Origin of the sequence: Pseudomonas sp. BJa5 (assembly GCF_030272875.2) — a bacterium.
GTDB lineage: Bacteria > Pseudomonadota > Gammaproteobacteria > Pseudomonadales > Pseudomonadaceae > Aquipseudomonas.
Map to the genome: position 1 here is coordinate 1 of NZ_JALRNG020000038.1, position 54,114 is coordinate 54,114.

55 protein-coding genes and 2 pseudogenes (1 of these 57 only partly in view) are annotated in these 54,114 nt (G+C 63.5%); 22 read left to right on the forward strand and 35 right to left on the reverse strand.

What is annotated here, in order from left to right:
* Positions 1-252 precede the first annotated feature (252 nt).
* The 7 genes from M2D63_RS20130 to M2D63_RS20160 form a co-directional block, all read right to left on the reverse strand.
* Positions 253-2,235 carry an alkyl/aryl-sulfatase gene (locus M2D63_RS20130; RefSeq protein WP_285864759.1) on the reverse strand — a complete coding sequence of 661 codons (1,983 nt, stop codon included), beginning with the start codon at positions 2,233-2,235 and terminating at the stop codon, positions 253-255.
* Between the two features lie 102 nt (positions 2,236-2,337).
* The gene (locus M2D63_RS20135) at positions 2,338-4,050 is read right to left on the reverse strand and encodes a diguanylate cyclase (protein WP_285864760.1); all 1,713 of its coding nucleotides are present in this window, start codon (positions 4,048-4,050) and stop codon (positions 2,338-2,340) included.
* 72 nt (positions 4,051-4,122) lie between these two features.
* Positions 4,123-4,494 (reverse strand): cytochrome c family protein, encoded by a 372-nt coding sequence (locus M2D63_RS20140; protein ID WP_285864761.1) that lies wholly within the window; start codon positions 4,492-4,494, stop codon positions 4,123-4,125.
* Between the two features lie 58 nt (positions 4,495-4,552).
* The gene (locus M2D63_RS20145; RefSeq protein ID WP_285864762.1) at positions 4,553-6,121 is read right to left on the reverse strand and encodes an FAD-binding oxidoreductase; all 1,569 of its coding nucleotides are present in this window, start codon (positions 6,119-6,121) and stop codon (positions 4,553-4,555) included.
* A gap of 11 nt (positions 6,122-6,132) precedes the next feature.
* Entirely contained in the window at positions 6,133-6,825 is a 693-nt protein-coding gene (locus M2D63_RS20150) for a hypothetical protein (RefSeq protein ID WP_353050873.1), read from the reverse strand.
* A 10-nt stretch (positions 6,826-6,835) separates the two neighbouring features.
* A complete protein-coding gene (locus tag M2D63_RS20155) occupies positions 6,836-7,171 on the reverse strand; it encodes a cytochrome c (RefSeq protein WP_285864763.1) in 336 nt (111 codons plus the stop codon).
* A gap of 38 nt (positions 7,172-7,209) precedes the next feature.
* Positions 7,210-8,685 (reverse strand): aldehyde dehydrogenase family protein, encoded by a 1,476-nt coding sequence (locus M2D63_RS20160; protein WP_285864764.1) that lies wholly within the window; start codon positions 8,683-8,685, stop codon positions 7,210-7,212.
* A gap of 314 nt (positions 8,686-8,999) precedes the next feature.
* Between M2D63_RS20160 and M2D63_RS20165 the strand changes: the two genes are divergently transcribed.
* Positions 9,000-10,838 carry a sigma-54-dependent Fis family transcriptional regulator gene (locus M2D63_RS20165; protein ID WP_285864765.1) on the forward strand — a complete coding sequence of 613 codons (1,839 nt, stop codon included), beginning with the start codon at positions 9,000-9,002 and terminating at the stop codon, positions 10,836-10,838.
* Between the two features lie 14 nt (positions 10,839-10,852).
* Here M2D63_RS20165 and M2D63_RS20170 read toward each other — a convergent pair whose 3' ends face one another.
* Both M2D63_RS20170 and M2D63_RS20175 read right to left on the reverse strand, forming a co-directional pair.
* Positions 10,853-11,776 carry a transporter gene (locus M2D63_RS20170; RefSeq protein WP_285864766.1) on the reverse strand — a complete coding sequence of 308 codons (924 nt, stop codon included), beginning with the start codon at positions 11,774-11,776 and terminating at the stop codon, positions 10,853-10,855.
* An 880-nt stretch (positions 11,777-12,656) separates the two neighbouring features.
* Complete coding sequence (locus tag M2D63_RS20175; protein ID WP_285864768.1) at positions 12,657-13,553, reverse strand: helix-turn-helix domain-containing protein; 897 nt, start codon at positions 13,551-13,553, stop codon at positions 12,657-12,659.
* 174 nt (positions 13,554-13,727) lie between these two features.
* On the opposite strand from M2D63_RS20175, the gene pobA reads away from it, so the two are divergent.
* Both pobA and tatA read left to right on the forward strand, forming a co-directional pair.
* Positions 13,728-14,915, forward strand: a complete 1,188-nt coding sequence (gene pobA / locus M2D63_RS20180; RefSeq protein WP_285864769.1) for a 4-hydroxybenzoate 3-monooxygenase — start codon at positions 13,728-13,730, stop codon at positions 14,913-14,915.
* 17 nt (positions 14,916-14,932) lie between these two features.
* The gene (gene tatA, locus M2D63_RS20185; protein ID WP_405310675.1) at positions 14,933-15,121 is read left to right on the forward strand and encodes a twin-arginine translocase TatA/TatE family subunit; all 189 of its coding nucleotides are present in this window, start codon (positions 14,933-14,935) and stop codon (positions 15,119-15,121) included.
* Between the two features lie 28 nt (positions 15,122-15,149).
* Here the strand turns inward: tatA and M2D63_RS20190 are convergent, their stop codons facing one another.
* On the reverse strand, positions 15,150-15,782 hold the full coding sequence (locus M2D63_RS20190; RefSeq protein ID WP_285864827.1) for an ankyrin repeat domain-containing protein: 633 nt from the start codon (positions 15,780-15,782) through the stop codon (positions 15,150-15,152).
* A gap of 123 nt (positions 15,783-15,905) precedes the next feature.
* Between M2D63_RS20190 and M2D63_RS20195 the strand changes: the two genes are divergently transcribed.
* The 3 genes from M2D63_RS20195 to M2D63_RS20205 all read left to right on the forward strand — a co-directional run bounded on the left by M2D63_RS20195 (position 15,906) and on the right by M2D63_RS20205 (position 17,396).
* The gene (locus M2D63_RS20195; protein WP_285864770.1) at positions 15,906-16,787 is read left to right on the forward strand and encodes a LysR substrate-binding domain-containing protein; all 882 of its coding nucleotides are present in this window, start codon (positions 15,906-15,908) and stop codon (positions 16,785-16,787) included.
* Positions 16,788-16,879: 92 nt separating this feature from the next.
* Positions 16,880-17,125: a type II toxin-antitoxin system Phd/YefM family antitoxin gene (locus M2D63_RS20200; protein WP_285864771.1), complete on the forward strand. Its 246-nt coding sequence runs from the start codon at positions 16,880-16,882 to the stop codon at positions 17,123-17,125.
* On the forward strand, positions 17,115-17,396 hold the full coding sequence (locus M2D63_RS20205) for a type II toxin-antitoxin system RelE/ParE family toxin (protein ID WP_285864772.1): 282 nt from the start codon (positions 17,115-17,117) through the stop codon (positions 17,394-17,396). The genes M2D63_RS20200 and M2D63_RS20205 overlap by 11 nt, the downstream gene beginning before the upstream one ends.
* Before the next feature lie 15 nt (positions 17,397-17,411).
* Here the strand turns inward: M2D63_RS20205 and M2D63_RS20210 are convergent, their stop codons facing one another.
* From M2D63_RS20210 to M2D63_RS20220, 3 genes are all read right to left on the reverse strand, one after another.
* Entirely contained in the window at positions 17,412-18,047 is a 636-nt protein-coding gene (locus tag M2D63_RS20210; RefSeq protein ID WP_285864773.1) for an START domain-containing protein, read from the reverse strand.
* 112 nt (positions 18,048-18,159) lie between these two features.
* Positions 18,160-18,996 (reverse strand): bifunctional allantoicase/(S)-ureidoglycine aminohydrolase, encoded by an 837-nt coding sequence (locus M2D63_RS20215; RefSeq protein ID WP_028944847.1) that lies wholly within the window; start codon positions 18,994-18,996, stop codon positions 18,160-18,162.
* Between the two features lie 232 nt (positions 18,997-19,228).
* Positions 19,229-19,906 (reverse strand): TetR family transcriptional regulator C-terminal domain-containing protein, encoded by a 678-nt coding sequence (locus tag M2D63_RS20220; protein ID WP_285864774.1) that lies wholly within the window; start codon positions 19,904-19,906, stop codon positions 19,229-19,231.
* Positions 19,907-20,194: 288 nt separating this feature from the next.
* Here M2D63_RS20220 and M2D63_RS20225 point away from each other — a divergent pair, with 288 nt between their 5' ends.
* From M2D63_RS20225 to M2D63_RS20245, 5 genes are all read left to right on the forward strand, one after another.
* Positions 20,195-20,806, forward strand: coding sequence for an SCO family protein (locus M2D63_RS20225; protein ID WP_285864775.1), 612 nt, complete (start codon positions 20,195-20,197; stop codon positions 20,804-20,806).
* Positions 20,806-21,288 (forward strand): copper chaperone PCu(A)C, encoded by a 483-nt coding sequence (locus M2D63_RS20230; RefSeq protein ID WP_405310679.1) that lies wholly within the window; start codon positions 20,806-20,808, stop codon positions 21,286-21,288. The genes M2D63_RS20225 and M2D63_RS20230 overlap by 1 nt, the downstream gene beginning before the upstream one ends.
* A 312-nt stretch (positions 21,289-21,600) precedes the next feature.
* Positions 21,601-23,025, forward strand: coding sequence for a PAAR domain-containing protein (locus M2D63_RS20235; protein ID WP_285864777.1), 1,425 nt, complete (start codon positions 21,601-21,603; stop codon positions 23,023-23,025).
* Positions 23,022-23,417: a hypothetical protein gene (locus M2D63_RS20240; RefSeq protein WP_285864778.1), complete on the forward strand. Its 396-nt coding sequence runs from the start codon at positions 23,022-23,024 to the stop codon at positions 23,415-23,417. The genes M2D63_RS20235 and M2D63_RS20240 overlap by 4 nt, the downstream gene beginning before the upstream one ends.
* 152 nt (positions 23,418-23,569) lie before the next feature.
* Positions 23,570-25,681, forward strand: a complete 2,112-nt coding sequence (locus M2D63_RS20245; RefSeq protein ID WP_285864779.1) for a TonB-dependent siderophore receptor — start codon at positions 23,570-23,572, stop codon at positions 25,679-25,681.
* Between the two features lie 111 nt (positions 25,682-25,792).
* On the opposite strand, the gene M2D63_RS20250 is transcribed toward M2D63_RS20245, so the two are convergent.
* The 6 genes from M2D63_RS20250 to M2D63_RS20275 form a co-directional block, all read right to left on the reverse strand.
* The gene (locus tag M2D63_RS20250) at positions 25,793-26,320 is read right to left on the reverse strand and encodes a cytochrome b/b6 domain-containing protein (RefSeq protein ID WP_285864780.1); all 528 of its coding nucleotides are present in this window, start codon (positions 26,318-26,320) and stop codon (positions 25,793-25,795) included.
* 1 nt (position 26,321) lies between these two features.
* A complete protein-coding gene (locus M2D63_RS20255; protein WP_285864781.1) occupies positions 26,322-26,603 on the reverse strand; it encodes a PepSY domain-containing protein in 282 nt (93 codons plus the stop codon).
* 56 nt (positions 26,604-26,659) lie between these two features.
* On the reverse strand, positions 26,660-27,895 hold the full coding sequence (glcF, locus tag M2D63_RS20260; protein WP_285864782.1) for a glycolate oxidase subunit GlcF: 1,236 nt from the start codon (positions 27,893-27,895) through the stop codon (positions 26,660-26,662).
* A gap of 3 nt (positions 27,896-27,898) precedes the next feature.
* Entirely contained in the window at positions 27,899-28,960 is a 1,062-nt protein-coding gene (gene glcE / locus M2D63_RS20265) for a glycolate oxidase subunit GlcE (RefSeq protein ID WP_285864783.1), read from the reverse strand.
* Positions 28,960-30,459: a glycolate oxidase subunit GlcD gene (gene glcD / locus M2D63_RS20270; protein WP_285864784.1), complete on the reverse strand. Its 1,500-nt coding sequence runs from the start codon at positions 30,457-30,459 to the stop codon at positions 28,960-28,962. The genes glcE and glcD overlap by 1 nt, the downstream gene beginning before the upstream one ends.
* Before the next feature lie 99 nt (positions 30,460-30,558).
* Positions 30,559-30,783, reverse strand: coding sequence for a hypothetical protein (locus tag M2D63_RS20275; protein WP_285864785.1), 225 nt, complete (start codon positions 30,781-30,783; stop codon positions 30,559-30,561).
* Positions 30,784-31,023: 240 nt separating this feature from the next.
* On the opposite strand from M2D63_RS20275, the gene M2D63_RS20280 reads away from it, so the two are divergent.
* Positions 31,024-32,214 (forward strand): sugar transporter, encoded by a 1,191-nt coding sequence (locus M2D63_RS20280; RefSeq protein ID WP_285864786.1) that lies wholly within the window; start codon positions 31,024-31,026, stop codon positions 32,212-32,214.
* Positions 32,215-32,271: 57 nt separating this feature from the next.
* Here the strand turns inward: M2D63_RS20280 and M2D63_RS20285 are convergent, their stop codons facing one another.
* Together M2D63_RS20285 and M2D63_RS20290 are read right to left on the reverse strand one after the other, a co-directional pair.
* The gene (locus M2D63_RS20285; RefSeq protein WP_285864787.1) at positions 32,272-33,792 is read right to left on the reverse strand and encodes an FAD-dependent monooxygenase; all 1,521 of its coding nucleotides are present in this window, start codon (positions 33,790-33,792) and stop codon (positions 32,272-32,274) included.
* 12 nt (positions 33,793-33,804) lie between these two features.
* A pseudogene (locus M2D63_RS20290) lies at positions 33,805-33,963 on the reverse strand (LysE family translocator); the annotation flags it as partial.
* 552 nt (positions 33,964-34,515) lie between these two features.
* Between M2D63_RS20290 and M2D63_RS20295 the strand changes: the two are divergent.
* Both M2D63_RS20295 and M2D63_RS20300 read left to right on the forward strand, forming a co-directional pair.
* Positions 34,516-35,121, forward strand: a complete 606-nt coding sequence (locus M2D63_RS20295) for an RNA polymerase sigma factor (RefSeq protein WP_285864788.1) — start codon at positions 34,516-34,518, stop codon at positions 35,119-35,121.
* Entirely contained in the window at positions 35,115-35,348 is a 234-nt protein-coding gene (locus M2D63_RS20300) for a zf-HC2 domain-containing protein (RefSeq protein WP_353050874.1), read from the forward strand. The genes M2D63_RS20295 and M2D63_RS20300 overlap by 7 nt, the downstream gene beginning before the upstream one ends.
* A gap of 33 nt (positions 35,349-35,381) precedes the next feature.
* Here the strand turns inward: M2D63_RS20300 and M2D63_RS20305 are convergent, their stop codons facing one another.
* Positions 35,382-35,744: a hypothetical protein gene (locus M2D63_RS20305; protein ID WP_285864789.1), complete on the reverse strand. Its 363-nt coding sequence runs from the start codon at positions 35,742-35,744 to the stop codon at positions 35,382-35,384.
* A gap of 205 nt (positions 35,745-35,949) precedes the next feature.
* Here M2D63_RS20305 and M2D63_RS20310 point away from each other — a divergent pair, with 205 nt between their 5' ends.
* Complete coding sequence (locus M2D63_RS20310) at positions 35,950-36,696, forward strand: transglutaminase-like cysteine peptidase (RefSeq protein WP_285864790.1); 747 nt, start codon at positions 35,950-35,952, stop codon at positions 36,694-36,696.
* Between the two features lie 101 nt (positions 36,697-36,797).
* On the opposite strand, the gene fdhE is transcribed toward M2D63_RS20310, so the two are convergent.
* From fdhE to fdnG, 4 genes are read right to left on the reverse strand one after another with little or no spacing between them, the layout of a single operon-like run.
* The gene (fdhE, locus tag M2D63_RS20315; RefSeq protein WP_285864791.1) at positions 36,798-37,706 is read right to left on the reverse strand and encodes a formate dehydrogenase accessory protein FdhE; all 909 of its coding nucleotides are present in this window, start codon (positions 37,704-37,706) and stop codon (positions 36,798-36,800) included.
* On the reverse strand, positions 37,703-38,347 hold the full coding sequence (locus M2D63_RS20320) for a formate dehydrogenase subunit gamma (RefSeq protein ID WP_285864792.1): 645 nt from the start codon (positions 38,345-38,347) through the stop codon (positions 37,703-37,705). Before M2D63_RS20320 ends, fdhE begins: the two co-directional genes overlap by 4 nt.
* Complete coding sequence (gene fdxH, locus M2D63_RS20325) at positions 38,344-39,234, reverse strand: formate dehydrogenase subunit beta (RefSeq protein ID WP_285864828.1); 891 nt, start codon at positions 39,232-39,234, stop codon at positions 38,344-38,346. The genes M2D63_RS20320 and fdxH overlap by 4 nt, the downstream gene beginning before the upstream one ends.
* 17 nt (positions 39,235-39,251) lie before the next feature.
* A complete protein-coding gene (fdnG, locus tag M2D63_RS20330) occupies positions 39,252-42,302 on the reverse strand; it encodes a formate dehydrogenase-N subunit alpha (RefSeq protein ID WP_285864793.1) in 3,051 nt (1,016 codons plus the stop codon).
* 407 nt (positions 42,303-42,709) lie between these two features.
* Here fdnG and M2D63_RS20335 point away from each other — a divergent pair, with 407 nt between their 5' ends.
* The gene (locus tag M2D63_RS20335; protein WP_130265202.1) at positions 42,710-42,925 is read left to right on the forward strand and encodes a molybdopterin-binding protein; all 216 of its coding nucleotides are present in this window, start codon (positions 42,710-42,712) and stop codon (positions 42,923-42,925) included.
* On the opposite strand, the gene M2D63_RS20340 is transcribed toward M2D63_RS20335, so the two are convergent.
* Positions 42,920-43,537 (reverse strand): metalloregulator ArsR/SmtB family transcription factor, encoded by a 618-nt coding sequence (locus M2D63_RS20340; protein ID WP_285864794.1) that lies wholly within the window; start codon positions 43,535-43,537, stop codon positions 42,920-42,922. The two genes, M2D63_RS20335 and M2D63_RS20340, sit on opposite strands and share 6 nt — an antisense overlap.
* 13 nt (positions 43,538-43,550) lie before the next feature.
* Positions 43,551-44,183: a hypothetical protein gene (locus M2D63_RS20345; RefSeq protein WP_285864796.1), complete on the reverse strand. Its 633-nt coding sequence runs from the start codon at positions 44,181-44,183 to the stop codon at positions 43,551-43,553.
* 186 nt (positions 44,184-44,369) lie between these two features.
* On the opposite strand from M2D63_RS20345, the gene M2D63_RS20350 reads away from it, so the two are divergent.
* Positions 44,370-45,260 carry an EamA family transporter gene (locus tag M2D63_RS20350; RefSeq protein WP_285864797.1) on the forward strand — a complete coding sequence of 297 codons (891 nt, stop codon included), beginning with the start codon at positions 44,370-44,372 and terminating at the stop codon, positions 45,258-45,260.
* Here the strand turns inward: M2D63_RS20350 and M2D63_RS20355 are convergent.
* Entirely contained in the window at positions 45,202-46,650 is a 1,449-nt protein-coding gene (locus tag M2D63_RS20355; protein WP_285864798.1) for an MFS transporter, read from the reverse strand. The two genes, M2D63_RS20350 and M2D63_RS20355, sit on opposite strands and share 59 nt — an antisense overlap.
* Positions 46,651-46,793: 143 nt before the next feature.
* Here M2D63_RS20355 and M2D63_RS20360 point away from each other — a divergent pair, with 143 nt between their 5' ends.
* The 3 genes from M2D63_RS20360 to M2D63_RS20370 all read left to right on the forward strand — a co-directional run bounded on the left by M2D63_RS20360 (position 46,794) and on the right by M2D63_RS20370 (position 47,905).
* Positions 46,794-47,114, forward strand: a complete 321-nt coding sequence (locus M2D63_RS20360; RefSeq protein ID WP_285864799.1) for a YbjQ family protein — start codon at positions 46,794-46,796, stop codon at positions 47,112-47,114.
* Positions 47,115-47,276: 162 nt separating this feature from the next.
* The gene (locus M2D63_RS20365; RefSeq protein WP_285864800.1) at positions 47,277-47,465 is read left to right on the forward strand and encodes a hypothetical protein; all 189 of its coding nucleotides are present in this window, start codon (positions 47,277-47,279) and stop codon (positions 47,463-47,465) included.
* A 137-nt stretch (positions 47,466-47,602) separates the two neighbouring features.
* Positions 47,603-47,905: a hypothetical protein gene (locus M2D63_RS20370; RefSeq protein ID WP_285864801.1), complete on the forward strand. Its 303-nt coding sequence runs from the start codon at positions 47,603-47,605 to the stop codon at positions 47,903-47,905.
* On the opposite strand, the gene M2D63_RS20375 is transcribed toward M2D63_RS20370, so the two are convergent.
* From M2D63_RS20375 to M2D63_RS20385, 3 genes are all read right to left on the reverse strand, one after another.
* Positions 47,896-48,318 carry a group II truncated hemoglobin gene (locus tag M2D63_RS20375; RefSeq protein ID WP_285864802.1) on the reverse strand — a complete coding sequence of 141 codons (423 nt, stop codon included), beginning with the start codon at positions 48,316-48,318 and terminating at the stop codon, positions 47,896-47,898. The genes M2D63_RS20370 and M2D63_RS20375 overlap by 10 nt on opposite strands.
* Positions 48,319-48,411: 93 nt before the next feature.
* A complete protein-coding gene (locus tag M2D63_RS20380) occupies positions 48,412-48,813 on the reverse strand; it encodes a hypothetical protein (protein WP_285864803.1) in 402 nt (133 codons plus the stop codon).
* Positions 48,813-50,240, reverse strand: a complete 1,428-nt coding sequence (locus M2D63_RS20385) for a PAAR domain-containing protein (protein WP_285864804.1) — start codon at positions 50,238-50,240, stop codon at positions 48,813-48,815. Before M2D63_RS20385 ends, M2D63_RS20380 begins: the two co-directional genes overlap by 1 nt.
* Before the next feature lie 340 nt (positions 50,241-50,580).
* Between M2D63_RS20385 and M2D63_RS20390 the strand changes: the two are divergent.
* Positions 50,581-50,760 (forward strand): annotated as a pseudogene (locus tag M2D63_RS20390) (exodeoxyribonuclease III); the annotation flags it as partial.
* Between the two features lie 54 nt (positions 50,761-50,814).
* Here M2D63_RS20390 and M2D63_RS20395 read toward each other — a convergent pair.
* The 3 genes from M2D63_RS20395 to M2D63_RS20405 all read right to left on the reverse strand — a co-directional run bounded on the left by M2D63_RS20395 (position 50,815) and on the right by M2D63_RS20405 (position 53,322).
* Positions 50,815-51,216 carry a hypothetical protein gene (locus M2D63_RS20395; protein ID WP_285864805.1) on the reverse strand — a complete coding sequence of 134 codons (402 nt, stop codon included), beginning with the start codon at positions 51,214-51,216 and terminating at the stop codon, positions 50,815-50,817.
* Positions 51,209-52,633, reverse strand: coding sequence for a PAAR domain-containing protein (locus M2D63_RS20400; RefSeq protein ID WP_285864806.1), 1,425 nt, complete (start codon positions 52,631-52,633; stop codon positions 51,209-51,211). The genes M2D63_RS20395 and M2D63_RS20400 overlap by 8 nt, the downstream gene beginning before the upstream one ends.
* 356 nt (positions 52,634-52,989) lie before the next feature.
* Positions 52,990-53,322, reverse strand: a complete 333-nt coding sequence (locus M2D63_RS20405; RefSeq protein WP_285864807.1) for a hypothetical protein — start codon at positions 53,320-53,322, stop codon at positions 52,990-52,992.
* A 364-nt stretch (positions 53,323-53,686) separates the two neighbouring features.
* Between M2D63_RS20405 and M2D63_RS20410 the strand changes: the two genes are divergently transcribed.
* A protein-coding gene (locus M2D63_RS20410) for a DASS family sodium-coupled anion symporter (protein ID WP_285864808.1) crosses the window boundary here: on the forward strand, positions 53,687-54,114 show its beginning. 1,063 nt of this gene lie beyond the right edge of the window; only the first 428 of its 1,491 coding nucleotides appear in the window; it begins with the start codon at positions 53,687-53,689; its stop codon lies off the right edge, out of view.

Below are 54,114 nucleotides of genomic sequence, written 5' to 3' on the forward strand. Positions count from 1 at the left end.
TCGCAAACCTGGCGACCTCGTTCTTCCAGGTTCAATGAGGTGCCCGGATTGCGACTGCTGTGCAGTCGATCGCTGGCACTGCCAGCTCCCACAGCGGAAGGCTGAGGCCCCTGAACTGACCCCAAAGGTTGGATGGGTGTCCAACTTTTGGGGTGCAGTTCACCCTGTGGGAGCGGGCTTGCCCCGCGATGCGATGTAACTGACCGATCGCAATCGCGGGGCAAGCCCGCTCCTACCGATGAATGATGAACCTTACGGGGTGACGATGTTGAACTGAGGGCTGAAGGTGTCGAGGGTCGCCAGCAGTTCGGCGAACTTCTTGCCGTTGCCTTCGACTTTGATCAGGCCTTTTTGCATCGCCGTGGGGAAGTCCAGTTGCTTGAGGCTGATCTGTTCAAGCGTCGCCTTGCTCATGGTCAGGCCAGCATCGGCCTTGGGGTTGAGGCCTTCGCGGTGGGTCAGTACGCCATTGCGCAGGGTCAGGTTGAAGGCTTTGTCCGGCTCGCTGAAACGCCAGTTCAGGTTCATGTCATGACCTACTGCCTTGTCGACATCGACACGCACCGCCAGGTAGTCGAAGAACATCTGCGGCGTCAGGGCGCGGACCATGTCCACCGACACCGAGCTGCCCGGGCTGTCTGGCACGCCGTTGCGCAACTCCATGGCGCCGGTCAGGTAGATGTTGCGCCAGTTGGCGTTCTCGCTCTGGTAGCCCAGCTGTTCCAGGGCCTGGGCCTGGAGGGCACGAGCCCTGGTGTTGTCCGGCTCGGCGAACACCAGTTGGTTACCCAACTGGGCGGCCCAGCGATACTCGCCCTTGTCCATGGCCGCCTTGACCTTGCCCAGCACCGCTTCGCCGCCGCCCATGGCCTCGATGTACAGGCGCGCGCTTTCCACTGGCGGCAGCGGGTTGAGATTGGCCGGGTTGCCGTCGTAGAAGCCCATGTAGCGCTGGTACACGGCACGGGAGTTGTGGCTGAGCGAGCCGTAGTAACCCTGGTTGTACCACTTGTTCTTCAGTTCGCCCGGCAGCGTCTGCATGTTCTGGGCGATCTCCATCGGCGTCAGGCCCTGGTTGAGCAGGTGCAGGGTACGGTCGTTGAGGAAGGCGTACATGTCGCGCTGGTCGGCGAGCAGGGTGCGCACCGGTTCCGCTCCCCAGGTTGGCCAGTTGTGCTGGCCGAACAGCACTTCGGTCTTGTCGCCGTAGCGGTTCAGGCTGGCATCCAGGTACTGCGACCAGGCCTTGGCGTCGCGTACCTGGGCGCCGCGCGGGGTGAGGATGTTGTGCATGGTCTGCGAGGCGTTCTCGGCAATGCCCAGGGCCTTGAAGCCGGGCAGGTAGAAGTTCATCTCCGAGGGGGCTTCGGTACCGGGGGTGAGCTGGAACTCGATGTCGACGCCGGCGATGCGCCGGGTCTCGAACGGCTGGCTGATCAGGTCGGTCGGCTCGATCAGGGTGATGGTGCCGCCAATGGCCACGGCCTTGCCGATGGCGGCATCCACCTGGCCCTGTTCGCCCTGGGGCAGGTACAGGCCGAACTGGTACTGGGCGCGGCGGCTCATGGCATTGCCGGCGTAGACGTTCTCGCTCATCACGTGTTCCATGAAGCCCGACGGCGCCAGCACCTTGACCTTGCCGGCCTTGACGTCGGCCTCGTCGATCACCCCGCGCACGCCGCCGAAGTGGTCGGTGTGGGTGTGGCTGTAGATCACCGCCACCACCGGTTTGCGCGGACGGTTCTGGTAGTACAGGTCGAGGGCGGCGCGGGCGGTTTCGGCGCTGGTCAGCGGATCGATAATGATCAGCCCGTCGGTTCCTTCGATGATGGTCATGTTGGCCAGGTCCAGGCCGCGGACCTGGTAGAGCCCGGGCACCACTTCGAACAGGCCGGCATGGGTGTTGAGCTGGGCCAGGCGCCAGAGGCTCGGGTTGACGCTGGCGGGGCTGTCCTTCTGGTTCAGGAAGTCATACTTGGCCAGGCTCCAGATCGGCCTGCCGCTGGCGTCCAGCACCTGGCCCTTGAACGGCGCGATGAGCCCGCGGCTGACGGCGGCATAGTCGGCGTCATTGGCAAACGGCCGTTGGCCGAGCACGGCGGCGTTGCTGCTGCGGGTCTGCTCGCTGGCGCCCGCGGCGCCGGCCGGGGCTGCGGCGTGAACGGCCTGGCTCAGGCAGGCGAGGGCAACCAGGCTCGCCAGGCGAGCCGGTGGGAACAGCAAGGAAAGGGGCATGGTGTCTCCGTTTTTGTCGTTATGGCACACCCGGCCGAGCTTAAGGCTCGGGTTTGCCAGGCCAGCAAGCCGCCGGCGACAAAAAACATGCAGGCCCGACCTTCAATCCTGGTTGATCACCCGGTTCCTGCCGCTCTTCTTGGCGCTGTACAGGCGCCGGTCGGCAGTGGCGATCAAGGCATCGAGGGTCTCGCAGCCGTCGCCACGCAGTTCCGCCACGCCGATGGACACGGTCAGGTGGATTTCCAGCGACGGCGCATTGGCCAGCAGGGTATGGGCATCGGGCACGCAAATCGACTGGGCGGTGGCGATGCGCAGCTGTTCGGCGATGCGGGTGGCTTGTTCCAGCGAGATCTCCGGCATCAGTACACAGAACTCTTCGCCGCCATAGCGCACCACCAGGTCCTGGGGCCGCACCAGGGCCCGCAACAAGGTGGCCATGTGCTTGATCACCTCATCGCCGGCGCTGTGGCCCCAGCTGTCGTTGATGTGCTTGAAGCGGTCGATGTCGAGCATCCACAGGGCCACCGGCTGATCGTCCGCGAGGCGTTGGAGCAGACCGCCGAAGTCGGCCTGCAGGCGGCGGCGATTGGCCAGTTGGGTCAGGCCGTCGACCAGGCCCATTTCCCGCAGTTGCAGGTTTTGGTGCAGTTGGCCCTTGAACAGGTGGTCGACAACGTACAGGGTCAGCGCCATCAACAGCCCGAGTGCGGCCCAGACGCCGAGGAAAAAGATGTCGATCTGGCTGTTGACCGCGGCGCGCAGGTCGGCGGCGCTGATGTAGTTGACCAGCATCAGGTCGGCGCCTTCCAGCTCGCGGTACTGCAGGTAGCCCTGTTCGAGCCTGACCATGCCGTGGTCGCGCTGGAACAGGGTCGGCACCGCCAGCGGCCTGGGCGGCGCGGGGAGGGTGTCCAGCCAGTTGCCTGCATGGGGCGTGAAGGTCTGGGCGCTGGAGGCGATCAGGGTGCCCTGGTCATCGATCAGGGCATGTTGCTCGTCGCTTTCGGTGGTCTGGTAGAGGTACGCCTGCAGGCGGGTCTGCGGCAGGTCGTAGATCAGCGCGCCACGCATCACCGCATTGAGGTAGACCGGCGAGCTGAGCAACAGGTGCGGCAGGGGGCCGAAGTCGGTGCCGGGCAGGGGGGAGAAATCGATGTCGAGGTCTTCGCTGTAGGCGCGGTTGAGGTGCGTCAGTGGCGAGCTGGTGAACTTGCGCAGGATCGGTTCCAGTTGCGTGTCCGCCACCGGCGGGTAGGCAATGACGATGCCGGAGGTGGTCAGGAACAGGATGCGCGCCAGGTCCATCCCGGCCTGGAACTGCGCCGGCAGCAGTTGGCTCATGGCCCGCGACAGGTGCAGGTCTTCGACCAGTTGCTGCGGGTCACGGCCAAGGCCTTCGATGTTCGTCAGCTGATTATCGCCGATGGCCCGTACCGGCGCGTCGGACTTGGGGACCGGCAGCCCCCACACCGGGTGACTGCGGTTGAGCATGGCCAGCTCGATGGCATCGTTGCGGCGCATAGAGGGCTGGTTCTGGCCCTCGATCAGCACCCGCTCGGCGATATTGCGCAGGAACTGCAACTGGCTCTTGCCGTTGGCGATCGCGGTTTCGATCGCCAGCGCCTGCAGGTGCAGGTTGTGCTGGCGGTCTTCCAGTTCACGCTGGTGCAGTTGCCAGTACTGACGCCCGGCGAGCACCAGGGTGATGGCGAAGGCGGCAAGAAAACACAGCACAACGGTACGCCTGGGGCGCCTGCAGGCCATGGGCAGCAGCAGGCGCGATTGCGTCGCGGGCGTCGGCGGTTGTGCCATCGGGTAGGTCCAGGGCTAAGGAAGTTGTGATTATAGATCGTCGCTTCCTGCCCATGGCTTGAATCGGCCGCGCTACTTCAGTTGCTTGAGGTAGGCGATCAGGTGCTCGCGCGCCTGGGCATCGGCCTGTCCTGGAAACATCATCATGTTGCCCGGTACCAGGGCCGCGGGACTGGTCAGCCAGGCGTCGAGGTTGGCGTCATTCCAGCTCAGCTGCGCCCCTTTGAACGCGGGCGAATAATTGAATCCCGGGGCCTGGGCATTGGCGCGGCCCGCCACGCCCTGCAGGCTGGGGCCCATCAGGTGCTTGCCGGCCTCGGTGCTGTGGCAGTAGCCGCACTGGGCCTTGAACAGGGCCTGGCCCTGGGTGGCATCGCCCTGGGCAAGGCACAGGGGCGCTGCCAGCAGCAGGGCGCTGGCGGTGACGAATTGCTTGCGGATCATGTGGGTTCCTGTTGGCAAAAGCAGTCCGCCAGGCCGGGCCTGGCGGGGCAGTAAAACGTTAGAAAGGGTTGGCCAGGTCGATGCCGGACTTGCCCGGGGCGAGGATGTTGTTCGGGTCCAGGGCGCGTTTGATCGCATGCTCGACCTTGCGCTTGACCGGACCGTAGCTCTGCGCCACCCGCTCCTGGAAGGCGGTGTTGACCCGGTACACGGCGTAGCCGTGCTGCTCGAACACATCCAGCAGCTCGGCGAAGCAGGCGTTGGCGCGCTTGGTTTCCTCGGGGTTGCTGCGGTCGTACAGCACATCGATGACATGGTGCATGTCGCGCCAGCCGACGATGAACTCACCGACGTAGTCCAGGTCGTGCTTGTTGAGGATCTTCTTGGCCAGCGCCTGCTGCTTTTCGCACTCGCTGCCACGGGCCTGGCTGACCGGGGCGAACCACATCGAACCACCGCCGCCGCGCCAGTTGTACAGGCCGAACTCCTGCAGGTTGGGCACCCCGGACATCAACTGCGCGCGGTACTTGAACGGCTGGGTGTCGCCGGCTTCTTCCTGGGTAACGATACGGCCCTTGCCCAGTTGCTTGAGGGCGCCGGTGACAATCTTCCAGTTGACGTCGACCTGCTCCTGGGTGCCGTAGAGCGCGGCATAGACGTTCCAGGCGCCGAGGTTCTTGTCTTTCTGGATCTGCTTGAGAATGGCGTCGGGGGTGGCCCCCGGCTCGCTGGTGTAGTCGCTGCGGCGGGTGTTGCAGGTGGAGGCCTCCCAGAGCACGCCGGCGATCACCACCGAGTTGGGGATGACCTGGGCGATGCGCAGCGGGCGGATGAATTCGACGATCTCGGCGATGTCCGACTCGTTGTCGAACTTGATTTCGAAGGGCTTGAACACCGGTGGCTTGGGCATCAGCCAGAAGCCCATCTTGGTGCAGATGCCGTAGTTGGCCTGGGTGAACATGCCGTCCAGGGTCGGGCCATAGCCCCACTTGAACACCTGCCAGGCGTTGTCGCCTTTGACCCCGCCCATGCCGGTGCGGTAGACGTCACCGTTGGCCAGCACCACTTCCATGCCGCACTGCATGAGGAAGTGTTCACCGTAGGGGGTGTAGCCGACGCCACGGTCCATGGTGTTGCCCAGTGGCCCGGCAATGGCCGAAGGCGCCGAGAACGACAGCATCAGCGGCAGCTTGTGTTCCTGCAGGTAATCGTAGAGCTGCTGGTAGGTCACTCCCGGCTCGACCAGAGCGGTGCACAGCTCGGGGTCGACGTGGAGGATCTTGTTCATTTTCTTCAGGTCCAGGATCACCTGGCCACGCTGGCCGGGTGCGGCCGAACCGTAGCCGAAGTTGCGGCCGGTGGAGATGGTCCACACCGGGATCTTGAACTGGTTGCAGATCTTCACCACCCCTTGCACCTGTTCCACGGTGGTGGCGGTGACGGCGGCCGAGGGCGCGTGTTCGGCATTGTCCACGGCCATCATGATCTTGTTGTAGGGGATCAGTTGCTCGTCCTTGACCAGGACATTGTCGTCGCCCAGCAGGGCGCGGAACTGGGCGATGGCTTGCTCGAAGCGGGCGGCATCGACGCCGCGCGGCAGCAGGGTGTTGGGGGTTGCTTGGCTCATGGAAGAATCCTTCAGACTTCGATCGAGAACGACACGTAGGTGCCGGTCGGTGCCGTGGCGCGGCTGGCGATGCGCGGTGCCTGGCCGGTGTCGGTGCTGCCGAGCACGGCCAGTGCGTAGCCGAGGCTGGCTGCCCATTGGTCGTCGCCGTTGGTGCGGCTGGCGGTGCTCGTCTGCAAGGTCGGCAACGGGCTGTGCAGGCGCTGCTCGTGCAGGCTGAAGCCCTGGCCGCAGTGGTGCAGTTGCTGGCCCAGTTGCAGGGCACAGCCGTGCGCCGACTGGGCGCTGAGCAGGCGATGCTCGGAGCGCTGGGCGTTGGCACTGTGCTGGCCCAGCCACTGCACGCGGGCACCGGCGCTGCGCGCCAGGTCCACCAGCAGGGTGGCGCTGGCGTCATCGAGCAGGCCGATCAAGCGCTGGGGCCGACCGCTGGCCAAGCGCTGTTGCAGTTGCAGCAAGGCCTGCAGCTCCAGGCCCGCCGACAGCCTTTGCACCTGCGCGGCAGCCGGGCTTGCCTGAAGGCCCTGGACAAAGGCTGCGCCGGCAGCACCGGCGCCGACCAACGCCAGCACCGGCAGCTGCCCGGGCGCGCTGCGGCCCAGCACGCTGTTGGCCAGGGTGAGGCCCGAGCTGCCCATGGCCACACCGGCCAGGCCACCCAGGGCCATGCCCTTGAGCAGCGAACGACGTTCGACTTGGATCATGGCCGGGCCCTCAGGGTTTGGTCGCAGGCGCAGGGCTTGCCGACAAGTACTCGGCCACCTGCTGCAAGGCGTTGTCGTCGATGAACGACGCGGGGAAGGCCGGCATGGCGCGAAAGCCGTTGCGCACGATGGCGGTAATGTAGGGCGGCGGCAGTTGCCGGCCCTTGAGCTGCGGGCCGACCTGGGCCTCGTGGCAGTGGCCGCAGACCTTGGCATAGACGTTGTCGCCGCCTTTCCACACACCGTCGCCATCGGCGGCGGCGGTGCCGGCAAGCAGGAGCAGGGGCAGGGCAAGGCAGGCGTTGACGGTCCGTCGCATAGCCTGGCGGTTGGGCAGTAGGGACATTACAGACTCCTTATTGTTATGGGGTGTGGGCACAGCAGTCAGAACGGATAAGCGCGCGGCTGGTGCTGTACGGTGATCCAGTGGTCGGTGGTGAATTCCTCGATGGCCCAGTCGCCGTTGAAGCGGCCCAGGCCCGAGTTCTTCTCGCCACCGAAGGGCGCGTTGGGCTCATCGTTGACCGGGATGTCGTTGATATGGGTCATGCCGGCGTGCAGCCGTTGGGCGAACTGCACGCCGCGCTCCAGGCTGGCGCTGAACACCGCACTGGACAGGCCGTACTCGCTGCGGTTGGCCAGTTCCAGGGCGTGCTCGGCATCGCGCGCGGCCTGGATGCCCACCAGCGGGCCGAAGATTTCTTCGGCGGCGATATCCATCTCGGCGCTGACATTGCCGAACACATGGGGCGGCAGCACATTGCCCTGGGCCTGGCCGCCCAGCAGCAGTTGCGCACCTTCGGCCAGGGCGGTGGCGATCTTGTCTTCAAGACCCGCCAGTTGCCGGGCATTGATGACCGGACCGATCACCGTGCCGGGCAGGTTTGGATCACCACAGGGCAGGGCCTTGACCCGCTCGACGAAACGTTCGGTAAAGGCCTGCAGCAGCGGTTGCTCGACGATGATGCGGTTGACCGCCATGCAGATCTGGCCCTGGTGCAGGAACTTGCCGACCACGGCGGCGTTGACCGCCTGCTCAAGGTCAGCATCGGCCAGGACCACGAACGGGCTGTTGCCACCCAGCTCCAGGGCCAGGTGCTTGAGGTGGTCGCCGCCGCTGGCGATACGACCGATGTTGCGACCCACCTGGGTGGAGCCGGTGAAGGAGATGAACGCCGGCAGCGGATGCTCGACGAAGGCGTCGCCGATCTCGGCGCCGGCACCGACCACTACGCTCAGTGCTCCAGCCGGCAATCCGGCTTCTTCGAAGATGCGCGCCAGCAACAGGCCGCCGCTGACCGGGGTGTCGCTGGCCGGCTTGACCACCACGGTGTTGCCCAGGGCCAGGGCCGGGGCCAGGGAGCGTGCGGTCAGGTGCAGGGGGAAGTTCCACGGGCTGATCACCCCGATCACCCCCAGTGGCTTGCGGTACACGCGGCTTTCCTTGCCGGGAATGTTCGAGGCGACGATGCGCCCGTGCACCCGCGAGGGCAGGCTGGCCGACTCGAGGATGATGGCGCGGGCGGCGCCCCATTCGATCTGTGCCTTGATCCGGGTGCTGCCCGATTCGCGGATGATCCAGTCGATGATCTCGTCGCGGCGCTCATCGAAGATGCGCACCGCCTCGAGCATCACCCTGGCGCGTGCGGCCGGTGGCTGTTCTGCCCAGCCGGCCTGGACCTGTGCGGCGGCGCGGTAGGCCGCATCGAGGTCGTCGCGGTTGGCCAGGGGGATATGCAGCAGGGCCTGCTGGGTGAAAGGGTCAACGACAGTCAGTGAGCGCTCGGCGCTGCCGGCGCGCCACTGGCCGGCCAGGGGTTGCAGGTGGAGATTCTGGTAGGCAGGGCGGGAGGGTGTCATCGGCTTCTCTCTTGTTGTGACATTGCGATGAACAGCCCATAACAACTATCGTGCCATGCTGGTTTTCTTTGTTTAAATCGTTATAAAACAATGAGTTATATATTTCCCGATGCGTTTCAGGCCGGTTTGCATGTCGGCGACCGCGAAAATTTATGCAGAGAAGTCAGCGATTGCAGAAAGCTCTGCATCGACAAAATCCGGGCGGTTATCGGACGTTTTCTGCTGTTGACCGCGACCTGCGACTGACGGCCGATTGACCCCGCCGGGGTCGGCGGCATACTGGGGCCTTTACCTCTGCCTCGCGTTCATTGCCTATGACTCCAACAACAGCTGGCAAACCTGGCCGTCCTGTGGACGAAGACTTCTTCAAGCAGGTACTGGGCCGTCACAAGCGGCTGATCGTCGACCGCGCCCATCAATTCGGCAGCACTGGCCTGCCGTCGGCCGAGCAACTGGCGCAGTCGGTGGCCTTCGCCCCGCAGGACGGCAGTATCTGGCTGTGCGGCCAGCGCATGATGCTGCTGCAAGGCTCGGCCTTCGGCGCCATCCGCCGCGAACTGATCGAGGCCCTGGGCCTGGACAAGGCGCGCGGCCTGCTGACCCGCATCGGCTGGCAGGCCGGTGCCCGCGATGCGGCGCAGGTCAGCGAACAGTGGCCCGAGGGCGATCACGCCAGCCTCTACAGCGCCGGCCCGCGCCTGCACATGCTCGAAGGCATGGTCAATGTCGAAGTGGTGCGCTTCGAGATCGATTCGAACATCGGGCATTTCTATTCCGAGTTCCTCTGGCACAACTCCCTGGAAGTCGATGAGCACATTGCCGCCTACGGCCTGGGCGGGGAGCCGGCGTGCTGGATGGAAATCGGCTATGCCAGTGGCTATGCCTCGTCGCTGCTCGGGCGCCTGGTGGTGTTCCGCGAGCACCAGTGCCGGGCCATGGGCCATGGCGCCTGCCGGATCGTCGGCAAGCCGGCCGAGCAGTGGGACGACATCGATGTCGACCTGGCCTACCTGGACCCCGGCGATTTCCTCAGCCGCAGTACCTATCACACGGGGGGCGATCCACGGGTGGCCGAGCTCGAGGTGCCGACCGATGGCAAACAGATGGTCGGCATCTCGGCCAGTTTCGTCGCCGCCAGCCAGTTGCTGCAGCGGGTGGCGCCGACCCAGGCCACGGTGTTGCTGACGGGCGAGTCGGGGGTGGGCAAGGAGCTGTTCGCCCGTACCCTGCACCAGGCCAGCAAGCGCCAGCACACCCCGCTGGTGGCGCTGAACTGCGCGACCCTGCCGGAGAACCTGGTGGAGGCCGAGTTGTTCGGGGTCGAGCGCGGCGCCTACACCGGTGCCGAGCGTTCGCGCCCCGGGCGTTTCGAACGGGCCCACGGCGGCACGCTGTTCCTCGATGAGATCGCCACCCTCAGCCTGCATGCCCAGAGCAAGATCCTCCGTGCCCTGCAGGAGGGCGAGATCGAGCGGGTCGGCGGCAGCGCGCCGATCCAGGTCGATGTACGGGTGATCGCCGCCACCAACCTGGACCTGCGTCGGGAAGTGGAGGCCGGGCGTTTTCGCGAAGACCTGTTCTATCGCCTCAATGTCTTCCCCATCCACTTGCCGCCCTTGCGCGAGCGTCGGGAAGACATCCCCTTGCTGATGAGCTACTTCCTGCGCACCTTCAGCCAGCGTCACGGTCGGCAGCTGGCGGGCTTCAGCACGCGGCTGGTCAATGCGCTGCTGACCTACCGCTTTCCCGGCAATATCCGCGAGCTGCAGAACCTGGTGGAGCGCGGTGTGATCGCCGCCAGCGATGGCGAGGCGATTGATGTGGTGCACCTGGCCGAGGCCGGAGCGCCGCTGATGGATGGGGCCATCGGCCTGACCGCCGAAGGGCGGCTGGCCAGGGGCAAGGTGGCGGCCCAGGCGCCGTCGCCATCGACCGACGGCGAGCCGCCGGCGGCGCAGGGCGGGGCGCCGGAGCTGGTCAGCCTGGAGGCATTCTTCGCCGGGCAGGAGCGGGTGCTGGGGACCTCACTGGAGGCGCTGGAGCGGCGCCTGGTGCAACTGGCCCTGGAGCGCTCCGCTGGCAACGTCACCGCCGCGGCGCAGATGCTCGGCATGAGCCGCGCCCAGGTCAGCTACCGGCTCAAGGGTAGCTGACCCGGGGGCGAGGGTCACAGCGCGGTGGTGAACTTGAACCAGTAGGTCTGGCCCTCGGCACGGTTGCGCACCCCGGACTCATCCTGCCATTTGGCGCTGAACATCCAGCCCTGGCGGCTGCTGTATTGCACCGCCGGGCCGATGGAGAACGAGCGGCCGCGGTTGCCGTCGCTGGCCTCGACCAGGGCGGCGGCTGCGCAGTCGTCGGCACTGCATTTGTCGTCGCTGATCTGCTGGTAGGCATGCCCGCCGACACCCAGCACCCAGCCATTGCCCAGGCCCCAGCCCAGGGTGTAGTCGGCGTGCAGTTCGCGGCCGGACTGGTAATGGGTGGCCCGGTTCTCGAAGTTGTAGTCATGCATCAGGCGGATGTCGGCGTTCAGGCCGGCGGGGTCCAGGTAGGTCATCGCCAGTACCGCCTGCACGGTGTAGTAGTGGTTGCCGAGGTTGATCAGGTCGTTTTTGTCGTACTCGCTGGCGGTGGGCAGGACGAAGTCGACGCCGGTGGCGATGTGCAGCTTGTCGCTTGGGTGAAAGCCGATCACCGGCCCCAGGTGGGCATCGCCGATGCCGCGCTTGTGGTCATGGGGGCCGTTGTCGACGTTCAGGCGCATGTCGTTCAGAGGCAACAGGGCATGCACGCCCAGGTCGCCGCCGAGGATCTTGTGCTCGGTGACCCAGACGAAGCGCGGGACCAGGGTGGTGACGCGCAAGTCGATGCCGGCGGCCTTGGCGCCGCTGTTGTCGCGCAGGCTGTCGGCCAGGTAGTTGCCGACGAACAACTGGCCGTAGGTGCCCGGTGGCGGCAGGATGCCCATGCCGTAGAGTTCGATGCCCATGGGCCAGGAAGATACCCCGCCTTCAGTGGCGTGAAGCGGCAAGGCAGAGGCGGCCAGCAGCAGGCCGGCGGTGAGGTGCTGGGAGGTGCGTTTGAGCATGAGAGGGTCAACCTTGTTTTTATAAGTGATGCGTCGGCTGTGACGCTCACGGGGTTGCTCTCAATGATCGTGCCAGGTCTTATATTCCTTATTAATCAATGGCTTGTGATTGCAATGATGATTTTTATCGCCGCTTGCTGCGGTTAATTGTTAAGAAATTTCCGCGGCCTGCACAAAAGTCGCGAGATCCCGGGTTGCGACTGCTGCGCAGTCGATCGCAGGCTTCGCCAGCTCCCACAGAGCAAGCCAGTTCCCACAGAGCAAGCCAGCTCCTACAGAGCAAGCCAGCTCCCACAGAGCAAGCCAGCTCCCACAGAGCAAGCCAGCTCCCACAGAGCAAGCCAGCTCCCACAGAGCAAGCCAGTTCCCACAGATCAAGCCAGCTCCCACAGATCCAGCCAGCTCCCACAGAGCAAGCCAGCTCCCACAGAGCAAGCCAGTTCCCACAGAGCAAGCCAGTTCCCACAGAGCAAGCCAGCTCCCACAGAGCAAGCCAGCTCCCACAGAGCAAGCCAGCTCCCACAGAGCAAGCCAGTTCCCACAGAGCAAGCCAGTTCCCACAGAGCAAGCCAGCTCCCACAGAGCAAGCCGGCTCCCACAGAGCAAGCCAGTTCCCACAGAGCAAGCCAGTTCCCACAGAGCAAGCCAGTTCCCACAGAGCAAGCCAGCTCCCACAGAGCAAGCCAGTTCCCACAGAGCAAGCCAGCTCCCACAGAGGAAGGCAGCTCCCACAGAGGAAGCCAGCTCCCACAGAGGAAGGCAGCTCCCACAGAGCAAGCCAGTTCCCACAGAGGAAGGCAGCGGCCCTTGTGGGAGCTGCCGTCAGGCTGCGATCGGCCGCGAAGCGGTCGTAAAACCTGACGACCTGGTTCCTCCTGACTCAACACGGCGGCCGATCGCCGGCGGCGCCGGCCTGGCGGAAGGCGTTGGGGGTTTGGCCGCTGAGGCGGCGGAAGAAGCGCGAGAAATAGGTCGGGTCACTGAAGCCCAGCCGGTCGGACAGCTGGCTGATGCTCATGTTGGTGTAGATCAGGTTGCGCCGGGCTTCGAGCAGCAGGCGCTGGTGGATGGCCTGCAGCGCGGTCTGCCCGGTCAGTTCGCGACAGAGGCTGTTCAGGTGCACGCTGGAGACCCCCAGGCGGTGGGCGAACTGCTCCACGGGCAGGTGCTCGCGGTAGTGCTGCTCCACCAGTTTGATGAAGCGTGCGAGCAATTGCTGGTTGCGCTCGTCGCGGTTGCCCGGCGGGCCGATCTGCTGGCGGCGACGGCTGATCCAGACCATCAGGCTGGTGACCAGCGAATGCAGCAACAGCTCACGGGCCGGGGCGCTGCCTTCGTATTCCTGGTGCAGCACCTGGATCAGGGTCTGCAAGGTGCGCCGGTCACGGCCCAGCGGGTAACAGCCGGCCGACGCCAGGACGGTGAGCGGCGCGCCCAGTTGCGCCTCCAGTTGCGTTACCAGCGGCGCGCCGAGGGTCAGCACGTAGCCGTCGATGTCGGCGGAAAACTGAAAGCCGTGCACGGTCATCGGCGGGATCACCTGGATCGCCGCCTCGCGCACCTCGCTGCGCTTGCCTTCGATCTCGATGCGCGCCTGGCCGCGGCGCACATACAGCAGCTGGAACAGGTCGGCATGGCGGTGCGGCTTGATCTCCCAATGGTGCAGGCTGCTGCGCGCGGGGATGGATTCGCAGTGCAGCAGGTCGGGGGTCGGCCAGGCCTGGTTTTCGCCGTACAGCTTGAATACCGGAACGCCAGGAAGGCTGGATCGGGTCATGTTCAAGGTTCCACTGCAGTAATCGATAATCGAACGAAATTTTCAAAAGTGCAATTTCCAGAAGGAATATCACCTTTTTAAACGGTTTTTGTCAGCAAAAATGCAAGGGCACACAACAACAAGATTTCCGGATGCCGCCAGGGCGGCGCCGGAACCTCATGCGAGACAAAAACAATGAAGACACAGGTAGCCATCATCGGTGCGGGTCCTTCGGGCTTGTTGCTCGGCCAGTTGCTGCACAACGCCGGCATCGACACCGTGATTCTCGAACGCCAGACCCCGGACTATGTGCTGGGCCGCATCCGTGCTGGGGTGCTGGAACAGGGCACGGTCGATCTGCTGCGCGAAGCCGGTGTGGCCGAGCGCATGGACGCCGAAGGCCTGGTGCACGAGGGCGTCGAGTTGCTGGTGGGTGGCCGGCGTATCCATGTCGACCTCAAGGCCCTGACCGGTGGCAAGACCGTGATGGTCTATGGCCAGACGGAAGTGACCCGCGACCTGATGCAGGCCCGCGAAGCCTGCGGCGCGCCGATCATCTACTCGGCCGACAAGGTGCAGCCGCACGAGATGAAAGGCGAGCAGCCATACGTCACCTACGAGAAAGATGGCCAACTGCATCGCATCGACTGCGACTATATCGCCGGCTGCGACGGCTTCCACGGCGTGGCGCGCAAGAGCATTCCCGAGTCGGTGCTGACCCACTACGAGCGTGTCTATCCGTTCGGCTGGCTCGGCCTGCTGTCCGACACGCCGCCGGTCAACCATGAACTGATCTACGCCCACCATGAGCGTGGCTTCGTGCTCTGCAGCCAGCGCTCGCTGACCCGCAGCCGCTATTACCTGCAGGTGCCGCTGACCGACCACGTCGACGACTGGTCCGACGAGCGCTTCTGGGACGAGCTCAGGGCGCGTCTGCCCGAGGATGTCACCCAGCATCTAGTGACCGGGCCGTCGCTGGAAAAGAGCATTGCCCCGCTGCGCAGCTACGTGGTCGAACCGATGCAGTACGGCAAGCTGTTCCTGCTCGGCGACGCCGCCCACATCGTCCCGCCCACCGGTGCCAAGGGCCTGAACCTGGCGGCTTCGGACGTGTGCTACCTGTACCGGATCCTGGTCAAGGTCTACCGCGAAGGGCGCACCGACCTGCTCGAGCGCTACTCGCAACTGGCGCTGCGTCGGGTGTGGAAGGGCGAGCGTTTCAGCTGGTTCATGACCAACCTGCTGCACGACTTCGGCGCGCACAAGGACGCCTGGGACCACAAGATGCAGGAGGCTGACCGCGAGTACTTCTTCAACTCCCATGCCGGCCTGGTCAACATCGCCGAGAACTACGTGGGCCTGCCGTTCGAAGCCATCGAATAAGCGAAGGAGGGCAAGGCATGGGTGTGTTCGACTGGAAACACTGGGCCGTCCTGCTGCTGGTGGTGCTGCTGGTATTCGGCAGCAAGCGCCTGAAGACCCTGGGCGCCGACCTTGGGGAATCGATCAAGGGCTTTCGCCGTTCGGTGAACAGCGACGAGCCGGCATCACCACCGGTGGCAGTGGAGCGCCAGTCCACCCAGGACTAGCGATCCCGATGAAGGTGCCCGAACCCCCTCAGGGGCGGGCACCCGCTGCCAGCAACAGCTTCTCCATGGCCGTGTAGCCGCGCTGGCGCGCATGGGCCAGCGGCGTCACGCCGTCCTTGTCGGCGATGTTCACGTCCGCTCCGGCCTTGATCAGCAACTCGACGATCTGCACATGCCGTGGCCCGCCATCGCTGAGCACAATGGCCTCCATCAGCGCGGTCCAGTGCAGGCGGTTGAGGTGGTTCACCTCGACACCGGCCTCGATCAGGGTCCGCACGTTCTCCACATGCCCGCGCTCGGCGGCCGGGATCAGCGCGGTGCCGCCGTAGCGGTTGGTGCTCTTGAGGTCGGCACCGGCGGCCAGGGTCAGGCGCAGGATCTGGTTGAAGCCGCGGGCGCCGGCGTACAGGTACGGGCTGTCGTCGATGTTGTCCTTGGCGTTGACGTCGGCACCGGCTTCGATCAGCACCCGCGCCGCCTCGACCTGGTTGCGATGGGTGGCCAGCAGCAGCGGGGTACGCCCGGATTTGTCCCGCGATTCGCGGTTCGCGCCCTGGTCGAGCAGGCTGCGCACCCGGGCCGCATCGCCGCTTGCGGCGGCCTCGCGCAACTGCTGCTCCAGCACGCCGCCTTCGGCATTGGCGGTGATCGAGGTCAGCATGGCCAGCAGCCAGGCGAAAAAGACAGTGAGGTGCTCCTGGCGCATGGGACGGTCTCCGTGTGTTGTCCTGTGAATGGGCGCATGATAGAAACCGGGTGATTCATTTAGAAGTTAAATATCCGCATGAACATCAGTGTAAAACCGAATAGATCCTTGTTCGACCTCGACCTGCTGCGGGCCATCGTGGTGGTGGCCGACTGCGGCAGTTTCACCACCGCCGCCGCACGCCTGCATTCGACCCAGTCGACGGTCAGCCAGAAGGTACGGCGCCTGGAGGACATGGTCGGGCATCGCCTGCTGATGCGCGGCAACCGCGACGTGCTGCCCACCGATGCCGGCCAGACCCTGCTCGGTTACGCCCGGCACATGCTGGCCCTCAATGACCAGATGCTCGAAGCCCTGGCCGGCGCCACGGTCGGCATCACCGTGCGCCTGGGGGTGCCGGAGGACTTCGTCGGCGGGCGCACCACCAATGCCTTGTCGGCCTTCAACCGCAAGTACCAGCAGGTCAAGCTGGAAGTCACCAGCGGCCTGTGCCGTGACCTGAGCCAGAGCTACGACAACGGCGAACTCGACCTGGTGCTGCTCAAGCAACGGCGCAACAGTCGCGAAGGGGTGGCCTGCTGGCCGGAAGAACTGCAATGGATCGACAGCGCCCAGAGCCCGTCCATCGAACTGGACCCGATTCCGCTGGTGACCTTTCCGCCGCGGGGCCTGTACCGCGACGACATGATCAACGCCATCGAAGGCATGGGCCGGCGCTGGCGCATCAGTTTCACCAGCTCAAGCCTCAGCGGCATCCAGGCGGCTGTGGCCGACGGCATGGGCATCAGCCTGCTGCCGCCACGGGCGGCGACCCGCGAGCATCGGGTGCTGGGCGAACAGAACGGCCTGCCGGTGATCGACAGCTACGAGATCGTCATCGTCCATCGGCCGACGGCCGACCCGATGGTCAAGGAACTGGCCGGGGTGCTGGCGGGGTTGCTGGAGGCCCATGAGGTGTAGCCCTGGGGATTAGCATTCATCGGCTTCAGGTTGCAGGGGGGAGGGTAAGTCGCTATAAAGACCTCAATAAAGGTCTGAATATTGGTTTTTCCATGCAAAACATCCTTGCTGATGTTGCCGTCAGTGTTTCCGAACTCAAGAAAAACCCCTCGGCTGTGCTGACGGACGCCGGGGGAATGTCGGTTGCGGTGCTGAACCATAACCGGGTCATGGGGTACATGGTTCCGGCAGCATTGTACGAAGCCATGATGGAACGCCTGGATGACCTGGACCTCGCGGAGCTCATCAAGGCACGCAAGGATGAAGTGCCCGTCCCGGTAAACCTGGATGACTTATAAGCTCGAGTTTTTACCCTCGGCCCTCAAAGAGTGGGAAAAGCTTGGACACACCCTGTGTGAGCAGTTCAAGAAAAAGCTTCGGGAACGCCTGCAAACGCCTCATGTAAAAGCCGACGCGCTGCGAGAACTGCCCAGCCACTACAAGATCAAGCTGAAAGCTTCCGGCTATCGATTGGTTTATCGTGTCGAGGATGATCGGGTGGTGATCGTTGTGGTTGCAGTGGGCAAGCGCGAACGTGGGGGTGTCTACCAGTCCGCGCAAAAACGCTAGCACCGGATTGTCGATTCAAGGTTCCTGCGTTTCATCGTCCGAACGCACCCCTTGCCGCTCCGCCACTGCCCGCAAGGTACGCAGCGACACCATCGGCGCATCGATGACGAACTGGTTGGCCAGCCACGAAGGAATGTCCCCGGCAGGTTCGGCCTGCAACTGATAGGTCACTTCGGTGAGCTGCTCGCCTTTGGGCACCAGGGTCCACAACCCTTTTAGCTGCCTGACGCGGATCAGCCCGGGCATGCGCTCGACCTTGCCGGCCACCGCGCTGAGGCGCCGGACCAGGCCGCCGTCGTCGGTGCGTTCGGTCTGCACCCGGATCACCATATCGCGGGGGCTGGCCGGCCAGGGCAGGTCGGTGGTCAGGTAGACCCAGGTGCTGTCGCCCTCGACATCCAGCAGGCGCATCGTGGCGCAGCCATACAGCCACTTGCAGGCCACCCGCAGGTTCTCCTGCAGGTCGACCAAGGTGCTGACGCTGGCCTTTATCCGGGTCACGCCGCGAAAGCGCTGGTACTTCGAGCCGGGCACCTGGTCCAGGTACACCTGGATGCCGTCTTCGTCCCTGGCCAGTTGCCAGTCATCGGCCTGTACGCCACTGCATAGCAGCAAGGCCAGCAAGGTGGCGCAGCGGATTGCGGGTTTCATTGCGGCAGGCTCCAGCATGGGCGGGCGAGCGGTCGAATCAAGCATAGGCCAGGGCCGGCCAAACGAAAAAGCCCGCCAGTGACGGCGGGCTTTCGGTGCAACGAGCCTGGGCTTAACGCTGAGGGTTGAGGACCAGGTTCATGTGACGGTTCACATCCTTGTACAGCAGGTAGCGGAACGGACCCGGGCCACCGGAGTAGCAGGCCTGCGGGCAGAAGGCGCGCAGCCACATGAAGTCACCGGCCTCGACCTCGACCCAGTCCTGGTTCAGGCGGTACACCGCTTTACCTTCCAGGACGTACAGGCCGTGTTCCATGACGTGGGTTTCCGCGAACGGAATCACGCCGCCCGGCTGGAAGGTCACGATGTTGACGTGCATGTCGTGGCGCATGTCGGCCATGTCGACGAAGCGGGTGGTGACCCAGGCGCCGTCGGTGCCGGGCATCGGGATCGGCTCGATGTCCTTCTCGTTGGTGACGAAGGCCTCCGGCAGGGCCAGGCCTTCGACGACCTGGTAGTGCTTGCGGATCCAGTGGAAGGTGACGTTCTTGCCGCTGGTGTTGCGCAGGCTCCAGTCGGCAGCCGGCGGAATGAAGGCGTAGCCGCCTTCTTTCAGGGTGTAGGGCTTGCCTTGCAGGGTGATGTCGACTTCGCCTTCGACGACGAACAGCACCGCTTCGGCGTTCTTGTCCAGCTCAGGGCGCTCGCTGCCGCCTTCCGGCGCCAGTTCGACGATGTATTGCGAGAAGGTTTCCGAGAAGCCGGTCAGCGGGCGGGCGATGACCCACATGCGCATCTTGTCCCAGAACGGCAGGTGGCTGGTGACGATGTCACGCATCACGCCTTTGGGGATGACGGCGTAGGCTTCGGTGAACATGGCACGGTCAGTCAGCAGCTCGGTTTGAGCCGGGTGCCCACCGTGAGGGGCGTAGTAGGAGGATTTCGACATGGAAAATCTCGACTTGTTGTTGTGTCCCCGTGCCTGGCAGCGCCGGCCGGCGCCGCTTGGGGAGGCACTGACACCATATCGACAAGGTCCTGGTATGCACAAATTAAATGTTGAAATACCCTGTAGTTGGTTTGTGAATGCCCTGTGGGAGCGGGCTTGCCCCGCGATTACGGTGGTACAGGCAATCGCGGGGCAAGTCGAGTCGTCGCACCGCCGCTCCTACAGATCGGAGTCAGCGGGGCAGCAGCCCCCGCAACACCAGGCGGCTGACACTGGCCAGCGCTTCATCCAGCTCGGCGCCACTGGCCTTGTCCTTGTACGCATCGGCGGTCAACCGCGCACCGAAGTTGGCATAGGCCTGGGTGGTCGACCATAGCGTGACCAGCAGGTAGCGGGCATCAATCGCCGCCAACTGGCCGTTGTCGATCCATGCCTGCAGGCAGGCAAGCGCGCGCTGGATCTCCCCCTGCAAACGCCCGGCATGTTCAGCGGGCAAATACCGCGCGCCATGGAGCATCTCGGCAACGAAGACCTTCGCTGCCCAGGGCTGGCTGCGGATGATCTTGAGCTTGGCGCGGATCAGCCGCTCCAGCGCCTCCAGTGGATCCTGCTCGACACGCAGCAGGGCGAAGGCATCCAGGTAGCGCTGGGTGACACTGTCGAGCACCTGCTGGTAGAGGTTGTGCTTGGAGTGGAAGTAGTAATTGACGTTGGCCTTGGGCAAGCCGCTGAGCTCGGCCACTTCGCTTAAGGTGGTGGCGGCGAAGCCCTTGCGGGCAAAGGTCCGGGCGGCCACGCGCAGGATCAGGGCGCGGTTGCGCCGCCCGGGTTCGTTGGGCTTTTTCTCCGTGACCCTGTGCACTGCAAAGGGTGCGTCGTTCACTACGTCTACCGCGTCCTGATACAGCATGTCTGCCAACCGCGCCTGGCCATCGATATCGCAATATACAAAAATATATAGCGGTAGGCGAAACCTCTCTGCACCGCGGTTGCCGACGAACAGGAAAATTCGTTGCAGGCGGTCTGAATCAGCTTCTTGTCACATCCTGCGACAAGGGGCCGCACCCCGGAAACCAAGGGCTACAGACGTACGGGAGCGATCGGTGCTGGCACCCTGGCAAACGCCCATGACAAAATGTCGCGCTTTCACGACAGGCCTCGCGTGCGAGGTGCAACACCCTCCCAAAAGGATGGTTACATGACTGATTTACTGACCCGGCGCCAGGTCATGGCCGGGATCAGCCTGCTGAGCCTCGGGGTTCTGGCAGGTTGCGACCCCCGCTCCGGTGGTGCGCTCGACTTCAAGTACGGCAAGGACATGAGCAACCAGATCCTCGGTCGCTCGTTCAAACTCAAGGATACCCAGGGCAACCCCCGGACCTTGTCGAGCTTCTGGGGCTCGATGCCGATGGTGTTCTTCGGTTTCACCCAGTGCCCGGCCGTGTGCCCGACCACCCTGGCGCGCGCGGCGCAGATCAAGAAGCTGATGGGCCGCGATGGCGGTTTCCTGCAAGTGGTGTTCATCAGCCTGGATCCGGAACGCGACACCCCGGAAGTGCTCGATGCCTACGTCAAGGCCTTCGATCCGTCGTTCGTGGCGCTTTCCGGCACCCTTGAAGAGACTGCCGCCGCCGCCAAGGAATTCGGCGTGTTCTTCGAAAAGGTCCCCAGTGGCGATACCTATACGATCTCGCACACCTCGACCAGTTACGTCTTCGACTCCCGTGGCCAGTTGCGCCTGGGACTGTCCCATTCACTGACCGCCAAAGAGTGTACGGAAGATCTGCTCACGGTCATGGAGGTATGTTGATGCGTCACCCAGCCCATTCGTTCAAACGCGGCCTGGCCGCCCTGGCCCTGGTCGGCCTGAGCTTCTCGGCCATGGCCGAAACCACCGTCAAGGATGCCTGGGTGCGTGCCACCGTGCCGCACCAGCAATCCACCGGCGCCTTCATGACCCTCACCGCCAGCAGCGACAGCAAGCTGGTGGACGTGCAATCGCCGGTGGCGAAGATCGTCCAGGTGCACCAGATGACCATGGACAACGACGTCATGGGCATGAAGCAGGTGCACAGCGTCGACCTGCCGGCCGGCAAGCCGGTCAGCCTCGACCCCAACGGTTATCACGTGATGCTCATGCAGCTGAACGGGCAGATCAAGGAAGGCGAGCAGGTGCCGCTGACCCTGGTGGTCGAGGATGCCAAGGGCCAGAAGCAGAGCATCGAGGTCAAGGCGCCGGTACGTGCCCTGAACGCCGAAGCCATGCAGGGTGGGCACGAACACATGCATTGATGGCCTGCGTGCAGCGTACGAAAAGGCGAGCCCATGGGCTCGCCTTTTTGCTGTCTGGCTGCCTGTAGGAGCGGGCTTGCCCCGCGATTGCGATTTGGCTGTTACACCGTATCGCGGGGCAAGCCCGCTCCTACGGACTGCGCAGTCTTCTGAGAGCTATGTAGGACGCTTCTGATTCGATTTTCCCTGCGTAAAAAGCCGTTTTTCCCATGCTAGGTTCCGGGTTCCATTTGCCCGAGGAACCTGCTCATGACAAGGAACGACAACCCAGCGACCTGCCATCCCACTTCACTGACGGTCGCGAGGTGAGGCATGGGTAAGCGTTCGAACATGTTCGGCCGGGGCGAAGGGCTCCACGGCGACAAGACCACCACCGGTGCAACCTGTATCAGCAGCCTGCCGCAAGCTGCCCATGGTGGTCGCGGCGTCCTGCGCAAGGGCGACGTCACTACCGAATGCCCGAAGTGCGGACAGCCCGGAAAAATTGCCGAAGGGGATTCACGCTTCACCTTCCACGGGATGCCGGTGGCGGTGGACGGCATGCTGGTAGCGTGCGGCTGCCCGCCTGGCAGCAATCGACTGATTGCGCCGCTGGGCGACTGGATCGGGCCGGACAAGCCCTCTGCTAACCGTGCCGCCGAACCCGCCAGCCGGGCGCCGGCGGCATCACCCCCGCCTTCAAGTTCCGGCTTCTCTCCCGCCAACCACGCCTCACCAGCCATGTCCGCCGCACCGGGCACGCTGGAACCTGGCTTCTATGTAGTGCCGCGTAGCATGTCCGGCCAGCAGGTGCTGGCCCAGCTGGGCGGTGAAAGCCGTTACCTGTCGGCGCGGTTGCACCGGCTCAATCCCACCTTTGCCCAAGGCTACAAAGCCGGCGAGCTGTTCGTTATTGGCGACCCGCATAACGCTACGGCCTATACCCGGGAAGAAGCCGACCTGATGGCCGCCGCCGCTCAGGTCCGTGAGGTGCTAGCACCGCTTACCGAGGAAGAGGCCAACTTCATGGCCCGTAACCAGGGCGAGATTGCCGGGTTGCTTAGCGGAGCGAGCGAGTCGATGGGCGTTGGCCAGGCGATGCTCAAGCAAGGGCTGCATCAGGTCGAAGGCACCTTGCACGCTTATGCGCAGTTGCATCAACGCTCGTTCATCACCCATGGCCATTTGAGTAGTCCAGAGTTCTTCGCCTCGCGCCAGCAATTGCATCGGCAACTGGATGGGCAGTTGCGAGGCTCCTTCCTCAACAAGGCGCTGAACCTTGGCAGTTACGACGTGTTGCGTCGTGACCTGGGCATCTCGACCAAGAGCCTGGTGCACCATTGGAGCCGAGCCGGTGCGCCCGGGCAGATTCCCGGTTATGCCACGCATCTGGATCAGGTGGCGAAGACGGCGCAGTACCTCAAGTACGGGGGGTACGTCGGGGTTGCGCTTGGTGGCGGTGCATCGATGCTCAAGGTACAGGAGGTTTGCCGTGCTGGCGAGACGGAGGAATGCAAGAAGATTCGATTTACCGAGACAGGCAGTTTTTCAGGAGGGCTAGTTGGTGGCGCGGCGGGTGCCTATGTGGGAGGAGAGGTAGCCATGGCCGTATGTGGTTTCGCAGCCGCGGCAGGTCCTGTCGGCGTGGCCGTTTGTGGAATTGTATTTGTCGGAGCTGGATCACTTGCAGGAGGTTTGAGTGTTGGCGCAGGAGGCGAATGGCTTGGGGAGTTTTTATACGAAAAGACATATCCATGAACGGGTTCTGGAGCTCTTGGTGGGCTTTCGCCTTCATGTTGGCCCCCTTCGTGATCGCTATGTCTGGCGTGGCGATGAACACCTACATGGCCTGCACCCGTGACTTCGACCGCATCATTGCAAGTCTTCCAAATACCAGCCGGCTCACACAGCGGATTCCTTTCTGGGGAGCGACAGATTTCAAAACGCGCTGGTATTTGCTGGCTGGAATTGCCGGAGTGATGATCTATCCGAAGCTCTGCGTCCGCTTGGGCGTGGTTGATGCAGAGGATTTGCGTAATTTTCCACCGAGGCTGCGGCGTCGATTGTTGATGACTGCCTGGTTGGTCAATATCGGGTGTATCTGGCTCGCGATAGGCGTCGCCCTGATCAAACTCTCCCCAACACGTTAAACCATTCAAAAAGCCAGGCTGCCGTCAAGGACGGCAGCCTGGCTTTTTTGCGCAAAATGTAAAAATACTTTGCAGTAATAGTATTCACTTCGCATTTACAAATCGTTACCATTTACGTTCTTCTTTACAATCTTTACAAAAAGGAACGAACGGTGGCATTTTCGCGCATTCACCCGGCCTCTCTTTCTGTACTCAGCGTGCTGGTCGCTCCAGCGCTGCAGGCCGAGACCCTGGCCATTCCGGCAACCTCGGTCAACAGCAGCTACGAAGAGCAAAGCTACAAAGCCAGCGAGACCAAGAGTGCGCTGAAGATCGATGCACCGCTGCGTGACATTCCGCAGACGGTCAACGTGGTGCCGCAGAGTGTGATCAAGGACCAGGGCGCGCAGTCCATGGAGGACGTGCTCAAGAACGTGCCCGGTATCGGTCTGTCCAACGGTGACGGCCAGCGCGACCAGGTCACCATTCGTGGTTTCAGCGCCATTGGCGATATGTACGTCGACGGCATGCGCGACGACGCCCTGTACTATCGCGACCTGTCCAACGTCGAGCGGGTCGAGGTGATCAAGGGCCCGGCGGCAGTGCTCTACGGGCGCGGCTCTTCCGGCGGCCTGATCAACAACGTCAGCAAGAAGCCCAACTTCAGCCCGGTGCATGAAGTCGGCGTGACCTTCGACAGCGAAGGCAAGCGCCGCACCCAGTTCGATGCCGGCTGGGCCGACGAGCAGCACGGCGACAAGGCGTTCCGTATTACTGGCGCGCTGGAAGACAGCGACACCTTCCGCGACGACGGCTACATCGACCGCAAGGCTATTGCGCCGACCGCTTATTTCAAGCTCTCCGACGACCTGGACCTGACCGTAGGCGCCACTTACCTGTACGACAAGCGCCTGATCGATTTCGGTATCCCGGCCCTGGGCGACCGTCCGGTGGACGTGGACCGTGACAAGCGTTTCGGTGCCGGTGATCCGGACGATGACTACGCCCGCAGTGAGGTGTTCTCCTTCACCGCCGGTGTCGATTATCGCCTCAACGATGACTTCACCCTGAGCAACAACAGCCGCTACTACCACTACGACCTGGACCGCAACAACACCCTGGCCGATTCCAGTGCGAACCGCTTCGTCACCGCCCCCAACGGTGAGTTGCTGGTCAAGCTGAACCGCGGCAACGTGCAGCGGACCGAAGACGGCTGGTTCAACCAGACCGAGCTCAAGCACCAGGCGCTGCTGGCCGGGATGAACCACAACCTGCTGTACGGTGTCGAGTTGGGTCGCCAGGTCAAGGACCAGTCGGTGTTCAGCCAGAGCAACGTAGCCCAGGTGCCGGTGTTCCGCGACGCCCTGGTCGATGTACCGTTCCAGGCCAACCGCCAGACCGCCAAGGGCACCACCACCCAGGACATCGCCGGCTTCTACGTGCAGGACCTGATCGACCTGGCGCCGATGTGGAAAGCGCTGGTGGGGGTACGCTACGACGTGTTCGACCAGGAGTATTCCGACGACCTGACCGGTAACGACCTGTCGCGTACCGACACCACCTGGAGCCCACGCGTCGGCCTGGTGTTCCAGCCGGACCAGATCCAGTCCTACTACGTGTCGGTGAGCCGCTCCTACCAGCCATCGTCCGAAGTGTTCGCCCTGAGTACCAGCAACCAGGGGCTGGAGCCTGAAGAAACCACCAACTATGAAGTCGGTGCCAAGTGGGACCTGCTCGACAATCGCCTGTCGGTGACCGCGGCGCTGTTCCGCCTGGAGCGCACCAACATGAAGACCGCCGACCCGGCCAACCCGGCCAACGTGATACTGGCAGGCGAGCAGCGCACCGATGGCTTCGAGGCGACGGTCAGTGGCCAGCTGACGGACAAATGGCAGGTGTACGGCGGCTTCGCCTTCCTGGATGCGGAAATCACCAAGTCCAACAGCTTCACCAACGGTGTCGCGAACGAAGGCCAGACGCCGACCCTGACCCCGCGCACCAGCGCCAACCTGTGGCTGGTGCGTTCGCTGAGCGAAACCTGGCGGGTGGGCATGGGCGCCAACTACGTGGACGAGCGCTACACCGCGCTGGACAACGTGGTGGTGATGCCGTCCTACACCACCGTGGATGCGGCGCTGCTGTACAACCAGCCGAAGTGGGATGCGGCGTTGCGCCTGCGTAACGTCTTCGACCGCGACTACTACGCCTCGGCCCACGGTTCGGTCGACCTGATCACCCCGGGCGCGCCACGGACCCTGGAGCTGAGCACCAACTTCCGCTTCTGAGGTCATGTAGGAGCGGCGGCGCGACGACTCGGCTTGTCCCGCGATTGCGTACGGTCAGTGACATCGTATCGCGGGGCAAGCCCGCTCCTACAGGCAGTTGATTGTGGCTAGTCAGCGTTTGCGTCGCCTGCCGGTGATCATCGACAGGGGCAGGTTCTCCTTCAGGCGCAGGCTTTCGATGAGCGCTGCGACGATATGCACGCACACCAGGGCCAGCAAGGTATTGGCCATGTATTCGTGGATATCCCGCGGCAGGTCTTCGCCCCAGAAGTAGTCCACTTCCTCCAGCAGAAACCCGGTCACGCCCAGGCCGACCATCAACAGCAGCATCAGCACCATCACCAGCGCACCGATGGGCGAATGGCCAAGGCGGTGGTGGCTCTCGCCCTTGACCAGCGCCTGCGCATGCTGTTTGAGCCGCGCAGGCGTCGGCCAGAAGTCCGCCCAGCGCGCCGCCGGCGTGCCGACAAAGCCCCAGAGCACGCGAACCAGGACAATGGCCACCGCGTAGTAGCCCAGCCAGCGGTGCCAACCTTCACCTTCCTCGGTGAGGAAATAACCGCCGACAAAGGCCACCACCAGCGACCAGTGGCAAAACCGCACCAACGGGTCCCAGAGGCGCAGGGTGTCGCCGCTCAACTCAGTAGGCTCCGCCTTTGTCTTCCACTTCTTCTTTCACCTTCTTGCCGGTGACCGGGTCGAAGTAGATCTCGACCTTGCGTTTGTCCTTGTCCCAGCCATAGATCTCGTAGCAGTTGCCATCGGTGATCTTGAACTTCTTGATCTCGTAGCCCTGTTTTTTCAGGTCTTGCTGGAAGGTGTCCGAATTTTGCCACTGGGCCTTGTCGGCCGTGGTGCATTCGGTCTTGGCCAGTGCCAGGGGGCTGGCGACCAGCAGTGCGACAAGCAGAAGGTTACGCATGGGAAGTCCTCGTTGGGTGGAAGGTGCAGCCGTGCACCTGTGAATCCAGATTGAGCTTATGCCAGGGTTGGCAAGTGCGCGAATGCGTCGTCGACCACTTCGATCCAGTGCTTGACCGGCGTTCGCCCGGCGCCATCGAGGTGGACCTGGCAGCCGATGTTGGCGGTGGCGATCAGGTCCGGATGGCCGCTTTCCAGGGCATCGAGACGGTTGTCGCGCAGCTGCCGGGCCAGCACCGGTTGGGTCAGTGAGTAAGTGCCGGCCGAGCCGCAGCACAGGTGGCCGTCGGGCACGGCAGTGAGGGCGAAGCCCAGGCGCCTGAGCACCGACTCGACGGCGCCGCCAAGCTTGAGGGCGTGTTGCAGGGTGCAGGGGCAATGCACGGCCAGCAACTGGTCGCTGCGCCAACCCAGCTGTTCCAGCGGCGCGGCGGCGATCACCTGCACCAGGTCCCTGGCCAGTTCGCTGACACGCCGGGCCCTGGGGCCGTAGAGCGGATCGTCCTGCAACAGTTTGCCGTAGTCCTGGATGAAGGCCCCGCAGCCGCTGGCGGTGATGACGATGGCTTCGGCCCCGGCCTCGATGGCCGGCCACCAGGCGTCGATATTGTGGCGGGCACGCTGCAGCCCGGCCTGCTGGGCGTCGAGGTGATAGTCGACGGCGCCGCAGCAACCGGCTTCGGTAGCCGCGGTCACACTGATGCCCAGGCGATCGAGCACGCGGGCGGCCGCGGCATTGGTGTTGGGCGACAGCCCCGGTTGCACGCAGCCTTCGAGCATCAGCACCCGCCGCGCGTGGCGCAGCGGTGGGCGCCGCTGGGCGACCCTGGGCGAGTGGGGCAGTTCGGCCTTGAGCGGGGCGGGCAACAGCGGCTCGACCCTGCGCCCGAGCCACACCAGGCGGCTGAAGGTCGCAGGCCGCGCCGCCAGCTGGCGCAGGCCGCTGCGCAGGGCCCGTTGCAGGGGCGGGCGGGGCACGGCCTGGTCGACCACGGCGCGGCCGATGTCCAGCAGGTTGTGGTAGTCGACGCCGGACGGGCAGGTGGTTTCGCAGTTGCGACAGGACAGGCAGCGGTCCAGGTGCAGCTGGGTGCTGGCCGTGGGGGTATGGCCTTCGAGCACTTGCTTGATCAGGTAGATGCGTCCGCGCGGGCCGTCCAGTTCGTCGCCGAGCAACTGGTAGGTCGGGCAGGTGGCGTTGCAGAACCCGCAGTGCACGCAGGTGCGCAGGATGCTTTCGGCTTCCTCGGCGCGGGGCAGGCGTCTGGCGGCATCGCTCAAGCGGGTTTGCATGGCTCAGAGCTCCGCGTACATCCGGCCGGGGTTGAAGATCCCTTGCGGGTCGAGGCGTTGCTTGAGTTGCTGGTGATAGCGCAGCAGCAACGGTGGCAGCGGCTGGAAGGGGCTGTCGGTGCAGCCCGGGCTGTAGCAGGTCACATGCCCGCCCAGGCGGCTGACGCTGGCGCGGACCTGCTCGGCGCTGGCGTCGGACTTGAGCCAGCGCTGGGCGCCGGCCCAGTCCAGCAGTTGCGCGCCGGGCAGGTCGAGCAGGGGGCTGTTGTCGGGCAGGGACAGGCGCCAGAGCGGGCGCGGGTCGTGGAAAAACGCCAGGCGTCGATGGTTCAGGTCGTGCCACCAGTGGGCGGCGAAATCCTCGCCGCCCAGGCGCTCGCGAAAGGCCAGTACCGAACCTTCACCGCCCTCAAGACGCAGGCGCAATATTTCACCGTCGTGGCAGGCGGCGCTGATGGGCAGCGCCTGCTGGCGCCATTGCGCCAGTTGCTGCAAGGCCTGGCGGGCGTCCAGCGCCAGGGCGACATGGGCCTGGCAGCGGGGCTTGGGCAGTACCTTGAGCGACACCTCGCTGATCAGCCCGAGGCAGCCGAAGCTACCGGCCATCAGCCGCGACAGGTCGTAGCCGGCGACGTTTTTCATCACCTCGCCGCCAAAGCGCAGGTGCTTGCCAAGGCCTGTGATCACCCGGGTGCCGAGGACGAAGTCGCGCACCGAGCCGACCCAGGGCCGTCGCGGTCCGGACAGGCCCGCCGCGACCATGCCACCGAGGGTGGCGCCGTCATCACAGTGGGGTGGTTCGCAGGGCAGCATTTGCCCGGCGGCGTCCAGGGCAGCGACGATGTCACGCAAGGGTGTGCCGGCGCGGGCGGTGATTAGCAGTTCTGAAGGATCATGGTTGACGATGCCGCAGTGGCGGCGGGTGTCGAGGACTTCCCCTTGTTGTGGGCGCCCCAGCCAGGCCTTGCTGGCGCCGCCGCGAATCTGCAGCGCGGTGCTCCGGGCGCGCGCCTGGTCGACCTGGTCCAGCAGGTCGGCGCTGGCGTCCTGGTCGGCGGTCGTCATCAGAAACGCTCAAGGTCGGGAAAGGGCAACTGGCCTGCGTGCACATGCATGGCCCCGAACTCGGCGCAGCGGTGCAGGGTCGGGATGTTCTTGCCGGGGTTGAGCAGGCCTCGTGGATCGAAGGCGGCCTTGACCGCATGGAACAGGGTCAGTTCGTCCGGATTGAACTGGGCGCACATCTGGTTGATCTTCTCCCGCCCGACCCCGTGCTCGCCGGTGATGCTGCCGCCGACCTTCACGCACAGTTCGAGGATCTCGCCGCCGAAGGCCTCGGCGCGTTCCAGCTCGCCGGGCTGGTTGGCATCGAAGAGGATCAGCGGGTGCATGTTGCCGTCGCCGGCATGGAAGACGTTGGCGACCCGCAACTGGTATTTCTCCGACAGCTGGGCGATGGCGCTCAGTACATGGGGCAGTTCACGGCGGGGAATGGTGCCGTCCATGCAGTAGTAGTCGGCCGAGATGCGTCCGACGGCGGGAAAGGCATTCTTGCGACCGGCCCAGAACCTGACCCGTTCGGCTTCGTCCCGGGCCTGGCGCACTTCGCGGGCGCCGGCCTGATGCAGCAAGGTGCGGACCCGCTCGCAGTCGTCGTGGACATCGGCCTCGACACCATCGAGTTCGCACAGCAGGATGGCCTGGGCGTCGACCGGGTAGCCGGCGTGGATGAAGTCTTCGGCGGCGCGGATGGCCAGGTTGTCCATCATTTCCAGGCCGGCGGGGATGATCCCGGCCCTGATGATCGCGGCCACGGCAGCGCCGGCCTGTTCCACCGCATCGAAACTGGCCAGCAGCACCTTGGCCACCTGCGGGCGTGGCAGCAACCTGACCGTGACTTCGGTGATCACCCCGAGCAGACCTTCGGATCCGGTGAACAGCGCCAGCAGGTCGAAGCCCGGGGCGTCGAGGCTGTCGGCGCCCAGGGTCAGGCACTGGCCGTCGACGGTGAGGATCTCGACCTTCAGCAGGTTGTGCACGGTCAGGCCGTATTTGAGGCAGTGCACGCCTCCGGCGTTTTCCGCGACATTGCCGCCGATGGAACAGGCGATCTGCGAAGACGGGTCGGGGGCGTAGTACAGGCCATAAGGCGCCGCGGCCTGGGAGATCGCCAGGTTGCGCACTCCCGGTTGCACCCGGGCGGTGCGCGCGACCGGGTCGATCTGAAGAATCCGGTTGAAGCGCGCCATCACCAGCAACACGCCCTGGGCCAGGGGCAGGGCGCCGCCGGAAAGGCCGGTGCCGGCACCGCGGGTCACCACCGGCACCTGGCGCTGATGGCAGAGGGCGAGGATGGCCTGGACCTGCTCGATACGCCGGGGCAGCACCACCAGCAGGGGCGTGCTGCGGTAGGCCGACAGGCCGTCGCATTCGTAGGGCTTGAGGTCTTCTTCGCTGACGAGGATGTCCAGGTCCGGCAGTTGCGTGCGCAGTGCCTGCAGCAGGGCCTGCTTGTCGACGGCCGGCAAGGGGCCGTCGAGGCGTTCATCGTAGAGGATGTTCATGGGCGCGCCGGATCCTGCGGGCATTCGATCACCAGCGGCTGTGGCTGGCTGGTTCGCACCCGGGATCCTGGCAAGGGCACCTTTGCCTCGCGCCTGCGATCAGCGAAAACGCGGCAGCGGGCGGTCGATCCTGAGCGAGGTCAGGGTCTTCTTGACCAGTGCTTCGTCGGCTTCCACGGCCTTGAGGCTGGCGCGGATCTTGCCGGCGGCTGGCAGGTCACCCTGGCGGTCGATCCAGTCGGCAATCTCCTTGCAGGCGCTGGCCAGCGTGGTTTGCCGGTGGTCGATCAGGGTCAGCAGCGTGGTGATTTCTTTGTCGGACATGGCAGGTTCCTCCATTCAGCGCCTTCAGTGTAGCAGTGCCCGGCAAAACTGCCGGGCCGTGGTGCGGTTGTGACAGCCCCGGCCCTGACGTACTATCCTTGGCGCAAGCGCTACCCCGCATACTTATAACCAATTCCTCAGCGTACACGCTTCCACCCAGGCCTTACGGGCATGGGTGCTTCAGGCTGGGCGCCCGATTGCGCCCGGCGACTGCAATCGATCCGGAGCAACACGCTACCCATGAATACCCCCGTGCAAGCGCGAGCCGGCAGCTGGCTCAGTGTGATCGCCCTGGCCCTGGCGGCCTTTATCTTCAACACCACCGAGTTCGTGCCGGTGGCGCTGCTCAGTGACATCGGCGCAAGTTTTCAGATGTCCACCGCCCAGGTCGGACTGATGTTGACCATCTATGCCTGGGTGGTGGCCCTGGCCTCGCTGCCGATGATGCTGCTGACCCGCAACATCGAGCGACGCCGGTTGCTGATCATCGTCTTCGTGCTGTTCATCCTCAGCCACTTGCTGTCGGGCGTGGCCCAGAGCTTCGGCATGCTGTTGCTCAGCCGTATCGGCATCGCCCTGGCCCATGCGGTGTTCTGGGCCATTACCGCGTCGCTGGCAGTGCGGGTGGCGCCACCGGGGCAGCAGGCCAAGGCGTTGGGGTTGCTGGCCACCGGCACTACCCTGGCCATGGTCATGGGCATTCCCCTGGGCCGGGTGGTGGGGGAGGCACTGGGTTGGCGCACGACCTTCCTGGCGATAGCCGGGGTAGCCCTGGCGACCCTGATCTGCCTGGTCAAGTCGCTGCCGTTGCTGCCCAGCCAGAACTCCGGCTCGTTGCGTAGCGTACCGGTGCTGTTCAAGCGCCCGGCGCTGGTGGTCGTGTATGTGCTGGTGGCCCTGGTGATCGCCGCGCAGTTCACCGCCTACAGCTACATCGAGCCTTTTGCCCTGAACGTCGCGCAGGTCGGCGGCGAGCGCACCACCTTGTTGCTGTTGCTGTTCGGTGGCGCCGGGGTGTTCGGTTCGGTGCTGTTCAGCCGCTACAGCGAGCGCTTCCCCAGTGGTTTCCTGCTGGCGGCCATTGCGATGCTGGCGGCATGTCTGCTGCTGTTGCTGCCGTTGTCGGGTGATTTCCGCCTGCTGGGTACCCTGAGTGTGTTCTGGGGCATTGCCATCATGTGCTTCAGCCTGGCCCTGCAGTCCAGGGTGCTGATCCTGGCTTCGGATGCTACCGATGTGGCCATGGCGATGTTTTCCGGGATCTACAACATCGGCATCGGCGCCGGGGCGTTGATCGGCAGCCTGGTGAGTACCCATGTGGGGCTGGAGGATATCGGCCTGGTCGGCGGGACGCTGGCGCTGGTGGGGCTGCTGTTGTGCGCGGTGACCACCTACCGTGTGGGAGCGGGCTTGTCCCGCGATGCGGTGTGACTGTCAGATTGCAATCGCGGGGCAAGCCCGCTCCCACAATTGCGGGGCAAAGCGTGCCTACGGGGTGAGTTCGCGTTCGTCGAAGTAGTGTTGCAACACCTGCGCCCCGGCATTGCTCCAGGCCAGGGCGATGTAGCTGTCCGGGCGCAGCAGGTACACCGCATCGCGCATCAGCCCGGACGCCTCGTGGGCGTCGCTCCAGGTGAAGACGTCCACGGGGATGCCGCGCTCGCCGCACCACTTCACCAGGTCGGCACTGACCGCGCCGTAGACCTGTACCTGCCAGCACATCCGGTTCAGGCCACTGAAGTTGTCGCGTCCCCCCTCGGCCACCCAGGGCAGGCGATCGCCGCCCTGCACCTGACCCGCAGTGCCGACACTCAAGGGCATATCGCGGTAGTTGAGAGTGATCTGCGAAACGGTGCGAAAGAGAAACTCGCGGGCTGAACGGAATGCCGCCACCCGCGGGATCAGTAGCGGCGCCAGTCGGGTGCGCAGCAAGGTGGCCAGGCGCCCGTCGGCGGTGATGAAGTTGAACACCTGGTCGGTGGTCGCCACCAGGCGGCGGGCAAAGGCACTGCGTTCGATGCCATAGGTGTCCAGCAGGCTGTCGCGGGCCTGGCCGCGCAGCACGCTGGCGAGTTTCCAGGCCAGGTTGATGGCATCGCCGATGCCGGTGTTCATGCCCTGGCCGCCGGCCGGGCTGTGCACATGGGCAGCATCGCCGAGGAGGAAGGCGCGCTGGCGGCCGAACTGCTCGGCAACCCGGTGATGCACGCGGTAGGTGGAAAACCAGTTGACCTGCTCCACCTGCACCTTGAGGTGGCTCATGGCGCGCTGGCTGACATCCTCGAAATGCAACTGGTCGGGGTGTTCGGCACGTTCGTCGCGCACCGTGCCGATCAGCCGTGCCCGGCCACTGCCGGCCAGGGGGAAGACCGCCAGGAAGTCGGCCTCGTCCAGGTCCACGTGCAGTTCGCCGTTGAGCGCCGGCCCCGAGGCCTGGACATCGGCGACATAGAACACCTGCTGGTAGGTGCCGCCGGGAAAACCGATGTCCAGCGCCTTGCGCACCGTCGAGCGGGCGCCATCGCAGCCGGCGATGTAAGCGGCATCGCAGCGCTCCTCCAGGCCGCCGGCATGGCGCAACTGGGCACTGATGCCCTGTTCGTCCTGGTTGAAACCCAGCAGTTCGGTCTGCCGTTCCACCTCGATGCCGAAGGTTTGCAGGCGATCGATCAGCAATTGCTCGTGTTCATCCTGGGGGTAGATGTGCAGGAAGGGGAAGGGTGTAAGGTCGGCACCGATGGCGCTGAAGGGCAGGCGCGCCGCCGCTTCTCCCTTGACCCAGAGGTTGGCGGCCGGCACCTGGTGGCCGCGCTCGATGACCGCCGCGGTCAGGTCGAGCTGGCGATACAGCTCCAGGGTCCGGGCCTGCACCGCCAGGGCCCGGGAGGTGGTGCCAGGGCCGGCGGTGCGGTCGATGATGCGTACCCTGACGCCCAGTTTGCTCAGCCACAAGGCCAGCACCAGCCCGGTGGGGCCGGCGCCAACGATCAGAACCTCACAACCATTCATCGCACGCGCTCCTCAGCGCTGGGCGAACGCCAGGTTCAGGCCCAGGCCGGCGAAAGTTGCCGCAAAACTGCGGCGCAACCAGTGCTGTACCTGCGGCGAGTCGATCACCGCGCGGCGGAACAGGTTGGCCAGCAGGCCGTACAACACAAACTCCACGAAGGTCATGAGCATGGGTTCGGCATCCTGCTCGCTGATCAGAATAGCGTACTGCCGGAGGGCTGATCGGGCTCTGGTGATTGTCAGCATCCAGGAAACTAATGTGAGTTAATAAGTTTAAGTGCCAGGGCTTTGTATTGGCTCTGTTTGTTGTTATGGGTACTAAGAGGGGTGGGCGAATTGTATATGTAACGATAATCGTTTGGCGGAAAATTCAAGTAAATGAACGGTCCTTGCGTAACGGGGGAGGTGTTCTAGGATCCAATTATGGCGTGTTAAATTGGCACGATCCGCCTCCCCCTGGTGGCAGGCGAATGTAAATTCGGTATTACAGCGTGATGGACAGGGTTGTTAAGTTATAAGTATTTGTCCCGGCTGAAGGTTGTCTGTTTTTTGTTTCTTTGGTAGTAACCTTGTCGTGGCCTTTGGTTCGTCCGAGGTTCCAGTGTGGCCAGATGGTAGTTAAGCGTTCATCCGCTGAGGTGTCAAAGTGCTAGTGGGTTGAATTCCAGAGGTGCCTGAAGCCGTATGGGTACTTGTTGCCGGAGCAGGTCGGGAGACCAGGTCATGGACAATGAGCAGGAATTGATCGAGCGGCTACGCGAGGGTGATGCCCAGGCATTGGAAAGTTTGATAAAAGTTCATCACGCCTTTCTTATCACTATTGCAATTCCCCTGGTGGGGCCGGATGCTGCAAATGATGTTGCCCAGGAAACCTGGTTAAAAGCTGTCGCCGGTGTTGGAACATTCGAAGGGCGTTCAAAGTTTCGCACATGGTTGGCGAGAATTGCCATCAATGAAGCCCTCTCGATAAGACGCAAGCAAGGACGGGAGATGTCGTTGGAAGGCTGGGATATCGATCACCACTCACCGATTCTTTCCAGCTTCGACCACGAGGGCGCCTGGGCCGCGCCGCCCAAGCAGTGGCACCATGAAAGCCCGGAGGAGCTACTGGCCGAGGTTGAACTTCAAGCCTGTATACGTAAGCACCTCTATGAACTGCCCAGTGCCCAGCGAAGTGTGGTCATCATGCGTGAACTTGCCGGGCTTGAATACAAGGAAATCGCAGATGCCCTGGGGTTGACCGAGGGATATGTTCGTGTGTTGCTGCACCGCGCACGGCAACGTATGCAATTGATGCTCAGTCATTTTCAAGAGGACGGGAAATGCTGAATTGTCGCGATATTTCAGAGTTGGCTTCCGAATTCATTGACGGAACATTGAGCCTGGGCGACAGGAACTGGGTGTTTATTCATCTGCGACAATGTATGCATTGCAGTCGCTACATCGATCAACTGGAACTGACATCCCGTGTTCTGCAGGCGCTGCTGGTCCAGGACCGCGGGGTGGATAGCCAGGCGATTGTGCAGAGGATCCTAGGGCACGTCCCTGTGCGATAGGGGATTTTCATGCGCTCGGGTCCGTGCCAGGGGTCAATGGGCGCTGCGGTATTCTTCTCTGTCTCTGGTGATCGGATCGGTCAGCCGAGGGGCTGATTTCTCGGTAGGTGGAAGCGCTTCCTGCATCGAGTCGACGCCGGAGGCAGTGGGCTGTTCCTTGATCATTTGTACATAGCGTTCGCCGGATTCCTGGTTGAGTTGACTCCTTGCCATGGCATTTTGCTGATGATAATCGAGGACGCGGTTACTGCCGTCCTCGGCCAGTAACATTTGAGCCGATTGAGTATGTAGTCGCAGACTGCTCGCGTCTTCAGTCTGGGTCGCCGCAGTGGCAGCCGTGGCCATCATTGCTGCCGCAGCTGCAACCACGACTGACATTTTTATTGTCAGTTTCATGGTGGTTTCCTCAGGAGGTGCGGGACTTGAGGTGTGCCTTTAATAGACGCAGAGCAGTTCGGTTTTGTTACAGCTCATCGGACTGATGGGGTACCTCGAAAATGTCCGACGGACGCACCTTGATTGTTGGTATGCCATGCCTTAAGGTGCGACCCGTCTTAGGCGTCTCCCTGTAGGAACCATTTATTATTAAGTGAGGTACTGCTTGATAAAACTGAATATCCTTAATTCCAAAAAGTTTGGGCGACAATTGAAACAACTTTCCGTTCTATTGCTCGGTTGGGGGATGTTGTGGGGGAGCGCCATCGCCAAGCCACTTTCAGTCGATGAAATGCAGCCAAGTCCGGAAGGCGTCCAGCGTGTCAGCGACTGGCGTGCCTTGATCAGCGATTCGGCCGAGCTTTCCGATCGTGAAAAGCTTCAACGGGTGAACGAGTTTTTCAACCGTACGATTCGCTACGGCGAAGATATCGATGTATGGCAGCAGGCCGACTACTGGGCATCACCCCTGGAAACCCTGGAAAAGGGCCGGGGCGATTGCGAGGACTTTGCCCTGGCGAAGTACTTCACCTTGCGCTTGTTGGGTGTTCCTGAGCGGACCCTGCGTGTTGTTTATGCAACCCAGACGTCGACACAGCAGGCACATATGGTACTCGGCTACTGGCAGAATGCAGACGCCGATCCATTGCTGCTGGACAACCTCGGCAATGACATTAGATCAACCGCGCAACGCAATGATTTGAATGTAAAGTTTGCTTTTGATGAGACCGGTTTATATGCCTTCGATCACGCTCAGTTCAAACCTGTCGGTAATGTCGGGCAATTGCCTGACTGGCTGCCGCTGGTGAAAAGAGCAAAGCGTGAAGAGTCGGATCTGATGAATCGCGATGAGGGCGGTGCCTCGTCAGGACTTATGCTTTCAGCTGCAAGGTCTGAGTACAAAAGGTACTAAGACATATTGATGTTAGGTGGGGCTGCTGTGCAGCCCATCGCAGGCTTCGCCAGCTCCCACAAAGGCACTGTGGGAGCTGGCGAAGCCTGCGATCCGGGCACTCAGCCCGGAAACAGATACGGGCTGACCCCGCTACGCCCATACCCCTCGCGTTCCACCTCGGCATCCAGCGCCAGGCTGGCCAGGTCATCGGCCAGCACGTCCTGGTCAGGGTCCCGTTCCGGGTAGAACACCTTCAGGTAGCTGTGACACCCATTGCAGCTCTCAGCCTTGATCGCCGCGTCCTGCCGGTCCAGCGACCAATAGTCCAGGGCGCCGGTGGCTTCGCAGTTGCTGCACTTGAGCCGGACCATATGCCAGCGGCACTCACACAGACCGCACTGCAGGTAGCGCAGGCCCGCCTGGGCGCCGGTCATGACCACGCTGGCCAGCGGCGCGCTGGTGCACACCGGGCAGTGCTGGCGCTGCTCGCCAAGATGAGCCCTGGCGCTGGCCGGCAAGGCACTGGCCAGTTGGGTGAAATACAGCGACAAGGCCGCCCAGAGGAACAGCGCCTGGCCACTGTCGACCTGCTCATGCTCACCTGCCAGCAAGGCACTGGCCAGCACTTCCAGTTCTGTCGATGTGTAGCGGCGCAAGGTGTCCAGGGTCGTGCGCACCGTCGCATTGGCCTCGGGGTAGAGCCGCTCGATCAGCGCCTGCAGCAGCTGCTGCCAGTAAGGGTCACGCGGGTAGTCGCTGCTCGCCAGCGGTGCTTGCCCGCTGCCAAGGCGCTCACTCAAGCCGGCCACCTGTGCCGCGGGTACTGGCATTTGTTCCAGCAGCTGTTGCTGCGCCTGGGCGATACGTGCACAAAAGTCCAGGTAGTCGCCCATGGCGTGCCCCTGGGCCAGTTGCATCAAGCGCGCGGCACGCTTGGCGTAGCGCTCCTTGAGCGCGGGCAGCAGCACCGGCACGATCTCGTTGACTCCACCGGTGGGCGTCTGTACCGGGGTCATCTGGATACTCATGGCTGGCTCCCGGGCTTGTCCTGCTTGCTGATCTGCCGGTACCAGCGATCATGGTGGGTCTTGGCCCAGGCACGGCTGACGTAGCCGGTGAGCATGCCGCGAATCGAGCCTTTGACCCAGAACGCCAGGTAGGCATGGCCGATGATCAGCAGGATCAGGGCAATGCCGGCGACGGCGTGCAGCAGCAGGCCGATGCGGATCGTGGGGATGGAGAACAGCGGGGCGAACCAGGGCCGCCAGATCACTACGCCGCTGATCAGCAACAGCGTGATCAGGCCCATGATGCCCCAGAACAGTACCTTCTGCCCGGCGTTGTACTTGCCGATGTCGAGCGCCGGGTCATGCTTGCCGGCCAGCACTTGCTTGACGTTCTTGAACCACTTCACGTCCTCGCGCTCTGGCAGGTTGTAGCGCACGAAGCGCACGAACAGAAACATCAGCAGCACGAACACCACGACGCCGATGAAGGGGTGAAGGATGCGCGCCAGCTGCGGGGTGCCGAACACTGCGTTGAGGCCATTGAACGACGGAAAGAACCACGACAGCCCCGACAGGGCCACGGCGAAGAAGCAGATCACCATGAACCAGTGGCAGGCGCGGTCGATGAAGCGGGTGCGCAGGATCAGTTTGTCGGTGTTCATGCGTGGGTCTCCTCGTCGCGTTTCTCGTCCTGTTCGTCGACTTCGTTGGGGCCCACGCCGATGTAGTGGAACAGCGTGCCGGCCAGGGTGGCGAAGAAGGCCGCCGCGGCCACCGGCTTGAGCCAGCCTTTCCAGCCATGGATGGCGCTGCTGATGCGTGGGTCGGTGGGCAGCTTGTGGTACAGCTGCGGTTTGTCGGCATGCTGCAGTACATAGACCACGTGGGTGCCGCCCACGCCTTGCGGGTCGTAGATACCGGCACCGGCAAAGCCCCGGCCCTGCAGTTCGCTGACCCGCTCACTGGCCTGGTGCAGCATGTCTTGCTTGCTGCCGAAGTTGATCGCGCCGGTGGGGCAGGTCTTGACGCAGGCCGGTTCCTGGCCCACCGATACGCGGTCCACGCACAGAGTGCATTTGTAGGCCTTGTTGTCCTTCTGGCTGATGCGCGGCACATCGAACGGGCAGCCGGCGATGCAGTAGCCGCAGCCGATGCAGTGCTCGGACTGGAAGTCGACGATGCCGTTGGCGTACTGGATGATCGCCCCCGGTTGCGGGCAGGCTTTCAGGCAGCCGGGGTCGGCGCAGTGCATGCAGCCGTCCTTGCGGATCAGCCATTCGAGCTTGCCGCTTTCGTCCTCGACTTCATCGAAGCGCATCAGCGTCCAGGTGTCGGCCGAGAGGTCGGCCGGGTTGTCGTAGACGCCGACGTTGTGGCCGACCTCGTCACGCAGGTCGTTCCACTCGTTGCACGCCACCTGGCAGGCCTTGCAGCCGATGCAGATGCTGACGTCGATCAGCTTGGCCACTTCGGCCTGATGATCGCGCGCCTGGGGCGTCGGGGTCAGCACGCTGGTGGCCGAGCGGCGGACGATGTCTTGGGATTGCATGGACATGGTTTCGCCCCTCAGACCTTTTCAATGTTGACGAGAAACGCCTTGTATTCCGGCGTCTGGGTATTGGAGTCGCCCACGCCCGGGGTCAGGGTGTTGGCCAGGAAACCCTTGCGGGTGGCACCTTCGTAGCCCCAGTGGCAGGGGATGCCGATGGTGTCGACGGCCTGGCCATCGACGCTGAGGCGGCGGATGCGCTTGGTGACCACGGCCTTGGCCTTGATATAGCCGCGCTGGGTGCTGACCTTGACCGTGTCGCCCTGGACGATGCCCTTGTCGGCCGCCAGCTTTTCGCCGATCTCGATGAATTGCTCGGGCTGGATAATGGCGTTCAGGCGCGCATGCTTGGTCCAGTGGCGGAACAGTTCGGTGATCGAATAGGTGGTCGCCACATAGGGGAAGTCTTCGCGGCTGCCCATGCGCTGGCGGTCGTTTTCGTACAGGCGCGCGGTGGGGCTGTAGGTCACCTTCGGGTGTAGCGGGTTGTGCGCCAGCGGGCTTTCGGTCGGTTCGTAGTGCTCGGGGAACGGGCCATCGTTCAGGGCCCCCACCGAGAACAGCCGGCCCAGGCCTTCAGGCAGCATGATGAACGGGTTGACCTTGCCGCCCGGTGCGGCGTTGACGGCGAAGTCGGGCACGTCGACCCCGCTCCAGCGCGTGCCGTCCCAGCCGATCAGCTTGCGCTTCGGGTCCCAGGGCTGGCCCTGGGGGTCGGCGGAGGCGCGGTTGTAGAGGATGCGCCGGTTCTGCGGCCAGGCCCAGGCCCAGCCCGGGGTGCAGCCCAGGCCGCTGTCGGCGTTGTCGCGGCGGGCCATCTGGTTGCCCTGTTCGGTCCAGGAGCCGGCGAAGATCCAGTTGAAGCACTGGGTACTGCCGTCGTCGCGCAACTGCGAGAAATCGCTCAGCAACTGGCCCTTGCGCAGGATCAGCTGGCCTTGCTCGTCGTGCAGGTCGGCCAGGGCGCGGCCGTTGGACTCCTTGGCCACTTCTTCGGGCTTGGGGTCGAAGGGGTCGGCGTAGTCCCAGGCCATGTTGAGGATCGGCGCCGGGTTGGCGCCGCCTTCGGCCTGGTACAGCTCGCGCAGTTTCATGAACAGATGGCCGAGGATCTTGCCATCGTGCCAGGCCTCGCCGGGCGGCGCGGCGCCGGCCCAGTGCCACTGCAGCCAGCGCCCGGAGTTGACGATCGAGCCGTCTTCCTCGGCAAAGCAGGAAGAGGGCAGGCGGAACACTTCGGTCTGGATCGAGGCGCTGTCGACGTCGTGTTCCTCGCCGTGGTTCTGCCAGAAGCTGGAGGTCTCGGTGGCCAACGGGTCGATGATCACCAGGAACTTGAGCTTGGCCAATGCCGCCTGGGCCTTGTTCTTGTCGGGGAAGGCCGCGATCGGGTTGAAGCCCTGGGCGATGTAGCCGTTGACCTTGCCTTCGTACATGCGGTTGCTGTAGTTGAGCACGTCGTAGCTGTCATCCCACTTGGGCAGCCAGTCGAAGCCCCAGTCGTTGTCGCGGGTGGCCTTGTCGCCCCAGAGACTCTTCATCAGGCTGACGAAGAACTTCGGCGTGTGCTTGTAGTAGTTGACCTGGTCTTCGAGCAGCGCAGTCGGGGTGGTCTGCTTGAGGTAGGTGGCCAGGTCCTTCTGCTCGTCGGACGGCAGGTTCATGTAGCCGGGCAGGCGCAGCGACAGCAGGCCCAGGTCGGTGTAGCCCTGGATGTTGGAGTGGCCACGCAGGGCGTTGACCCCGCCACCGGCCATGCCGATGTTGCCCAACAGCAGCTGGATCATGCCCGAGCCACGGATCATCTGCGCGCCGTTGGTGTGGTGGGTCCAGCCCAGCGCGTAGAGGAAGGTGGCGGTCTTGTCCGGGACGCTGGTGGAGGCGAGGATGGCGCAGATCTGCAGGAAGTCGTCCTTGGGTGTACCGCAGACGCGGGTGACCATTTCCGGGGTGTAGCGGCTGACGTGGGCCTTGAGCAGGTTCCACACGCAGCGCGGGTGCTGCAGGGTCAGGTCGCGCCTGGCGTAGCCCTTTTCGTCGAGCTCGTAGGTCCAGGAGCTGCGGTCGTAGCTGCGCTTGCTGGCGTCATAGCCGCTGAACAGGCCGTCGTCGAAGTGGTAGTCCTCGCGCACGATCAGGCTGGCGTTGGTGTAGTGGCGCACGTACTCGTGCTGGACCTTGTCATGGCTGATCAGGTAGTTGACCACGCCCATCAGGAAGGTCACGTCGGAGCCGGCGCGGATCGGCGAGTAGATGTCGGCCACTGCGGCGCTGCGGTTGAAGCGCGGGTCGACGACGATGACCTTGGCGCCGTTGCGGATCTTCGCCTCGATCACCCATTTGAAGCCCACCGGGTGCGCCTCGGCCGGGTTGCCGCCCATGATCAGCACCACGTTGGCGTTCTTGATGTCGACCCAGTTGTTGGTCATGGCGCCACGGCCGAAGGTCGGCGCCAGGGCCGACACGGTCGGCGCGTGGCAGACCCGCGCCTGGCTGTCGGTGCCAAGGATCCCCAGGGCGCGGGTGAAGCGCTGGTCGAGCGAGCCGGTTTCGCTGCTGGCCGCCGAGGAGCAGAGCATGCCGGTGGTCAGCCAGCGGTTGACGGTGGTGCCCTTGGCGTTTTTCTCGATGAAGTTGGCGTCGCGGTCATCCTTCATCAACCGGGCGATGCGCTCGATGGCGTGTTCCCAGCTGATGCGCTGCCACGTGTCCGAGCCCGGCGCGCGGTACTCGGGGTACAGCAGGCGCTGTTCACTGTGCACGTAGTCGACCAGGCCCGCGCCCTTGGGGCACAGCGAGCCGCGGCTGACCGGGTGGTCCGGGTCGCCTTCGATATGGAAGATGCGTGCCTTGGCGTTCTTGGCACCGTCACCCAGGCTGTACATGAGGATCCCGCAGCCCACCGAGCAGTAGGTGCAGTTGTTGCGGGTTTCCTTGGCGCGCAGCAGCTTGTACTGGCGCGACTGGGTGGCCTGGGCCATGCCCGGCGCGAAGCCCAGGGTCGCACAGGTGGCCGTGGCGACACCGGCGGTGCAGAGCTTGAAGAACTGGCGTCTGCCGAGTCCCATGGGTATCTCCTTATTCTGGCGGCTGCACACAGCAGCGGGCATAGGCATGCCCGGCAACAAGGCGTCGCAAGCGCAGTTGGCTGAGGGTGATCACGATTGGTGCAAGGCCCTGTCTGGCGCAGGACTCGGATGACGCGGATGAACGGTAGTGTATTTCCGTACGGAAAGTAGGACTAATCAAGAGGGTCGATGGCGCTATCGAGCGGGTCTATCACTGAAGCGTTCAGGCCCGTAATCCTTGGCGTTCGGGGGATGCAACCCTGATGTCCTTTCGACCAAAGTCGTAGGTGTTACATGCGTTTTGGTTATAATTAAGTAATTATTTATTCTTTTTAATTTTATACGGCGCGAGGCACTCTGCACCTCAAGCACTGCGTGGCAGTGCACCCAGGACGAGGAAGCAGAGCATGACCATCAAGGCGATCAACGTACGCAATCAGTTCAAGGGCACGGTCAAGGAGATCATCGAAGGGCCGGTGGTGTCGGAAATCGATGTGCAGACTTCCGCCGGTATCGTCACCTCGGTGATCACCACCCGTTCGGTGCATGAGCTGGAACTGCGCATCGGCAGCGAGGTGATTGCCTTCGTCAAATCCACCGAGGTCTCGATCGCCAAGCTATGAGGCGTCGCGCACCAATTGAAAGCGACACACCTGCCCCCCGCGCAGCATGCATTCCAGGTGCTGCACCTTCCCCCCACCCAGGCTGCCGATCAGCGCCAGGTCGAGCTCACAGACTTCAGGGTGAGCCTCGGCCAGCTGATGGAACACGCAGTTGTGGGCGACGATCTGTTCCGTATCGCCTGAGCGGAAGAACACCTCGGCTTCGTAGCCGACTTCCTTCATATGCGCAGCGATCTGCGATTCGTCCAGGCGAGTGGCGCTCAGGTCGCGGGCCATTTTCTCGCCCAGGCGGCGCAGCAGGGCGACCAGGGCTTCATGGCCGATCACATCGGCCACTTCGCTGATCAACAGGTTGGCCAGCAGGTGATAGTGGCGCGGGAACAGTTCATGGCCACGGGCACTGAGCTGGTACAACTGCTCGGGGCGCCGGCCGGTGGCGCGCAGTCCGCCGCGCACCACCAGGTCGTCACGCTCCAGTGCCGCCAGGTGCTGGCGCACCGCAGTACGGGTGACCGCCAGCTGGCTGGCCAGCGCTTCGATGCTCATGCCCTCTGCCCGGTACAGCAGGGCAGAGAGCAGATCCTGTTGGGTACGTCCCAGGCCTTCGAACATCGGTGGACCTCGCTTAGAACTTGTCCGGGAACTGTTTGACCAGCGCCGCCGTCAAGGCGTCGGCCAGCGCGAGGATATGTTCGCGCATGTGTTTCCAGGTGGTGGCTTCTGCCTTGTAGTCCTTTTTACCCAGTTCGTCGATCTGGGCGATATGGTGCCCGCCGTGGGCGGCGAGGAGGGTATTGAGGGTGGCTTCCGGCAAATAGGGGTTGGCCGTGGCGAGGAACTTGGCCAGGGCCTTGGCGTTGCTGGTCAGGTCGGCCACAGCGGCCTGCTTGTCCTTGGCCGAATTGCCGACGCTGGCATCACTGTACTGCTTGACCGCACCCCAGTGCCCGGCCAGCAGTTTGAGCAACTGGTCGGCGGCCGGCTGGCCATAGAGCGGGGCAATGCTGTTGGCGATCGCCGTGGCATTGCTGACCACCTCCTGGCTGGCGACATCGGCTTGCTGGCGATTGCCGGCCTGATTGGCGATGACGTAGTTACGGATCCAGAAAATATGCTCCACCCACAAGTCGCGCAGGGCCAGGCGCGTGGTCAGGGCGGCGGACTCTGCCGCAGGCGCAGCAGGTTGCGCGGCAGGGCTCAGGGCAGGAAATGCACACAACGCCGCCAGCAGCAGCGCAACGAACAGTCTGGTCTTCATGGCAGTACCCTCGGAAGGTGAAGTAGTCTACAAAATCAATTACAGCATAAAAATATGCCGTTATTGCCCCACCCGCCGAACGGTCCCCTAGTCGCTTTCAGCTCCCCCAAAGTCGCAATGAACAGATGCAATCCCCCCTTCAAACTCCTACGATGTTGCGAAATATTACAAGGAAGGTCGGGGGCTATGCCGTTAAAGGACTTGCTGTTGGCGTTGGTGGTGATCGTTGCCTGGGGCGTGAATTTCGTGGTGATCAAGGTGGGCCTGGACGGACTGCCGCCGATGTTGCTGGGGGCGTTGCGCTTTGCCCTGGTGGCGTTTCCGGCGGTTTTCCTGATCAAGCGACCGCAATTGCCCTGGCGCTGGTTGATCGCCTACGGGGCGACCATATCCCTGGGCCAGTTCGCCTTCCTGTTCCAGGCCATGGGCAGCGGCATGCCGCCGGGCCTGGCCTCGCTGGTGCTGCAGTCGCAGGCGTTCTTCACCCTGTTTTTCGCGGCGCTGTTCCTGGGCGAACGCCTGCGCGCCGCCAGCGTGCTGGGTTTGCTGGTAGCCGCCGGTGGCCTGGCGTTGATCGGTAGCGAAAATGGCGCCAGCGTGCCGCTATTGGCCTTGATCCTGACCCTGTGCGCCGGGGCCATGTGGGCCCTGGGCAATATCATCACCCGGCGCTTTGGCAAGGTCGACCTGGTGGCCCTGGTGATCTGGGGCGGACTGATTCCGCCACTGCCGTTCTTCGCCCTGTCCTGGTGGCTGGAAGGGCCGGCGCGCATCGAAAGCGCGCTGCTGGGCATCGGCTGGAGTTCGATCCTGGCGCTGGCCTACCTGGCCTTTGTCGCCACTTTGCTGGGTTACAGCCTGTGGAGCCATTTGCTGTCGCGCTACCCGGCCGGCAAGGTGGCGCCGTTTTCGCTGCTGGTGCCGGTGGTGGGCCTGAGTTCATCGGCGCTGTTGCTGGGCGAGCGGCTGACGCCCCTGCAGGGGTGGGGGGCGATGCTGGTGATGGCCGGGTTGTTGATCAATGTCTTCGGTCCGCGCCTGCTGGTGGCCCGGGTCGCCGACCAGGAACGCGCCTGACCAGCACCAGCACCAGCAACGGCGCCAGGGTAAACAGGCCGAACAACCAGGCCGCCGCCTGCCGTGCGCCTGCCACGCCACCGGGGTCGACCAGCCCGGCGCTGTTGCTGACTACGCCGGCCAGGGCGGCGGCCAGTGCCGTGGCGTAGAGCTGCAGCGTGGTGATCGAGGCCGAGGCCAGGGTTTCTTCGCCCGCACGTGCGGCGCCCAGCACCCGGCTCATCAGGTGCGGCCAGCCCAGGCCGATGCCCAGCCCGACCCCGGCCAGGGCCAGGCAGTAGCTGAGCCAGCCGGCGAGGTGGCTCAGCCACTGCGTGCGGGGTGTCATCAGGGCCAGCGCCGGCAACGCCAGCAGGATGATTGCCGGCCCCAGACGCATCAGGCGCTCGGCCGCAGCGCCCGTGCAACCGGCACCGAGCAGGGCGGCCAGGGTCCAGCCGCCGGCCATGACCGCTGTCATGTAGCCCGCGGCCAGCGGGCCCAGGCCATGGATGCGCTGAAGGAAGTAAGGCACGAAGATCTCGGTGGTCATGGCTGCGATCAACAGGCACATGATCGCGTAGAGCACCCCCAGGCGATTGCCCAGCGAGTAGGCACCGGCGGGCAGCAAGCGGCGTTCCGGCCCACGGTCGCGGCGGGCGACCAGCACGACGATGGCAAGGCCCATGCCGATGCCCAGCAGGTTCCACGACAAGCGCTCGGCCAGGCTCGCAGCCGAGAGGGCCAGCACCGACAGCACGACGCCTGCGATCAGCGCATAGGGGGGAGGGCCGGGGCAGGCGTTTGTCGAGACATTGCGATCAAGCTGCCTGCCGACCACCACGGCGAGTGCCGCCACCACCGGCAGCAAGGCCCAGAATGCCCAGCGCCACAGGCCCGCCTGGGCGAACACGCCGCCGATGGCCGGGCCGGACAGGGTGGCCATGCCCCACATGCCGGAGATCAGGGCCACGGCCCGGGGCCACAGGCGTTCCTCGAACAGCAGGCGGATCAGCGCATAGCTCAAGGCAAACAGGGTGCCGCCGCCCAGGCCCTGGACACTGCGTCCGCCCAGCAGCAGCGGCATGTTCGGCGCCAGGGCACAGAGCGCCGAACCTGCGGCGAACACCGCCAGCGCCAGCAGGAACGTGGCACGGGGGCCGAGGCGTGCGAGCAGTTGCGCCGACAGGGTCGAGCCGATGATCGAGGTCGCCACGAACAGCGTGGTGCTCCAGGCATACAGTGCCAGCCCGCCGATATCGGCGATCACCGTCGGCAGGATGGTGGTGACGATATGCACATTGATCGCGTACAGGCCCACGCCACCGGCCAGGGCGATAGTGTGCAGGGCATTGCGTCCGTGCAGCAGTTCGCCCCAGGACGCGCGCGGCGGAGCAGGGGCGAAGGGCATGGGCGCACCGTGCAGAGACGCCAGTGGCGGTGGCTGCAAGTCTAGGTGGGCAGGGGCTGTTAGACAAAGCCAGCTGAGCGTGGCGGTTTTGCTACCATCGCCTTTTTGTCCGTACACCGCTTGCAAGCGCGAAGGAGAGCAACATGATCATCACCACTACCGGTACCGTCGAAGGGCGGCAGATCGAAACCTATCTGGATGTGGTCAGCGCCGAATCGGTCCAGGGCATCAACGTGGTACGTGATGTATTCACAAGCTTTCGGGATTTCTTCGGTGGCCGCTCGCAAACCCTGGAAAGCGCCCTGAAAGAAGCGCGTATCCAGGCCACCGACGAGATCAAGGCCCGCGCCCGTGACCTGCGAGCCGACGCCGTGGTGGGCCTGGACTATGAAATCAGCATGCCTTCGGCCCGTGGCGGAATGGTCGTGGTGTTCGTCACCGGCACCGCCGTCAAGCTGCGCTAAAGCGGTGGGTGCGACAAAATGGCGCGGCCATTGGTCGGGGTTTCGGCTTTTTGCCCGGGCGGTCCACAAATGACCGGCTAGTCTCAGGGGCACTTGGGGCGGTATTTTTTCGGGCAATCATCTGTTTGCCGGTACCGGCCCGTTGTTGGAGGGAGACGGGGCATGAGCAATTCCTACATCGAAGACAACGGCGACGAATTTCCAATCAACAGCCAGGTACGTTGCGGCCAGGCCGCCTTCCAGCTGGGCTTTGCCCACATGACCCTGGACGATTCGGACCAGATCAAGCCCAGCCATCTGCAGCGCGCCAAGAAGGGCCGGTTCATGCCCAGGTTCCCGGCGAAAAAGTGAACCGGTTCTCATCACCCCGCCCCTCGTGGCGGGGTTTTTTATGCATTGATTGACCTTGCTCAAGGGTTGCGGATTCGGCGCTCGCCTGAATCGCGCGGCTGTGTCTTACTTGTCCGGCTATCAACAGGGGGTGATCGATGCGTATCAGGGAAGAGACTTACTGGAAGTGGGCTGACCCGCAACTGCACAGCCGCAGCCATGACGAGGCGCTCAGCGATGGCACCAGTATCGACGTGCAGGTCAGGCTGTCACGTACCGGTGCCACGCAGTTGTTCCTCGGCATCTATACCGCCCATGGCAAGGCGATGATCGAGGAGTACTACCACAGCCGGCCGGGCGAAACCATGAGCCGGGCCATGGTCTGGGGCGTGGACCGCGCCCGGGCGCTGCTCACCGGGCTGTTGCCGCTGGAGCAGGCGCCGTTGCGGCGTCAGGCCTGAGCGTGGCGGTTGCGGCTGGCCTGGACGATGCGCTGGGCCGGCACGCGCAACTGGCGCAGCAGGTATTCGGCGAATTCCGCCGAATAGTCCTGCAGGGCAATAGCGTGTTCCATGCAACTCAACCAGATTTCGCTGTGGGACTCGTCGATCGGCCATTGGGCATGGAAGGCCGGGATGGCGATCGAGCCGTAGCGCTCCTTGAACAACGCCGGGCCGCCGAGCCAGCCACTGAGAAAACACGCCAGCTTGTCCCGTGACGCGTCCAGGTTGTCCGGGTGCATCCGGCGTACTGGAAGGGCAGCGGGTGACTGGTCCATCAGCCGGTAGAAATCATCGACCAGACGACGCAGGCCGTCGATGCCGCCGGCGGCCTGGTAGGAGGCGTCGCCGGTGCCGAATGCGGGGCTGTTCATGGGCGTGCTCTTGAAGGAAAGCGGGCATTGTAGTCCGTTTGTAATGGAAAAAGCCCGACCCTTGAGGGACGGGCTTCGATTCTGGAGAGTGGCTCAGACTTCCGAAAGCTTGATCAGGCCAACGCCCAGAAAGAACCAGGCTGAACCTATGATGACCAACCAGGCCGAGATGACCATCCGACGTTTCAAGCCAGGAGGAAAATTACGCACTTCCTCGGCATTTAGTAGCCCTCTGCGGATACCAAATGGCGGATAGAGCATTGCAGCGCAGATCGTATTGACCAGATAGTAACGTGATTTCAGGCTCGTAACTCCCCAGATGGGTATCTGCTGCAAGAGCCAGGGGCAGTTGGGAAGCGCTGCAAGCATGATGCTGAAGCTGCGGCTGCAGGCTATGTGACAGGAAATTGCGACCCCTGACATGCCAATCACAAAAGGCGTGAATAGGAAGGCGAACCGGATGCCCGGATGCCAGGAGTAATAGAAATCAGTCATCATTGTCCAATCCAATTGTATATCTCCTCCCCGATGAGCTCGCCCCCTTTACCCCCTTCGACACTACCGACCAGCGAACCACCTCCAACCAAGACGATGCCACAGATTGCCCCACCCAAACCTCCGGTGGCAGCGGTTACAATCCCACAGGTCAAATATGCGGCATAGCCTCCAAGACCGGCTCCAAACGCCCCGCCACCCAACCCGCCAGAAAAACTCCCCACCTCAGTGAATCGAATCTTCTTGCATTCCTCCGTCTCCCCGGCGCGACACACCTCCTGCACTTTGAGCAACGATGCGCCGCCCCCGAGCGCAATCCCAACGTATCCCCCGTATTTGAGGTACTGCGCGGTCTTCGCCACCTGATTCAGGTGCGTGGCATAGCCGGGAATCTGCCCGGGCGCACCGGCTCGGCTCCAGTGATGCACCAGACTCTTGGTCGAGATGCCCAGGTCACGACGCAGGACGTCGTAACTGCCGAGGTTCAGCGGTTTATTTAGGAAGGAGACTTTCAACTGCGCCTCAAGCTGGCGGAGCAGTTGCTGGCGGGAGGCGAAGAACTCGGGACTTTTCAAATGGCCATGGGCGATGAATGAGCGTTGGTGCAGTTGTTCCACCGCATGCAAGGTACCTTTGACCTGGTCGAGCCCTTGCTTGAGCATCGCCTGGCCGACACCCATCGACTTGCTCGCGCCATCGAGCAACCCGGCGATCTCGCCCTGGTAGCGGGCCATGAAGTTGGCTTCTTCCTCGGTGAGCGGCGCCAGCACTTCCCGGACCCGGGCGGCGACAACCATCAGGTCGACTTCTTCCCGGGTGCAGGCCGTACCGTTATTCGGATCGCCAATAACGAACAGCTCGCCGGCCTTGTAGCCTTGGGCAAAGGTCGGATTGAGCCGGTGTAAGCGGGCCGACAGGTAGCGGGTTTCGCCGCCCAGCTGAGCCAGCACCTGCTGGCCGGACATGCTGCGCGGCACCACATAGAAGCCAGGTTCCAGCGTGCCTGGCGCGGCGGACATGGCTGGCGTGGGGTGGTTGGCGGGAGAGAAACCGGAGCTTGAGGGCGTTGCCGACCCTGCCGGCGCTCGGCTTGCGGGTTCGGCGGCGCGGCTGGCGGTGGGCCTGTCCGACCCGATCCAGTCGCCCAGCGGCGCAATCAGTCGGTTGCTGCCGGGCGGACAGCCGCAGGCCACCAGCATGCCGTCCACGGCCACCGGCAACCCGTGGAAGGTGAAGCGCGAGTCGCCTTCGGCAATTTTTCCGGACTGCCCGCATTCCGGGCATGCTGTGGTGACATCGCCCTTGCGCAGGACGCCGCGACCACCATGGGCCGCTTGCGGCAGACTGCTGATGCAGGTGGCACCGGTGGTGGTCTTGTCGCCGTGTAGCCCTTCGCCCCGGCCGAACATGTTCGAACGCTTGCCCATGCTTCACCCCTCGACCGTCAGTGCAGCGTGCGCTGCCAGTGGATGGGCGATGCTGTCGGTTGGAAAATCGTTCCTTGTAGACATGTACTGATTCCTTGGGCAAATGGAACCCGGAACCTAGCATGGGAAAATCGGCTTTTTACGCGGTAAAAATCGAAACAGAAATGCCCTACATGACTGTCGGAATACAACGAAGTCCGCAGGAAGAAGCCGGACAGCAAAAAGACGAACCTATGGGCTCGCCTCTTCAGGGGCTGCTCCACCGATCATTATTTGATCAATCGCCACGTCAGCGAATAGTGATACGACTGCCCGTCATTGGCCCTGACCTCGGCAATAGTACAGCTGGTGGCCGGACAACGAGCAGGCCGAGATGCTCAATCTGGGCTGGCGTTTCGACTACCAGCTGCTGACCCCGGGCCTGCGCCGTTTCGTGCGAAGCGCGCGCCTGCCACGTCAGCCACGCTTCTCCCAGCATGCGCCACTGATCGTGGACTATGACTGGACGCTGACGATCTGAGTCGATCAGTCACAAAAAAACCGACAGTGCGTCGGTTTTTTTGTGACTGAAATTTCACCGTGTTGGGGAGAGCTTGATCAAGGCGACGCCGATTACGAGCCAGGCGCAGCCAATGATGATCAGCCAGGAACTCACCAGCAATCGACGCCGCAGCCGCGGTGGAAAGTTGCGCAAGTCTTCTGCGTCCATCATCCCCAAGCGAATGCATAACTTGGGATAGAGAAACGCGCCGGTGATAGTAGTCAGCAGATAACAGCGTGATCTCAAGCTCGTCGTCCCCCAGAACGGTATCTGTAGCTTGAGCCAGCGACTGTTTGAAAGGCTTGCAATGATGAGGTCGAAGTCACGACTGCGGGCGGTGTAGGTTTCGATGGCTACGCCTGACAAGCCGATTATGAACGGAGCTAAACCGAAGGCGAGGGCAATGCCCGGCGGCCAGGTGTTGATATCAATCACTTTGCACCTCGTAGAGTATGTCTCCCACCCACTCTCCAAATGACCCGCCGCCAACTCCCCCGGCTAGTGATCCGCCTCCTACCAGTACAACTCCACAGACAGCGACGCCGACTGGACCAGCCGCGGCTGCGAAACCACATACGGCCATCGCTACCTTTCCTCCCGCGTATCCACCAAGCGAGCCAACGCCTAGCCCACCCGTAAAACTCCCTGCCTCAGTAAATCGAATCCTCTTACACTCCTCCGTCTCGCCGGCACGACACACCTCCTGCACCTTGAGCACCGACGCACCGCCACCGAGCGCAACCCCGACGTATCCCCCGTACTTGAGGTATTTCGCCGTCTTCGCCACCTGATCCAGGTGCGTGGCATAGCCGGGAATCTGCCCGGGCGCGCCGGCTCGGCTCCAGTGGTGCACCAGACTCTTGGTCGAAATGCCCAGGTCGCGACGCAACACGTCGTAACTGCCAAGGTTCAGCGCTTTGTTGAGGAAAGAGCCTCGCAACTGCCCATCCAGTTGCCGGAGCACCTGCTGGCGCGAGGCGAAGAACTCCGGGCTTTTCAAATTGCCGTGGGTGATGAACGAGCGTTGATACAGTTGTTCCACCGCATGCAAGGTGCCTTCGACCTGCCGCAACCCTTGCTTGAGCATCGACTGGCCGACGCCCATGGACTCGCTCGCCCCATCAAGCACCCCCGCAATCTCGCCCTGGTAACGGGCCATGAAGTTGGCCTCGTCCTCGGTGAGCGGCGCCAGCACCTCGCGGACCCGGGCAGCGGCAGCCATCAGGTCGGCTTCTTCCCGGGTACAGGCCGTACCGTTGTGCGGATCGCCAATGACGAACAGCTCGCCGGCTTTGAAGCCTTGGGCAAAGGTGGGGTTGAGCCGGTGCAGCCGGGCCGACAGGTAGCGGGTTTCGCCACCCAGCTGGGCCAGCACCTGTTGGCCCGACATGCTACGCGGCACTACATAGAAGCCAGGTTCCAGCGTGCCCGGTGCGGCGGACATGGTTGGTGAGGCGTGGTTGGCGGGAGAGAAGCCGGAACTTGAAGGCGGGGGTGACGCCGTCGGCGCCCGGCTGGCGGGTTCGGCGGCGCGGTTAGCGGAGGGCCTGTCCGGCCCGATCCAGTCGCCCAAGGGGGCAATCAGCCGATTGCTGCCAGGCGGGCAGCCGCAGGCCACCAGCATGCCATCCACGGCCACCGGTTTCCCATGGAAGGTGAAGCGTGAATCCCCTTCGGCAATTTTTCCGGACTGCCCGCACTTCGGGCATTCGGTAGTGACGTCGCCCTTGCGCAGGACGCCGCGACCACCATGGGCAGCTTGTGGCAGGCTGCTGATACAGGTGGCACCGGTGGTGGTCTTGTCACCGTGGAGCCCTTCGCCCCGGCCGAACATATTCGAACGCTTGCCCATGCTTCACCCCTCGACCGCCAGTGCAGCGTGCGCTGCCAGTGGATGGGCGATGCTGTCGGTTGGAAAATCGTTCCTTGTAGACATGCACTGATTCCTTGGGCAAATGGAACCCGGAACCTAGCATGGGAAAAACGGCTTTTTACGCGGGGAAAATCGAAACAGAAACTTCCTACGCAGCTCTCAGAATGCAGCGCGTAATCCGTAGGAGCGGCGGTGGGACGACTCGACTTGCCCCGCGATTGCGGTGCGACAGACGAATCGCAATCGCGGGGCAAGCCCGCTCCTACAGGTCGGTGTAAACCAGACAGCAAAAAGGCGAGCCCATGGGCCCGCCTTTTGTTCACACGATCGGGTTATCAGCAGAGGCGATCGATGACCGCAACGCCCGGCTTGTTCTGCAGCGCAGCCCACTCGCTCTGCAGGGTCTGCAGTACGCGGCCGACGTACTGGGTGTCAGCGGCGGCCTTCTTGCCCACGTAGCCCTGGCCACGGCGGTACATCTTCAACCGCGCACGCATGTTCGGGGTATGTTGCTCGAACTGCGCCTCGTCGGTCAGCGTGCCCAGTTTGTCGAGGCGGACTTCGCCGGCCTGGCACACCCAGAGAATGTGGCTGTCGAGGGTGTCCTTGCGAGCGGCGAACAGCCGGGCCAATTCTTCGACAGTCGGTTGATTGTTCAGATTCATCATAAAGCCCCCTGGAGTATCGATAGTTGAGTTCAAACTCGGCGCACATCATGTAGCGTTGAAAGAAAGCTGCTACAGCAGCGTCACAACTGGGGGCTTTTCACATTCTGCCTTTTGGGCAGTACCCATCCGCATTCAGCTCATGGATCCCTGGAGCTGCCTGGAACACCCTTGCCAGTGTCCCCGATCGGGGAGACGGCCTCATCATGCAAGGGGCGACGAACGGCGTCAACAGGTTTTGTAGTGATTTTTTTCTAGCACTACATTTTGTCTGACAATGTTGGTTCATACCGATGTTGATGCGAATCAGTTCGTCACGGTGGCAAGTGACCGATGATGGCCATTCATGCATTGCGGGGAGAGTCCCATGAGTTCGTCGGCCAGCGCACCGGGTGCGCAATCCGCGGGTGTCAAGATTCCGGTCGGCCTGTTGCTGGGGGTCGCCGCCCTGATCGGCGTGCTGTTGCTGCCCTTGCCGGCCGACCTGCCGGTGGCGGGGCAGCGGGTCCTGGCGATCCTGGCCTTTGCCGTGGTGGTGTGGATCAGCGAGGCGGTGTCGTACGAAGCCAGCGCGATCATGATCACCTCGCTCATGGCATTCTTGCTCGGTACGGCGCCGACTGTGGCCGACCCTTCCGTCACCTATGGCTCGTCGGCCGCCATCAGCCTGGCCCTGACCGGGTTTTCCAACAGTGCCCTGGCCCTGGTGGTCGGCGCCTTGTTCATTGCCGCGGCCATGACCCACACCGGCCTTGACCGGCGCATCGCCCTGGTGACCCTGTCCAGCGTCGGGGT

What these genes read in the sequence shown, in the direction of transcription:
- M2D63_RS20130 (WP_285864759.1), bottom strand. Translation starts at nt 2,235, where the DNA reads ATGCCCCTTTCCTTGCTGTTCCCACCGGCTCGCCTGGCGAGCCTGGTT.
- M2D63_RS20135 (WP_285864760.1), bottom strand. Translation starts at nt 4,050, where the DNA reads ATGGCACAACCGCCGACGCCCGCGACGCAATCGCGCCTGCTGCTGCCC.
- M2D63_RS20140 (WP_285864761.1), bottom strand. Translation starts at nt 4,494, where the DNA reads ATGATCCGCAAGCAATTCGTCACCGCCAGCGCCCTGCTGCTGGCAGCG.
- M2D63_RS20145 (WP_285864762.1), bottom strand. Translation starts at nt 6,121, where the DNA reads ATGAGCCAAGCAACCCCCAACACCCTGCTGCCGCGCGGCGTCGATGCC.
- M2D63_RS20150 (WP_353050873.1), bottom strand. Translation starts at nt 6,825, where the DNA reads ATGATCCAAGTCGAACGTCGTTCGCTGCTCAAGGGCATGGCCCTGGGT.
- M2D63_RS20155 (WP_285864763.1), bottom strand. Translation starts at nt 7,171, where the DNA reads ATGTCCCTACTGCCCAACCGCCAGGCTATGCGACGGACCGTCAACGCC.
- M2D63_RS20160 (WP_285864764.1), bottom strand. Translation starts at nt 8,685, where the DNA reads ATGACACCCTCCCGCCCTGCCTACCAGAATCTCCACCTGCAACCCCTG.
- M2D63_RS20165 (WP_285864765.1), top strand. Translation starts at nt 9,000, where the DNA reads ATGACTCCAACAACAGCTGGCAAACCTGGCCGTCCTGTGGACGAAGAC.
- M2D63_RS20170 (WP_285864766.1), bottom strand. Translation starts at nt 11,776, where the DNA reads ATGCTCAAACGCACCTCCCAGCACCTCACCGCCGGCCTGCTGCTGGCC.
- M2D63_RS20175 (WP_285864768.1), bottom strand. Translation starts at nt 13,553, where the DNA reads ATGACCCGATCCAGCCTTCCTGGCGTTCCGGTATTCAAGCTGTACGGC.
- pobA (WP_285864769.1), top strand. Translation starts at nt 13,728, where the DNA reads ATGAAGACACAGGTAGCCATCATCGGTGCGGGTCCTTCGGGCTTGTTG.
- tatA (WP_405310675.1), top strand. Translation starts at nt 14,933, where the DNA reads ATGGGTGTGTTCGACTGGAAACACTGGGCCGTCCTGCTGCTGGTGGTG.
- M2D63_RS20190 (WP_285864827.1), bottom strand. Translation starts at nt 15,782, where the DNA reads ATGCTGACCTCGATCACCGCCAATGCCGAAGGCGGCGTGCTGGAGCAG.
- M2D63_RS20195 (WP_285864770.1), top strand. Translation starts at nt 15,906, where the DNA reads ATGAACATCAGTGTAAAACCGAATAGATCCTTGTTCGACCTCGACCTG.
- M2D63_RS20200 (WP_285864771.1), top strand. Translation starts at nt 16,880, where the DNA reads ATGCAAAACATCCTTGCTGATGTTGCCGTCAGTGTTTCCGAACTCAAG.
- M2D63_RS20205 (WP_285864772.1), top strand. Translation starts at nt 17,115, where the DNA reads ATGACTTATAAGCTCGAGTTTTTACCCTCGGCCCTCAAAGAGTGGGAA.
- M2D63_RS20210 (WP_285864773.1), bottom strand. Translation starts at nt 18,047, where the DNA reads ATGAAACCCGCAATCCGCTGCGCCACCTTGCTGGCCTTGCTGCTATGC.
- M2D63_RS20215 (WP_028944847.1), bottom strand. Translation starts at nt 18,996, where the DNA reads ATGTCGAAATCCTCCTACTACGCCCCTCACGGTGGGCACCCGGCTCAA.
- M2D63_RS20220 (WP_285864774.1), bottom strand. Translation starts at nt 19,906, where the DNA reads ATGCTGTATCAGGACGCGGTAGACGTAGTGAACGACGCACCCTTTGCA.
- M2D63_RS20225 (WP_285864775.1), top strand. Translation starts at nt 20,195, where the DNA reads ATGACTGATTTACTGACCCGGCGCCAGGTCATGGCCGGGATCAGCCTG.
- M2D63_RS20230 (WP_405310679.1), top strand. Translation starts at nt 20,806, where the DNA reads ATGCGTCACCCAGCCCATTCGTTCAAACGCGGCCTGGCCGCCCTGGCC.
- M2D63_RS20235 (WP_285864777.1), top strand. Translation starts at nt 21,601, where the DNA reads ATGGGTAAGCGTTCGAACATGTTCGGCCGGGGCGAAGGGCTCCACGGC.
- M2D63_RS20240 (WP_285864778.1), top strand. Translation starts at nt 23,022, where the DNA reads ATGAACGGGTTCTGGAGCTCTTGGTGGGCTTTCGCCTTCATGTTGGCC.
- M2D63_RS20255 (WP_285864781.1), bottom strand. Translation starts at nt 26,603, where the DNA reads ATGCGTAACCTTCTGCTTGTCGCACTGCTGGTCGCCAGCCCCCTGGCA.
- glcF (WP_285864782.1), bottom strand. Translation starts at nt 27,895, where the DNA reads ATGCAAACCCGCTTGAGCGATGCCGCCAGACGCCTGCCCCGCGCCGAG.
- glcE (WP_285864783.1), bottom strand. Translation starts at nt 28,960, where the DNA reads ATGACGACCGCCGACCAGGACGCCAGCGCCGACCTGCTGGACCAGGTC.
- glcD (WP_285864784.1), bottom strand. Translation starts at nt 30,459, where the DNA reads ATGAACATCCTCTACGATGAACGCCTCGACGGCCCCTTGCCGGCCGTC.
- M2D63_RS20275 (WP_285864785.1), bottom strand. Translation starts at nt 30,783, where the DNA reads ATGTCCGACAAAGAAATCACCACGCTGCTGACCCTGATCGACCACCGG.
- M2D63_RS20280 (WP_285864786.1), top strand. Translation starts at nt 31,024, where the DNA reads ATGAATACCCCCGTGCAAGCGCGAGCCGGCAGCTGGCTCAGTGTGATC.
- M2D63_RS20285 (WP_285864787.1), bottom strand. Translation starts at nt 33,792, where the DNA reads ATGAATGGTTGTGAGGTTCTGATCGTTGGCGCCGGCCCCACCGGGCTG.
- M2D63_RS20295 (WP_285864788.1), top strand. Translation starts at nt 34,516, where the DNA reads ATGGACAATGAGCAGGAATTGATCGAGCGGCTACGCGAGGGTGATGCC.
- M2D63_RS20300 (WP_353050874.1), top strand. Translation starts at nt 35,115, where the DNA reads ATGCTGAATTGTCGCGATATTTCAGAGTTGGCTTCCGAATTCATTGAC.
- M2D63_RS20305 (WP_285864789.1), bottom strand. Translation starts at nt 35,744, where the DNA reads ATGAAACTGACAATAAAAATGTCAGTCGTGGTTGCAGCTGCGGCAGCA.
- fdhE (WP_285864791.1), bottom strand. Translation starts at nt 37,706, where the DNA reads ATGAGTATCCAGATGACCCCGGTACAGACGCCCACCGGTGGAGTCAAC.
- M2D63_RS20320 (WP_285864792.1), bottom strand. Translation starts at nt 38,347, where the DNA reads ATGAACACCGACAAACTGATCCTGCGCACCCGCTTCATCGACCGCGCC.
- fdxH (WP_285864828.1), bottom strand. Translation starts at nt 39,234, where the DNA reads ATGCAATCCCAAGACATCGTCCGCCGCTCGGCCACCAGCGTGCTGACC.
- fdnG (WP_285864793.1), bottom strand. Translation starts at nt 42,302, where the DNA reads ATGGGACTCGGCAGACGCCAGTTCTTCAAGCTCTGCACCGCCGGTGTC.
- M2D63_RS20335 (WP_130265202.1), top strand. Translation starts at nt 42,710, where the DNA reads ATGACCATCAAGGCGATCAACGTACGCAATCAGTTCAAGGGCACGGTC.
- M2D63_RS20340 (WP_285864794.1), bottom strand. Translation starts at nt 43,537, where the DNA reads ATGTTCGAAGGCCTGGGACGTACCCAACAGGATCTGCTCTCTGCCCTG.
- M2D63_RS20345 (WP_285864796.1), bottom strand. Translation starts at nt 44,183, where the DNA reads ATGAAGACCAGACTGTTCGTTGCGCTGCTGCTGGCGGCGTTGTGTGCA.
- M2D63_RS20350 (WP_285864797.1), top strand. Translation starts at nt 44,370, where the DNA reads ATGCCGTTAAAGGACTTGCTGTTGGCGTTGGTGGTGATCGTTGCCTGG.
- M2D63_RS20355 (WP_285864798.1), bottom strand. Translation starts at nt 46,650, where the DNA reads ATGCCCTTCGCCCCTGCTCCGCCGCGCGCGTCCTGGGGCGAACTGCTG.
- M2D63_RS20360 (WP_285864799.1), top strand. Translation starts at nt 46,794, where the DNA reads ATGATCATCACCACTACCGGTACCGTCGAAGGGCGGCAGATCGAAACC.
- M2D63_RS20365 (WP_285864800.1), top strand. Translation starts at nt 47,277, where the DNA reads ATGAGCAATTCCTACATCGAAGACAACGGCGACGAATTTCCAATCAAC.
- M2D63_RS20370 (WP_285864801.1), top strand. Translation starts at nt 47,603, where the DNA reads ATGCGTATCAGGGAAGAGACTTACTGGAAGTGGGCTGACCCGCAACTG.
- M2D63_RS20375 (WP_285864802.1), bottom strand. Translation starts at nt 48,318, where the DNA reads ATGAACAGCCCCGCATTCGGCACCGGCGACGCCTCCTACCAGGCCGCC.
- M2D63_RS20380 (WP_285864803.1), bottom strand. Translation starts at nt 48,813, where the DNA reads ATGACTGATTTCTATTACTCCTGGCATCCGGGCATCCGGTTCGCCTTC.
- M2D63_RS20385 (WP_285864804.1), bottom strand. Translation starts at nt 50,240, where the DNA reads ATGGGCAAGCGTTCGAACATGTTCGGCCGGGGCGAAGGGCTACACGGC.
- M2D63_RS20400 (WP_285864806.1), bottom strand. Translation starts at nt 52,633, where the DNA reads ATGGGCAAGCGTTCGAATATGTTCGGCCGGGGCGAAGGGCTCCACGGT.
- M2D63_RS20405 (WP_285864807.1), bottom strand. Translation starts at nt 53,322, where the DNA reads ATGATGAATCTGAACAATCAACCGACTGTCGAAGAATTGGCCCGGCTG.